This is a genomic window from Streptomyces sp. NPDC050704 (assembly GCF_040654355.1).
GTDB lineage: Bacteria > Actinomycetota > Actinomycetes > Streptomycetales > Streptomycetaceae > Streptomyces.
In genome coordinates this window covers 43,958-96,400 of sequence record NZ_JBFAHW010000036.1, presented here as the reverse complement: position 1 = coordinate 96,400, position 52,443 = coordinate 43,958, and the positions used below count along the sequence as shown (strand labels likewise).

The following is a 52,443-nucleotide window of genomic DNA, read 5'->3' as shown; positions in this document are numbered from 1 at the left end:
GTAGTGGAGCGAACGCGGGGAACCAGGGCGCCCAGCACCGTTCGGGGCACCCGGCTGAGCAGCAGTCCTGGCAACAGGACGCACTCCCACTCAGTACTTAGGAACGGTTCGCTACAGGTTGAGGCCATCCTCTGCCAAGGCGGCGGAAGCCGCGTTCAGAAAGCACACCAGCGGTTGGTGCACGGCCAACAGTGCGTCGTCCGTCGCGCGTTCGTGATCCTCCGCAGTGGCTCCGCGCTCCAACTGCCGGATCCAGCGTGACAACTCGACGCGCGAGGCGAGCAGGGCGTCCTGCGCCTCGAAGGCGGCAGTTGTGACGACGGGTGGGCCTTCGACAGTGACGGCCGACTGCCGTTGTTGGAGTTCCCCGTGCAGCCGTTCACCGGCCCGTTCATAGGCGTCGTCGGCGTCGCGCAGCAGCCTGCCGCGGTCCGGCTCTCCCGCTTCCGCCACCGCAGACGCGGCCTTGGCTGCCTCCGCGTGGAGAGCGTGCACCTCATGGAAGCACTGGGTGAATGCAACGTATGCGGAGCGCCGCGGCTCGCGCAGCAACAGGGCATGCTCGGCGCGGAGCTGCATCCGAGCTTGCCCACGGCCCGGAAACCCGGTGACCAGCGTGGCACCGCCGGTGCCCAGGGCTCCAACGGCCGCACCAAGCAACGCCGCAGGTCCCGCATCCATGGCCCGACAGCTTAGTACTCCAGCCATAGATCGTGATCATGGATGCGGAGGCCGCCGGCCGGTAGCCTGCCGATGTGCCTGGGCCTTGGTATGAGCAGCAGTTGATCGCGGACGGCTTCGAGCGCGCGTACTCCGTCTTGGATTGGTACGACGGGCCGCGTCAAGGACTCGCGGTCATCAATGGTGTCCCGCACTACTTCGAGGGTTGGGACCACCACCCAGCCAACGTGGCCGACGAGTACTTCGTCTGGCCCGCGAGCGAGTCGGCAGTGGCGATGGAGCGCGAACAGTGGGCAATCTACGCCAGGTACGAGGTTTCTGACGCCGGGAGGGAGGAGCATCCGGCGAACGGAGGGGTCGATGCCCGCTACGACGAACTGGACTTGCTCCTCGCGCCACATCGTCAGGCGCCGGACGATGCTCGGCGGATGATGGGCGAGGTGCGGTTGGACGACGGAGACCGCTACCGGCCCGACGGAGGAGACCTCTGGTTCCGGTGGCACCCGAGCAGTGAGGCCTCCGCCGATCACTAGGTGGATGCCGATCAGGTCCGCGACGACCTGCGCGCCTTTGAGCTCAACCACCTGGCGACGATGCGACCATGCCCGCGTCCGCCGTAGCCACCGTCGCCGCCAGGCAGTCCTCCATGAAGATCACGATCGACTGCTGGAGTATCGGTCGTCATCTCATTTGGCTGTTCGATAGCCTGCCAACGTGGGAATCGTTGAGCAATCGGGAGGTGCTGGCTGCGATCGTGTTCGTGCCGACATCCGGCTGCACGTGGAAGCAGTTGCCGTTTGCCCGTTCGAGCCGTCTCGCTAACTGTGGTCGTTCGTCAGGGGAGCACAAACCATGTGTAGAGGGCTGCGATGAGCGCGACCAGCACGCTGAAGGCCGTCATCCAACGTTCCAGCTCCTGTCCCAGCAGGCGCCTTGGAGAAGTGCGGTGAGCTGACTCTCGTTGGTGAAGCCGCAGGGTTTCCATCGACAACGCGTCGGCAAGGCGACCTTGCAGCTCGGCTACGGTTTCCGCCGCGAGCTGTGCGGAGGCACGCAAGCGGGCGGAGTCGATGTCATATCCAAGTACACCCGCGGCTGCTGCCAGACAGACCGTTCCAGCAAGTCCGAATTCATCTGCCTGGACGGCGACCCCGTAGGCCGCGCCACAGATCGCCAGCCATCCGAAAAGCATCTGTAGCAACGTCATGGCCCGGCTACGGCGGTTCTCATACCAGCGCCAAGCATGGTCCAAAGCGATGGCCAGAGTCTCGCGTTCCCCCTCGTTCACGTCCCCACCATGGCAGATGCCAACACAGTGGTCCAAGGGGTGACCCGGCCCGGAGACAGGGGTCGTGACGGCGTGGTCGGGTGCGTCCCGGTGCTCCCGGTCGGCTTGGAAGGAGGCGCCCGGTCCACAATGGGTGCCACCCGGGGGACGATGTCCGTGGTGTGTTCGGGCGGGGACACCAAGTCGGCCGATCGAGACCGACGGCGATCGCCGCAATGTCGTCACCGCCCGTGAACCGCGGAACGGTCGCCCCCCTCCCCCCACACACCGAGCACTGCTCGCGCGGCCAGGAGAACGGGCTCGTCAACCGGCGCACTGTCCGGCGAGTACAGGATGGTCTCCACATCCCGCTCGTCCAGCCCCAACGTACCTAGGGCGAGCGCGGCAAGACGAGCCGGGAGCGGCACGGACGAGCCCATCATGTGCGGGGTCGCCGACTGGCGGGTCTCCTCTGTACGGAGCAAATCCGCGTACTCCGACAACCGCTCCCTGTCCGTGGCCCAGAGCACGTACCGGCCAGAACGGGAGAGGTTGGGGTACAGCTCGGTCGTACCGTCCTGCCGGACCCACGTCTCCGCATAGTCCGCGTCTCCGAAGATCCTCAGCCCTATACGCTCAGAACCGTACGAGAAGGTGAAGATCGTGCTGTCCGGCCCAGTGGCCGCCTTACTCGATTCACCATGCCGTCCGCATCCGTGCGCTCCGCTTCGAGGTTGGCGAACGGCTTCACTGCGGGCTGCCCGGTGGAGCTCGGCGACGGACTCGTGTCCGATGCACTCGCTGAAGTTCCTGCCGGGCTCCCGGCGGTGACGTAACTCAACGCCCAACTCCCTGCAAGCGCAGGCGCCAACGCAGCAGCAACTACCCACCGATTCGCACGGCCGCGTGGACGTACGGGCTGGAGAGGCTCGTCGGACACCGGGGTGATGTCCAGCGGTGCCACTGACTCGACCGTGCCCAGCAGCTCGTCGAAGTCCTTGAACTCTGAGCACTCGCGCAGCAGGCGCTCGACCTGCTCCAGCGGGAGATCCGGCATGGCAGAACGCACCTGCCGTACGGCCGAGTCGAAACCCTGGAGCTTCCGGAACAGGTAGCGCTCGCCTCCAATGTTTGACCAGGCCCAAGTCGGTGAGGTCAGCGTCGTCCCCGTCCTCAGGAGTCAGGATGTGGATCTGGACGCGCGGCTGCGGCTCGATCACAGCTGCCCCCAACTGCCGGGGCCGTCGGGTATTGCACGGCTCACCTCTGGTGGACTCTTTCCTTGCTGTTCAGGATGCGAGCGATGCGGGCAGCCGTCTTCTCGGCACGCTCGGGTGTGATGCCTTCGATGTCGGTGAGGACGAGCTGACCGCCGTCGGGCAGTTCAATCTCCTCACGATGGAGCTCCGACTCGTCCAGGCCGTCCCCGGATCCGGCGTCCTCCCGTGTCTCCTGCGGGTTCTGGAAGCGCGCGAACTCGCGGACCATCGCCTCTTTGGTGGCGCTCACCCTCGAAGGGCTGCGTCGGTCACCGAGCTCCAGCGCACTCGCAGCGGCCGGCATCTGGCGGGTCTCCTCATCGTGAGGGATTGGCCGGCCTTCCAGCGCCCGTTCCAAGCGCTCGCTCTGGTCAGCGCGTCGCGACACTCGCCGTGCACATGGTTCGGGCGTGGGCCGGGAGAGCAGCCCGGCGCCACAAGACCCGAAGCGAGAGCACGAGCGGCCATGTCCCCGCTCATGAGCGTGCCGCCGTATCGCGGTCGAACTGTCTCCGCGTCGGTCGGGGACTACCAGCAGTGGCCGCAGACGGGCATGGGGCGAGCCACGACGCCACTTTCCGGCCCGCCCTGATGGGCCACTCCGACGGCGGACCCAACCGCACCCACGATGAACGCGACTGCGGCAATCCGCGCGAGAGTCCGCTTCAACATCACGCCTCCACGTCAATCGGGCACTACCAGCACGTGCCGCAGTTGGGGTTGGGGCGGTACACGACACCGTCTTGGGCCGTGGCCGTTCCGGCGGTGAGCACGATTGCACTGCCCACGATCAGTGCAAGTGCAGCAATCCGCGCGACAGTTCGCTTCACCATGACGCCACCATGCCCGTCTACGGCACCTACTTGGTGCCTCCGTCCGGTCAGTGTCGCCACACCGCCCAGGCGAAGCAAGCAGTTCCGATCGGAGGGCAGGGTTCAGGGTTCCCCAGCGGGGAGCTGGGACCAGGATTCGGCGGGCGGGCGGGCGTTCGGGAGCCTGGCGCCGGGGCGGCGCATGTACCAGCGCCTACCTCGCCGGTCAGCGCCGCGCCGCCATGGGACAGCCCAGGGCGGGATGGCGAGAGGCGAGAGGCGAGAGGCGAGATCATCGAACCTCCAACAAACCCCTCCGGCCAGGGAATCGGCTGGCCGATCACAGGGTTTGACGAGTCAGTACTCGCGATCTTCAAGGAGCCGACATGTCCGACGAACCCACCGTCCGTGAACTCCGCTTGGTGGTCACGGCAGCCGACTACGACGCGGCGCTCCACTTCTACCGAGACGTCCTCGGCCTGAGCGAGCGCGGCGCCTTCACCTCTCCCGGCGGACGTGTCACCATCCTCGACGCCGGCCGAGCCACCTTGGAACTGACTGATCCGAACCACGCTGCCTTCATCGACGACGTCGAGGTCGGCCGGCGAGTGGCCGGCCACATCCGGGTCGCCTTCCAGGTCGACGACTCCGCCGCCACCACATCGAAACTGGCCGCCGCCGGAGCCGAGGTGGTCGCCGAGCCGACGCGCACCCCCTGGAACTCACTGAACTCCCGGCTTGAGGCACCGGGCGCTCTTCAACTGACCCTCTTCACCGAACTCGACGATCACTGATCTCTTCGGGGTGCAGTCGGGTGGTGACGCGTACCGATCGCCGCGGTAGGCCCGATGGTGTGCGGTACCCACGGGGTGCGGCGGCCGGCAACTGCCTTGATTGCACCGCGCGTTGGGAGTACAGCCGCGCTACCATGACCGCGCGCAGCGCTGCCCGACCGCCCCCTGGGGCGGACCATCGGCCGTGAGCGGGAGGACCAGACCATGGACGAGGACCGACGCGCCTCGGACTTCGACGACCTGGCCGAGGCATACGAACGTATGGCCAGCGCCCTGCCCCTCCGCGAACACGTCGAGGCCCACACCCTGTTCGCGCTCCTGGGCGACATCGGAGGCCGGGCGGTGCTGGATCTGGGCTGCGGCAGCGGCCTGTACACCCGCAGGCTGCGCGAGCTCGGCGCCGCGACCGTCACCGGCATCGACAGCTCCGACGGCATGCTCGACTTCGCCCGGCGCCGCGCGGCCGCCGCGGGTCTCGACATCACCTACCTGTCGCGCGAGGCCACCACCCCGCCCGCGGAGGGCGATCCCGAGCTCGACGGCCGCTTCGACCTGGTGTCCTCCGTGTACGTGCTGTGCTTCGCGCCCACCCGGCAGGCGCTGGCCGGCTTCTGCCGCACCGCCCGGCGCGCCCTCCGCCCGGCGGGCGGCCGGTTCGTCTTCGCCACGCTCAACCCCGATGTCGCCGTCGAACCCGGCTGGTACAAGCACTACGGCATCGACTTCTCCATCGGCCCCGCCACCCGGGACGGCGCCGGGGCCCCGGCGGTGGTGAAGGTGCCCGGTTTCGACGAGTTCCCCCTCGTCCCCTACCGGTGGTCGCGCCGGACGTACGAGGACGCCCTGCACGAGGCGGGCTTCACCACCGTCACCTGGGTCCAACCCCGGGTCTCCGCCGAAGGGGTCGCCGCCTACGGAGAGGATCACTGGGCCAACTACCTCAAGATCCCGCACGCCCTCTACGTCGACTGCACCGTGTGACGCCCGGACCGCCGACCTGATCCGCCGGACTCCGGCCCCCTACTGCTGCCGCCCCACCACAACGTCGGCCGCCCGCCGGCCCCGTGACCAGTCATGACGGTGCCTGTTCGTCAAGGGCGTCGGCCGCCCACGCGGTCGCTTGGGGCAGGAACCGGTGCTCGGCCGCGTATGCCGCCATGCGGGCGTTCCGCGCCCGCGCCTCGGGCCCGTCCGGCAGGTGGAACTCCTCGCCGGCCCGCGCGGCACCGGCCTGCATGTTCGTGGCGGTCGAGAGCCGCCGACGCACGTACCGGTCGAGCGCGTCGGGGACCCCGGCCGGTGTCGCACCCGCGAGGGCGTCGCCGAGCACGGCCGCGTCCAGAATCGCCTGCGCCGCACCCTGGGCCTGGAACGGGACCATCGCGTGGGCACTGTCGCCCAGCAGGGTCACCCGCCCGATGTTCCACCGCGCGAGCGGCGTACGGGTGTAGATGCCGTAGCGGAACACCTGCCCGGCGCGTTCAAGGACCTTGAGCACCCGGGAGTCCCATCCGTCGAACTCGCGCAGCTGTTCTCCCGGCTCCGCGCGAGCGGTCCAGGACTCCTGCGCCGCCTCCGCCGTGAACACGGCCACGACGTTGAGCAGTTCCCCACGACGCACCCAGTAGTGGACGAAGTGCCGGGCCGGTCCGAGCCAGACGGCGAGGTCCGGCAAGTCCATATCGGCCACCTCGTCGGCCGGGAGCAGTGCCCGGTAGGCAGCGGTTTTCGAGAAGACCGCCTCGTCCGCGCCGAAGAGCCACTGACGGGCCGCGGACCGTATCCCGTCGGCGGCCACGACGAGGTCCGCCCGCAGGCGCTCGCCGCTTGCCGTGGTCACGTAGGCGGCCTCGTCGTCCTGGTCGATTCCCACGACAAGGGTGTTCAGGCGCACCGACCCGGGTGGCACCGCGGCGGCCAGGACCTCGTGCAGATCGGCTCGGTGGAGTAGGAGGTAGGGCGCCCCGAACGTGTCCTCGGCCTCGCGCCCCAGCGTGTAGCGGCAGATCTCGGCCCCGTCGGACCAGGTGCGGAAGCTCACGTCGGAGGGGCGGGCCGCCTGTGCGGCGACCGCGTCGAGCAGGTCCAGTCGGCGCAGCACGCGGGTGGCGTTCGGTGCGAGTTGGATCCCGGCACCGATCTCGGTGAACCGCGGTGTCTGCTCGACGAGCGTGACCTCATGGCCGGCGCGGCGCAGGCTCAGGGTCGCGGCCAGTCCCCCGATGCCCGCGCCCACGACGATCGCCCTCATGCCACGACCTCGCTTCGTGGGGCTCGCGCGCCCACGCTCCGACCGCGCACGAGGGCGTCGGTCAACCGGAGCGTCCCCCACCAGTCGTCAACATCGTGCACGTACGCCTCCAGCGTGGACCGTTCGGTGCGGCCGAAGCACAGGGCGCTCAGGTGCTCGACCGTCAGCTCGGGCGAGGTGTCGAACAGAACTCCGCGGCTGTACAAGGCGTTTCCGGCCCTGCGCATGCCGCACAGACACTGCATACCGCCAACTCCGGCCGCCGTCATCCCCGACAACGCTCCGCAGAGGTCGGTGCGGCGATCGCCTCCTACTCGACGACCGCGGTGACCTCGGCCTCAACGAGAATGCCGGGCTCGAAGAGGATGTCGACCCCGATCAGCGCGAGCGGCGGCGTTGCGAGATCGAACTCGCGGGCCGCCTGCTCGACGCCCTCGTTGAAGTCCTCGTACATTTCCCGCTTCCAGCCCGCGGCGTACCAGGTGAAGCGGACGACGTCGTGGAACGTTGCTCCTGCCGCGTCGAGCGCTCTGGCCACGTTGCGATAGACCTGGGCAACCTGCCCGGCGAGGTCGCCCGGTGCCACGAGATCACCGTTCTCGTCCCAGGCGACCTGCCCCGCGATGTGGACCTGTCTGCTCCCCGTCGCCACCGCGACGTGATGGTAGAGCGGGACTCGGACATGCCCGTCCGGGTTGATGAGCGAAACAGCCATGAGAACTCCGTCTGTCGTGGTTGACGGCCCCTCCGGGCCGTGGAACCGCCGTGTGAATGAGCGTGATGAGCGGCGGGCTACCTGTCCGAGCGCCGGGACGACCCGGAGAGAGCCACCTCAGGTTCCTGTTGACCGGCGACTTGACCGGACAGCAGGTGCAGCGCGTCGGCCGAGGCGCTGTCGTGGGGCGTGTAGACCTCGAGCCGGTGGTCGGGACTGTCGGGCTGGAGCCACACCTGATAGTCGACGTCGACCCTGCCGACGGTCGGATGTTGCAGGCGCATGGTGCCCACTGTGCAGTCCGCGACGTCACCTTTGGCCCACAGAGTGGCGAAGTCGCCGCTGCGCATGGCGAGTTCGCCGATGAGTTCGGCCAACCGGGCGTCCGTGGGGTACCTGCCCGCGGTGAGCCGGAGGTACGCGACATGGGTTCGGGCCAGCTCGTCCCAGTTCCGGTGCAGGTCGCGGGCGAGAGGGTCGAGGAAGAACATCCGCGGGACGGACGGCCGTCGCGCGAGATCGTGGGGCGCGTCGAAGTCGACGTGTTCCGCGACGAGGGCGTGTCCGGTGCGGTTCCAGGCCAGCACGTCACCGCGGCGGCCGAGCACGACGGTCGGTGCGGTCTCCCCCAGCGACTCCAGGAGTTTCAGTACTCGTGGGTGCGGCCGCTCAGGGCGGGGACGGACCAGGCGTGATGCGGTGGGCTGACGGGCGAGGTTGTGCAGGTGCGCTGTCTCCGTCGGATCAAGCTGGAGCACGCGGGCGAGCGCCCCGAGGACCTGTGGGGAGGCAGCACCGGCCTGGCCTTGCTCCAACCGCGTGTAGTAGCCGACGCTCACACCGGCGAGCTGGGCGAGTTCCTCGCGGCGCAGGCCCGGTACGCGGCGGGCGGTGCCGTACGTGCGCAGTCCGACGTCGGCAGGCGTCACCCGGTCGCGGCGGGTCTTGAGATAGGCCCCGAGGCTCTCCAGCTCCATGTCTGCGAGCGTAGGCGCCACGGTCGGTGTCCGCGTGCCCCTGTGAGGTGTACCCATGACGCGGGGCTGGTTGCCGCGCGGACCGCGCCGCAACGTCAGGGGCATGAATGAGCAGCGTGTTCCTCACTCACCCGAACTCCGGGCGTGGCTCGGCCTGTTGGTGATACTCGGTCCGGTCCTGCTGGTCGCCATGGACAGTTCGGTCCTGTTCCTGGCGATGCCCGAGGTCACCGAGGCGCTGTCGCCGACTGCCGATCAGGCGTTGTGGATCCTGGACATCTACGGATTCGCCGTCGGGTCCTTGCTCATCGCGTTCGGCAACATCGGCGACCGGTACGGGCGGCTGAAGCTGCTGATGACCGGCGCGGCGGTGTTCGGTGCGGGCTCAGCGGGAGCGGCGTTCGCATCCGGCCCGGAACTGCTGATCGCCTTCCGGGCGTTGATGGGCGTGGCCGGTGCCACGCTGCTGCCGTCGGCGCTGGCGGTGCTCAGCGAACTGTTCACCGATCCGCGCCGGCGGGCGAACGCGATCGGGATCTTCGCGGCCACCTTCGCCGCCGGGTTCGCGATCGGCCCGGTTGTCGGCGGACAGTTGCTGAGCAGCTTCTGGTGGGGCTCGGTCTTCCTGATCAACCTCCCCGTGGTCCTGCTGTTTCTGCTACTGGCCCCGGTCCTGCTCCGCGAGGTGCGCGCCACCCGGACCGGCCGCGTCGACGCCGTGAGCGTGCTGCTCTCCGCCGCGGGCATCCTGCTGACCGTCTACGCGATCAAGCACGCTGCCGTGGCGGGGCTGACAGCGACCTCGGTGGTCACAGGGATCGTCGGCATCGTCACCCTGTGGCGGTTCGCCCGTCGGCAGTTCCGCCTCGAACACCCGCTGATCGATTTCCGGCTGTTCCGCGACCGGGTGTTCACGATCGCCGTCATCACCGGGCTTCTGCCGCTGGCCGCATGGTCCGCAGTGGCCTACCTCGGCGGCGTCTACCTCCAGTCCGTCCTTGGGCTGTCCGCCCTGGACGCGGCTCTCGTCGCGCTCCCCGGCGCCGCTGTACTCACCGTCACCTGCATCGTCACACCAGTACTGGTCGCGCGTATCGGCACACGAGCGGCGCTCATCACCTGCCACGTCCTCATCGCCGTGGGTCTGCTTCTGCTGTTGCCCACCAGCGTCGACGGCGGGACCGGCTGGTACATCGCGTCCACCGGGATCGCCGGGATCGGCTACGGCATCTCCTTCAGCGTTGTCGCCGACACCGCCGTCGCCGCGGTTCCCGCAGAACGCGCCGGGTCCGCGGCCGCGATCGCCGAGACCAGCAACGAGATCGGCAACGCTCTCGGTATCGCGCTCCTCGGCTCGCTGGCCGCCCTGATCTTCCGGCTCCAGGGACCTGAGCTCGCGGGCACCCTCAACGAGACCCTCCAGATGCCCGGCCTCACGCCCGCGGTGACCGGTGACGCGAGAACCGCCTTCGTCACCGGTCTGCACGCCGCTGCCGTCACGGCCTGCGTCCTCCACAGCGCACTCGGCGCACTCACCGCGCGCCGGATACCGCGAGCCCTCCCCAGTACGAGCGGCGCAGGCCGCTGAGCCTGCCGACGAGGAAGGCCTCGTAGGCGGCGCGGCGTGGTCGGCGACCGCGACGCGGACGAACAGGCTCGGCGGCCTCGTCATCCACCCCATCGACCGCCACCATCCGGCCGCGAAGCCGAACAGCGGCCCGGTCGGATCAGAAGCCGACGTCAGCAGGACGGTATGTCGGCGGTCGGCGCACTCGACTGGCCTGCTCATAGGCGTAGGCCAGGCGGAGCAGAGTCGGCTCGCTCCACGCCGTGCCCATGAACGTCAGGCCGACCGGCAGGCCGAACGCGAAGCCTGCCGGGACGCTGATCGCGGGATATCCGGCGAGTGCGGCGGGTGTGGAGGCGCCGCCGCCGTAGCTGTCCCCGCGGATCAGGTCGATCTTGGCCGGCGGTCCGGTGGTCGGCATCACCAGCGCGTCCAGGCGGAACCGGCGCAGCACCGCGTCGATGCCTTCGGCGCGCGACAGCCGGTGGTTGGTGGCCAGCGCCTCGCGGTACTCGCGCTCGGTGAAGTCCAGTTCGTGCACCGCCTCCAGCCCGTCCTGCCGCACGTAACGCAGTTCGCGGTCGGCGTGCGCGCGGTTGAACGCGATCAGCTCCGCCAAGCTGCGCGGGTGGTCGCCGCGGGCGCCGGCCAGGTAGGCGTTCAGCCCGCGCTTGATCTCGTACGCCTGGACGACCATCGAGCTGGGCAGATCCTCGAGTTGCTCGGCCGTCGGGATGTCGGCCGGGTCGACCACGGTCGCGCCGGCCTCGCGCAACGCGGCGATCGCCCGCTCCGCGATCTCGTCGGCATGGTGGCTGTAACCGAAGTAGACGGCTCGTGGTACGCCGATCCGCGCACCGCGCAGCCCTCCGGCATCCAGGAACCGGGTGTAGTCACGGTGAAAGCGCCCGCGGCTGGCCTTGGTCGCCGGATCGCGGTCATCGACACCGACGAGGGCGCCGAGCATGATCGCGGCGTCGCGAACCGTACGCGCGATCGGCCCGACGCTGTCCTGGCTGGGCACACCCGGGATCACGCCTCCACGCCCGACCAGTCCGACGGTCGGCTTCACTCCGACAACACAGTTCGCCGAAGACGGGTCGATGATCGAACCGTTCGTCTCGGTACCGATCCCGGCGACGCACAGGTTGGCCGCGGCGGCGACCGCCGCACCGGAACTGGACTCGTTCGGCGAACGGTCCAGCTTGTACGGGTTCCGGGTCTGCCCACCACGAGCGCTCCACCCCGCGTGATGGGTGAGCGACATACCGCCGGCCCACTCGCTCAGGTTGGTCTTGCCGAGGATGACGGCACCGGCCGCGCGCAGCCTGGCGGCGACCGTGCCGTCCGCTGTCGGACGGAGGCCTTCCAGGGCGAGTGATCCGGCCGTGGTGTGCATCCGGTCCCCGGTCTCCACCAGATCCTTCAGCAGGACCGGCATGCCGTGCAGCGGCCTGCGGCGGTTCCCTTCGGCGTCCAGACGACGGGCCTCTCGCAGCGCGTCGGGATTGACCTCGATCACCGCGCGCAGGACCGGATCGAGACGTTCGATCCGTTCCAGGTAGTAGCGGGTGAGCCGTTCGGCGTCGAGCCGCCCGTCGGCCATCCGCCGACGCAGCTCGGTGATGCCCAACTCGTCCAACTCCCCCGTCGCGGCAAGAGCTTGGGCCGGCACTCCGCCGAGCAGGGGGGTAGCTGCCGCAGCGGTGCCGAGCGCCAGCACGCTCCGACGCGTGGCGTTGATCCGGTCCATCGAGTGCGGCTCCTTCGACTGGATGATCCATGGGTGTGTCCGGTGTGCCTGCGCATGTTCCGTTCCTCCGCACACGATCAGGGCATGTGCGCCCCAAGCCGACAACGAGCGCCGTGACCAACGGGGAAGGTCTCCTGCACCAGCACGCTATAGACGTAACCGACGCGTCTCGCTCCGGCTGTCCCCCGGCTCTGCGGTGGAAAGACCCCCTGCCCGACCGGGGGACAGCCGGAACGCCACGCCTGGCACGTTGCGTGCACGTCGAACGCATCGACAGCGCCGTCGGCTCACAGATGTGGCGCAATCACGTGTTGCGCCGCTGTTTCATGAGGCGCAGCCTCACTGCTATGGGAGCGCTCCCATCCCGCACACCCCACATCCCCCGTACGAGGAAAGGGAGATCTCAGCCATGACTTGTCATGATCGGCTCAATTCCGTTCGGCATCGCCTGGCGCTCGCCCTGAGTTTGCTCACCGCCGCGGTGCTCTGCCTCATCCCCGCGAGCGGCACGGCCTCGGCCCACGGCTCGGTCATCGACCCGGCGTCCCGCAACTACGGCTGCTGGCTGCGGTGGGGCAGCGACTTCCAGAACCCCGCCATGGCACAGGAAGACCCCATGTGCTGGCAGGCATGGCAGGACAATCCCAACGCGATGTGGAACTGGAACGGCCTGTACCGCAACGGCTCGGGCGGCAACTTCCCGGCCGCCGTCCCCGACGGGCAACTGTGCAGCGGCGGCCGGACCGAGGGCGGCCGATACAACTCCCTGGACACCGTGGGTGCCTGGAAGACGACGGACATCGACAGTGACTTCACCGTGCAGCTGTACGACCAGGCCAGCCATGGCGCCGACTACTTCCTGGTCTATGTCACCCGCCAGGGCTTCGACCCCACGACCCAGCCACTGACGTGGAACGACCTCCAACTGGTCGCGCGGACCGGCGAGTACGCGCCCAGCCAGAACTACTCGATCGACGTGAGCACGTCCGGCCTCAGCGGTCGGCACGTCGTCTACACGATCTGGCAGGCCTCGCACATGGACCAGACGTACTTCCTGTGCAGCGACGTGAACTTCCGCTGACCCGAGGGTCCCGCCGGACACGGGCCCGGCGGGACCCGCGATCTGCCGGAGGTGACGCGAGTGGACCCAGTCCGACGACTCCCCGCACCCCGGGCACACTGCCGACTCGTCGTCCCAGGTCCGCGCCACGATCCGTAGGACCGCCCCGTCGACCAGGGCGGCGGTGCACGGCGGTTGGCCTACCCGTGGATCATCCTCCTGATCTCAGGCAACTTCTTGCCGGAGTCGCCGTTGACGAAGATGACGTCATCGGACGGGTGTTCCAACGCGATGGCGATGCCGGGGGCCACTCCCTTGATCGCGTAGACGGTCGTCGAGGTCGGCGTTATTTCACCGTCGCCGTCATCGTTCGGCGTGTCGTCGCACGGCGGACGGGTGGCGGCACCGAGCTTCTTCCCGAGGGTGAAGTCCCCGGCCGCTGTGCCCCAGTACATGCGGCCCTGGTACTCGACCCGGGACGCACAGGACGACGCCGGCTCGCCGCCACCGCTGTCGCCCGACGAGGTGCAGGCGACGGACATGATGACGAGCGCAGCCGACAGCAGCGTCCGCACGGATCCGGCCCTGCCGATCGGGAGTACGGCCTTCATCGGCACAGCTTCCATCGGTGCGCCTCCTCTTGGAGCGTCTGCTCCGGTTCCGTGGATACGGCGGAGGCCGAGGACATCACCCGTGCCGACCTCATGAGTACCGACGCGGTGGATGCCGTCCGTCCGCGACGAGCCGCTGTCGGTTCGGTAGCCGACCTGCGCGGAAGCGGCCCTCGGTGGGCCGCGCCGCCTGCGTCCAACGGCTGGTCGGCAGCCTCGGACCGATCACTCGGCAGTTCATGTCTGTGAATAAGGATCAAGTACACGTCTATTGACGCGTTCACGGCAGGCCCTTAGCGTCCCCAGAAAGCGCTTTCCCTGGCCGGATGCGATGTCCGGCCGCCGTGTCCATTCATGTCGTTGAACCGGCCGCATCATCGCACCTTGAACCGCCACAGAAAAGGGTCAGCCCCATGCATGTGCGCTCGCTCGGCGGCGGGCGGACCGAACACCCGCCGCCGTCACGCGGTTCCTCGACCACCCCTGTCACCGAGTCCCTGGTCAGGCTAGCCAACCAACCTGGAGACAAACGATGCAGTTGAGACCCGTCATCGCATGCGTCAGCCTGCTGTCAGGCGCGCTCGTCGCGCTGTCCGGCACCACGGCGCAGGCCGCGTCCACCGTTTACGAGGCCGAGAGCTCCCCGGCTGTCTGTACCGGCACCATCGACTCCGACTGGGCCGGCTACACGGGCAGCGGATTCTGCAACGCCACCAACGCGACCGGCGCCTACGCCCAGTTCACCGTGACCGCACCCGCATCGGGCACGGCGACACTGAAGGTCCGCTTCGCCAACGGAAGCACGACCGCACGGCCCGCGAACCTCACGGTGAACGGCTCGGCGGCCACGTCGGTGTCGTTCGAGGGCACCGGCGCATGGGGCACGTGGACGACGAAGACGCTCACGGTCCCGGTGAACTCCGGCAGCAACACCATCCGGCTCAGCCCCACCACCGCCGCCGGCCTGCCCAACATCGACAACCTCGATGTGGAGACGGGCGGCGGCAATCCCGGGCCGCCGGGCCCCGCGCTGTACGTGGCACCGAACGGCACCGACGGCGCGGCCGGAACGGAGGCGGCCCCGACGACGCTCACCTCCGCGATCTCCCGCATCACTCCCGGCGGGACGATCTACATGCGCGGCGGCACCTACCGCTACTCGCAGACGGTCACCATCCCGCAGGGCAACAACGGCACCTCCGGTGACCGCACCGAACTGACCGCATACCCGGGTGAGACCCCCGTACTGAACTTCTCGGCCCAGAGTGAGGCCACCTCGAACCGCGGGCTCGCCGTGAACGGGGCGTACTGGCACGTCAAGGGCCTGGTCGTCGAGCGTGCCGGTGACAACGGGATCTTCGTCGGCGGAAGCAACAACATCTTCGAGCGCACGGTGACGCGCTTCAACCGTGACACCGGGCTGCAGCTCTCGCGGATGCTCTCCAGCACCCCCAGCAGTGAGTGGCCGTCCAACAACCTCATCCTGAGCGCGGAGTCGCACGACAACGCCGACTCCGACGGAGAGGACGCCGACGGCTTCGCCGCGAAGCTCACCTCCGGTCCCGGGAACGTCTTCCGCTACGCCGTCGCCCACAACAACATCGACGACGGCTGGGACCTCTACACCAAGACCGACACGGGACCCATCGGCGCGGTGACCATCGAGGACTCCCTCGCCTACGAGAACGGCACCCTCAGCGACGGCTCCCAGGCCGGGAACGGCGACCGCAACGGCTACAAGCTCGGCGGCGAGGACATCGGCGTCAACCACGTCATCCGGCGCAACATCGCCTACGACAATGGCAAGCACGGGTTCACCTACAACAGGAACCTCGGCTCGATGTCGGTCTCGGGCAACGTCAGCATCGACAACAACGAGCGCAACTACTCGTTCGACGGCGGCACCTCGGTGTTCCGGGACAACACCTCGTGCCGCAGCGGCAGCGGCACGAACGACAAGATCGTCGGCAACACCGACAGCTCCAACCAGTTCTGGTCCGGCTCGAACGGGTCCCGGTGCTCCTCGTACACCGGCGCTCTGAAGTGGTCCTACGCCGCGGACGGCCGCCTCGTCGCGACCTTCGGCGGCAACGCGATAACGCCGTAGCCCAACCGCCCCGTCGCCCAGCCTGTCGCACGAGACAGGCACCGCAGGCCCTGGCCGGCCCATCCAGTCAAACGGGATGGGCCGGCCAGGGCCGTCGCGGTGGTGGCCGCAGGTGGCTTGAGTGGAACGCGGAGACCGCCGGAGGCGGTGAAGCTTGGTTCACCCCCGGCGCCACGGCCCGCCGCCTGCTGGTCGCCAAGGACGCGAAGGGCGGTGGCGGCACCCTCGCCAAGGTGTGACCCAGACCACAATGGAAACGGTGCCGTTTCGATAGAGGCGGAGTTATTCTGAGCATCTAAGCGAACGAAACCGTTTCGTTCAGATTGGCAGCGTGATGACTGAGCAACCACGCGCTCACAGCGACGACATCACTCCTCTGCCCGCGGCCCGGCTCCACGAGGCCGCAGTCAACTCCTCGCGCAAGGACGGCCACGGCCACCCGGCGCTCTCCACGCAAACCGCGACCGCCCCCGCGCAGTCCGGCGACGCCACTCCCCACAGTCCGCGCGAAGACCCGAGGCCGACCCGCACCGCCAGACAGTCCGCGGCCGACCCGTGCGCCACTGCGCCCACACTTCCGGCCACGCCCGCCGGCCCCGCGCCCGCGTGACGTACGCGGGCCCTGCCCGCGCCGACCGCCACGGATGAACGACGCCGCACACCTCCCCTGACTCTGCTGCCGGGTTACCACCCGAGCCACCCCGCGGACTGCGCGGCTCGTTCGCGGGCCGGCCAGGAAGCCACACGGCCGCCACCGCTCAAGCACACCCCTGAGTGCCCGGAGGACGCGGCCTCCACCCCTTTCCCCCACACATGGAGATGCGCCATGGCCACCGTTCTCATCGTCAACGACCAGTCCCTGCAGCGCCTCGGCTTCCGTATGCTCCTGGCGGCCCAGCCCGGGCTGACCGTCGTCGGCGAAGCGGCCACCGGCGCGGAGGCGGTCCGGATGAGCGCCGAACTCCATCCCGACGTCGTCCTGATGGACAGTCACATACCCGACAAGGACAGCATCGAGGCCATCCGCCGCATCACACGGCCGGCCGCTCTCCCCCAGCAGCCCGGCCCCGCTCGACCAGGCAGACGCTCCCCGCACGTACTGATCCTGACCACTACCAGCGACGACGAGTACACCTACGGCGCTCTGCGCGCCGGAGCCTGCGGACTCCTCCCCCAGGACGCCACCCCCGACGAACTGACCGCGGCCATCCACAGTGTGGCCGCCGGAAACGCCGTCATCACCTCCCGCCTGACCCGCGAACTCATCGACGCCATCCGCCAACTGCACCCGGTCCACCCTGCCGGGCGGGCAGACCGGCTCGACACCCTCACCGCACGCGAACGCGACGTGCTCACCGCCGTCGCCTCCGGCTGGTCCAACGCCGAGATCGCCGCACGGCTGTCCATCGCCCAGACCACCGTCAAGTCCCACATCACCAGGATCCTCACCAAGACCGGCGCCCGCGCCCGCGTCCAGGCCGTGGTCTTCGCGTACGAATCCGGCCTGGTACGGCCGGCCTGACGCCGGCTCTACCCGTCTCCCCCGCGCTCGAATCTGCCGTGCGGCGCAACGGATGTTACCTGTGGGAAACCTTGACGATCACTGGGCCGAGTGCCAGGATTTCCGCGCCGCCATGTTTACGTAAACATCACCGGCCGGGACGGTGTGTTTACGTAAACATGGCGGCGCGCCTTCCTTGAGTCCGCCGACGTCGACACCCACGCGACAGTCGTCGAAGGCAGCCGCTGGGCCACCGTCTGAAAGGGCAAGCTGATGCGCAAAACCCCTGCCAGGACCCGCTTCACTCCGCGGCTGCGCGCCGCCTGTGTGGCGCTCCTGATCGCCGCGACCAGCGGCACCATCGTCGGCAGCCCCGCCAACGCCGCGCCGAGCGGAGACACGACCCGACTCAGCAGAGACACCACCCAGTTCAAGGGCGTGAACTGGGCCGACCCCCGCGACAACTTCGCCGACGACCCCGTCGTGCTGTCCGGCCTGTCGACCTCGGACACCTACGCCCAGACCTACACCAAGGCGAGCCGGGTGATCTCGGCGTTCCGCGCGAACCTCGGTGCCAACACCGTCCGGCTGCCCATCAACCCGTACACCGTCAACGGCTCCTACTGGAAGTCCTATCGCGGGGTCATCGACGCGGCGTCGGACAAGGGTTTCAAGGTCATCCTTTCCTACTGGGAGGGGACGGGTCCTCGCAAGGACGGCTTCATCGATGACCCCGCCGCCTTCTGGCCCATGTGGAAGACCGTGGTCAAGGCCTACAAGAGTGACAAGCGGGTCTACTTCGAGCCGATGAACGAGCCCCACGGCTACACCGACACCGAATGGGCCGATATCGCCGCGAAGTGGCTGGCCACCTATCCTTCGGTCCCCCGGAACCAGGTGTTCGTCAGTGGCGCCGGCTACAACGACCACGTCACCTCCGTCTGCGCCGACCCGCGTCTGAAGGGCACCTACCTGTCGCTGCACCACTACGGGTTCTGGAAGGAGTACGCCACCTACGACCAGTGGGTGGCCGACCTCAAGGAGCGTATCGGTGACTGCGCGAACCGGACCGTCGCGGACGAGTTCGGCGCCCACATGACCACGGGCTTCAACTACAACAAGCCGACTCCCGACAACAACTTCGTCAACTTCATGCAGGCCGTCACCGACACCTTCCGCGAGCTCAAGATGGGCTCCGTCTACTGGCCCGGCCTGCGCACCGGCGACACGTACTCGCTGCAGACCCTGATCGGCGACCCTGCCCGGCCCTGGCTGGCCACCACCAACCAGTCCGGCGCCGACCGACTTGCCTGGGGCTGGGGACGCGGTACGCCCGTCCGCCCCTGACCGGCCCGCTCCGCACGGCCTCGGAGACTCTGCCCCACCACTCGGGGCAGAGCCTCCGAGGCCGTTGCCGTGCTGCTCCCGGCAGAGTGCGAGATGTAATGGTTGAATGTATTTGACCCATGACCGCACCCTGGCGGACATGGAACGAATCGCAGATGTGCGGCATGGATCGTGGTGGTGCCCGTCCTGTGGCCTCTCCTCCGAACTCTGCCGGCCGATATCAGAACACTTCACGTCCGAGGGAATGGTGCGGTACCTGTGGTGCACCACCAGTGGATGGATCATCACTCGCTCCGACTTCCAACTGATCCAGGTGAGTGAACAGAGCGGGGAAATCCAGTCCGCGACACATGGGGTTTCGTAACTCCCGAGAAGGTCACGTGCAGCAAAACCATTACGGCCGCCTTGGGGCGGTACTGTCCGCCGATTTGATCAATCTTCCCGAGCTGAGCGCCACAAGCATTCAAAGCCTGCTCGAGGCACACGAGATTCGTCGCGCAGAGACCGCTGATGCCGATGTGGAAGGCTTTGGGCGCTGGCGGGATCAACTGGCGCGGGTGTTCGACGAAAGGGATCCGGCTGAGCAGTGCTCAGCCGTGAACGATCTGCTGACGGAGGCAACCATCCGTCCATGGGTGACCACCCACGACGGTCTTCAGCCTCATCTTCACTTCGTACCGGACTCGGCTGACGTGCTCTCCCGGGTCAAGGCGGTCACCGCCGGTGGACTCGCCTTCGTCCTGTGCTGGGAAGGGGGCGCGAGGCTGGGGCGGTGCATGCGCGCCGGGTGCTCCCGAGCGTATGTGGACACCTCCAGGAACGGGCGCCGGCGCTATTGCACAGCACGCTGCGGAAACACCGAAGCGGTGATGCGGCACCGTTCCCGGTACTCGCGCCCGAAGCCCTGACCCGGCTCGCCGATTCTCCTTCTCGGACACGGCCGGCGGCCGTGCTTCCGCCGACCGGGTGAGGCCCAGGTCAGCCTGTAGTGCGCAGGCACCAGGACGCGTGAGTGGCTGGTCCGGGCGCACCAGGGGAAGACGGCGGCGGCGGACGATGCCCGGCGGGGCGCCGGAGGCAAGTGTTGGAGGCGCGCGAATCCCGCGCATTCCCCTTGCCCAGCGGCCTCTGGAGTGATCAACAGGTGATGAAAGGGACGTCAACGTCCGAAGCTTTAGTTACGGTGCCCCCGGTCCGCATCGGAAGGCTGTCGATCGGTGCCCTCGGCATCTTGGCACTCGCCCTCGGGACCCTGCAGACAGTGGTGGAACCCGCGCTGCCGCAGCTGCAACGTGAGTTGGAGGTCAGCCCCGGCGAAGGGGCATTGATCGGCAACGCCTTCCTCATCACCGGCGCGGTCGTCGCACCCGTGGCGGGCAAACTCGGCGACCGCTACGGCGGGAAGCGGGTGCTGGTCCGGCTGATGGCCGTGGTCGCGGCCGGTGGTCTGCTGGCCGGCCTGGCGCCGAACCTGCCGGTGTTGCTGCTCGGTCAGGTGCTGCAGGGCGCCATGGTGGGCGCGCTGCCCCTCTCGTTCATCCTGGTGCGCAAACACCTCTCGCCACGAGAGTCACAGGTGGCGATCGGGGTGGTCATGGGGCTGTTCACCGGCGGCGGCATGGTGGGAACGGTGATTCCCGGACCGATCGCGGAAAGACTGTCCTGGCACTGGATGTTCGCGCTGCCGACGATCGCGATCATCGCGACGACACTGGTCGTGGCTCGGCTGATGCCGCATGATCCGCCGGTCCGGTCGGACAACGGGTCGGACAACAGGATCGACTGGCCCGGCGTGGTTCTGCTGAGCGGCACGCTGCTCACGTTCATGCTCGGGCTGGTGAAGGTGACGGGCTCCGGCCTGCCGCCACTCGCGGCCGGTGCCATCGCGGTGGGCGTGGCCGCCCTCGCGACCGGATGGGTCGCCGTCGAGCGCCGGGCGGTCTCGCCGATGGTCGATCTGCGCATGCTGGCCAAGCCCGCGATGTGGCATGCGGGCGTGCTCACCTTCATCATCACCGTCAGTTCCGGGATGGTGCTCTATCTGCTCCCGCAGCTGTTCGGGGTGCCGGGCGACGGGTACGGCTTCGGAGCCAGTACCACCGACATCGGACTGTTCCTGCTGCCCGGCGCCATCGCCGGGTCGGTAAGCGATTCGGTCGGCGGGATCGCGGCGCGGCGTTTCAGTCCGCGTGCCGTGGTCGCCGTGGGCGCCTTCGTCACGGCGACCACGCTGATCGCCCTGGCGTCGCTGCACACCGCGGAATGGCAGCTCGTCCTCGCGAAGGTGCTGACCGGGTTCGCCGCGGGCGTCGCCAGCACGGCGTTGCTGGTCAGCACCACCACCGCCGTCGAGACCAAGGACACCGGCATCGCCACCAGCCTGCTCGTGGTGACGCGCGTGGTCGGCGTCGCGCTGGGCGCCCAGGTCGGCGGCGCGATCCTCGACGCCGGAGCCGACCCGGTGTCGGGCCTGCCGACCGAATCGGCCTTCGTCACAGGTTTCGCCGTCGCCGGCCTCGTCGCCGCATTGTCACTGCTCGTTGTCCGCATCACGAAAAAAGGAGCCCAGGCATGACACGCAGAGTTCTGATCTCCGGGGCCAGTATCTCCGGACCCGCGCTGGCGTACTGGCTGCACCGGTCCGGATTCGCGGTCACAGTGGTGGAGAAGGCGGGCGCGCTGCGCGCCGGTGGTTACCCGATCGACGTCCGCGGTACCGCGGTCGAGGTGGTCCGGCGGATGGGGATACTGCCGCGACTGCGGGACGCGCACATCGACTCGCGTCGCTGCACCTTCCTCAACGGCGATGGCAGTGAACTGGCCCCGGTCACCCCGAGCGCCGTCACCGGCGGTGTCGAGGGACAGGACCTCGAAGTACGTCGTGGGGATCTGGCCGCGAGCCTCTACGCGATCGTGCGCGACGACGTGGAGTTCCTCTTCGACGACTCCATCGACACCCTCGACCAGTCCGGACAAGGGGTCGACGTCACGTTCCACAGCGGGCGACAGCGCACGTTCGACCTGGTGGTCGGCGCCGACGGTATGCACTCACATACCCGGGAGTCCCTGTTCGGCCCCGAGGAGCAGTTCCACCGCTATCTCGGCTACTGCTTCGCCATCTTCACCATGCCGAACACCTTCGGGCTGTCCCGCGAACTGATGTTGTGGAACACCCCGGGGAAAGCCGCGGCGCTGTACGCCGTCGGGGACAACGACGAGCTGCACGCCTTCCTGAACTTCCACCGGCCGGAACCGCCGTTCGACACCCTCCGGAACCCCGACGCCCAGCGGGACCTGGTCGCCACGGTCTTCGCAGGCGCGGGATGGGAGGTCCCCGGCATGGTCAACGCCATGCGCGACGCGGATGACCTGTTCTTCGACACGGCCGGTCAGATCCGTATGCCCCACTGGTCCAGCGGCCGCGTCGCGCTCGTCGGCGACGCCGCGTACGCACCCTCGTTCCTCACCGGACAAGGCTCGAGCCTCGCGCTGGTCGGTGCCTATGTACTCGCCAACGCCCTGGCCACGAACCGGGACCACACTGCGGCCTTCGCCGCCTACGAACGCGACGTTCGCGAGTTCGTCGCCATGAACCAGGCACTGGTCGACAACGGTGCGGCCACGCTCTTCCCCACCACGGTGCGGGCCCTGGAGCAACGCAACGCCATGCTGCGCGAGCTCGACACCATGCCCTCCACGACAGCACGACCGGCCCACTCAGCCCTGACGCTGCCCGAGTTCGCCCCGATCCCGTGACCTGATACTCCATCCAGTGGTAGCCGGATCGTCGTCAGGGCGATCCGGCTACCGGACTACGGCAGGCGGTCGGTGCCGCCGTCGGGGGCGGTGTGGGCCAGGCCCGTCCGGTAGGCGATGACGACGAGTTGTGCCCGGTCGCGGGCCTCCAGCTTCGTCATGGCGCGCTGCACGTGGGCGCGTACGGTGAAGGGGCTGAGGAACGACCGCTCGGCGATCTCCTGGTTGGACAGGCCGGTCGCGACCAGGGCCACCATCTCGCGTTCGCGCGGGGTGAGCACGGCGAGCTGTTCGGCGTGGTGCGGCGGAGCGTTGTCCGGTGTGGCCAGGAAACGGGCGACCAGGGAGCGGGTCGCGGCGGGCGACAGCAGCGTGTCGCCGTCGGCGATCGTACGGACGGCGTCCGCCAGCTCCTCGGCCCCGATGCCCTTGCCGATGAAGCCGCCGGCGCCCGCGCGCAGCGCCTGAGCGACGTACTCGTCGGTCTCGTACGTGGTGAGGATCAGGATGCGGCTGGCACGCAGGTCCGGGTCCGCGCAGATCTCCGAGGTGGCGGTGAGACCGTCCACCTCGGGCATACGGATGTCCATGACCACCACGTCCGGGCGCAGTTCCCGGGTGAGTCTCACCGCCTCCCTGCCGTCGCCGGCCTCGCCGACCACGGTGATGTCGTCGGCAGTGTCGAGAAGCATCCGGAAGGCACCGCGCAGCAGGGCCTGGTCGTCGGCGAGCAGTACCCGGAGCGTCACAGCGCATCCCCGGCCTCTCCGTCGTTGCCTGTCGGTCCGTCGCCTGTCGCTCCGTCGGCCATCCGCCCCTCCTCGGGGGTTGTCGCTTCGTCAGTGCTCCGTGCCGTGTCCTTGGCGGGCGGGAGGGGCAGCTGGGTGGAGACGAGGAAGCCCCCCTCCGGGCGTCTGCCCGCGGAGAGGTGGCCGCCGACCGCGGTGGCCCGTTCACGCATCCCGATCAGACCGTAACCGGGTGGACGGTCCGCCGCCGTGGACGCACCCGGTCCCTTGGACGCTCTCGGTCCCGTGGCCGCGGTCGGCGCCGTACGGGCGCCTCTTCCGTCGTCGGCGACGGTGATGGTCACGCGATCGCGGTTCCAGGCGAGGCGCACCCGGGCGCTGCCCGTGCCGGCGTGCTTGGTCACGTTGGTCAGGGCCTCCTGGACGATGCGGTAGGCGGTGAGGTCCACTCCCGGCGGCAGTGGCCTGGCCGTGCCCTCCTGGTGCACCGACACCTCCAGACCCGCGCGGCGGAAGGACGCGAGGAGCGTGGGAAGTTGGGAAAGGCCGGGCGCCGGTTCGGCGGGCGCGGCCGGGTCCCCGGACTGACGCAGCAGACCGACCGTGGCCCGCAGGTCGTCGAGCGCGTCGCCGGTGGTCTCGACGAGCTCCTTCAGGCTCTTGCGGGTCTGCTCCGGGCGGGTGTCGAAGAGGTGGGCGGCGACCGTGGCCTGCGCGTTGGCCAGGGTGATCTGATGGGCCACCAGGTCGTGCAGTTCCCGGGCGATGCGCACCCGTTCCTCGGCCACTCTCCGGCGCGCCTCGCTGTCCCGGGTCTCCTCGGCCCGCCGGGCCCGCTCCTCCACGGCCGCCAGGTAGGCCCGTCGGTTCTGCGCCGAGTGACCGAGTACGCCGGCCACCAGCGGGAACGCCGCCACCAATGCCAGCCTGCTCGCGTCCTCCCACGAGTTGGTCCCGAACGGGAGGGTGGAGGCGACCAGCAGCGCCGTGGAAGTGAGCAACACCGCGCTCGCCGCGCGCCGTTCGGTGCGCACGGCGAGTGAGTAGGCGCTGATCACGGCGGGGGCCACGATGAGCGGGCTCAGCAGGAGACCCGACGGCCCGACCAGTACGCCGCACACGGTCGTGACCGCGACGGCGGCCAGGGGTGTCCTGTGCCGCACCGGCAGCACGGCACAGGACACCACGGCGATGAGGTAGGCGGCGGCGGACGGCGGAGACAGCGGCTCGTCGTCGACCTGCACCACGCCGCCGAACAGGCAGAGCGCGAACGCCGTCGCCGTGATCGCTGCCTCCCGCCACCACCTGCCGCGTGGTCGCGGGCCACCGCCACCCGTGTTCGTCATGGCCGGCTCAGTGCCGGTGCCGGCCGACGGGGAGCGGCTGCACCGCTGTGTCCGGCACGGTCGCGGAGGCCGGGACAGGCCTGCTCAGTTTCTCGCCCTCGATATCCACATTCGGCAGCACACGGCTCAGGATACGAGGCAGCCACCAGGCCCGGTGGCCGAGCAGTGCCAGAACCGCGGGCACGATCGCCATCCGGACCACGAAGGCGTCGAAGGCGACGGCGGCGGCCAGGCCGACACCCATCGTCTGGATGGTCGGGCTGGTCATCCCGATGAATCCGGCGAACACGCTGACCATGATGATCGCCGCCGCGGCCACCACGCGTCCGCTGTGCCGGAACCCGTCGACGATCGCCTCGCCGGGGGACGCGCCATGAACGTAGGACTCCCGCATCCGGGTCAGGAGGAAGACCTCGTAATCCATGGCGAGGCCGAACACTATGCCGATGATGAGAATCGGCATCAGCGACATGACAGGGCCGGTCTGCTCGATGCCGATCAGGTCCGCCGCCCAGCCCCACTGGAAGACGGCGACGAGGACGCCGAAGGCGGCACCCACCGACAGCAGGAAGCCGAGCGCGGCCTTGACCGGGACCAGGACCGAGCGGAACACCACCATCAGCAGGAGCACCGCCAGGCCGATGACCACGGTCAGATAGGGGATGAGGGCGTCGGACATGGCTTCGGAGATGTCGATGTTCATCGCGGTGGTGCCGGTCACCAGGATCGCGGCGCCCGTGTCGGCCTCGACGCCGGAGACCGCGCCCCGGATCGCGTGCACCAGGTCCTTGGTCTCACCGCTGTTCGGTGCGGTCTGCGGGACGGCGGTGAGGACGGCCGTGTCCTTGGCCCGGCTGAGCACCGGATCACCGACCGACGCGACCCCGTCCACTGCCCGTACGGTCTTGACGACCAGGTCCGTGGTGGCCCGGGAGTCCCCGGACCCCGAAGACGCTGACGTGTCCACCACCACTGTCAACGGGCCGTTGAAGCCGGGACCGAAGCCTTCCGACAGCAGGTCGTAGGCACGGCGCTGGGTGGTCTCCACCGACTTGGACTCGTCGCCGGGCAGCCCGAGTTCGAGGCTCAGCGCCGGCAGGGCGACGGCTCCGAGACCGAGTCCGGCGATCATCAGTACGGGCACCGGCCGGCGCAGCACAAACCGCGCCCAGCGGGCCCCGAGCCCGGGCCGGCCGGCCGCGGCGGGCACCGGGTGCGGGCGCTCGCTTCCCGGCCGGGTGGCCTTGCGGACACGGCGGGACAGTACCCGCCGGCCGAAGAAGCCGAACAGCGCGGGGACCAGGGTCAGTGCGACGAGTACGGCAAGGGCCACGGCGCCCGCGCCGCCCATGCCCATCTTGGTGAGTTCGGGAATTCCGACGACCCCGAGGCCGACCAGGGCGATGAAGACGGTCGCGCCGGCGAAGACGACGGCGGATCCGGCCGTGCCCACCGCCCGTCCTGCGGCCTCCTCCGGTTCACTGCCCTGGGCGCGCTCGTCGCGGAAGCGGGAGGTGATGAAGAGTGCGTAGTCGATGCCGACCGCAAGGCCGAGCATCAGCGCCAGGATGGCGACGGTGGACGTCAGGCCCAGCGGAACGGCCAGCGCGGAGACCAGGCCGAAGGCGATGGCCACGCCCACGAAGGCGGTCAGCAGTGACAGTCCGGCCGCGACGAGCGACCCGAGGGCGAGGACAAGGACCACCGCCGCCACCGCCACACCGATGATCTCCGTCGTACCGCCCAGTTCCTCCTCCGCGTCCAGGGCCGAGCCACCGATCTCCACGGTCAGCCCGGCGCCCCGGGCCTGGCTCGCGGCGTCCTCCAGGGCGCTCTTCGTCGACTCGGTCAGGTCGACGGCGTCCGCCGTGTAGGTGACCGTGGAGTAGGCGATGGTGCCGTCCTCGCTGACGGCGCCGGTCTCATAGGGGTCGGTGGTCGACGCGACCTGATCGCCCCCGTCCAGCGAGCCGAGCGTGTCCTCGACGGCCGCCTTGTGCTCACTGGCCGTCACCCGCTGCCCGTCCGGGGCCTGGAACACCAAACGGGCCTCTGCGCCCTGGGAGTTGCTCTCGGGGAAACGCTCGTCCAGCAGGTCGAACGCCTTCTGCGACTCGGTGCCGGGCATGGAGAGGTCCTCTTCCTCCCCGGCCGGCGCCATCGCGGCGGCGGCGACGGCGAGCACGAGGGCACCCAGCCACAGACCGCCCACGAGCCGGCGCCGCCGGAAGGCCCACCGTCCGATCCGGTAAAGAAATATCGCCACCTGTTGATCACTCCAGACACCACTGGGCAAGGGGAATGCGCGGGATTCACGCGCCTCCAACACTCCCCTCCGGCGCCCCGCCGGGCATCGTCCCCCGCCGCCGTCTTCCCCTGGTGCACCCGCACCAGCCACCCACGAGTCCTGGTGCCTGCGCACTACAGGCCGACCTGGGGCGGACCTTGACCTGGAGTTCAGCAGGGCACGAAATCCTGAAGTGGACAACTCGCCTGCCAGGACCAGCTGTTGATCACGCGTCCGGGCTCGGTGTGTTCGGCGTCCTGAAGGTACTGTGCGGAGCGAAGCCGCCGACGTGATCGCGGACAGTGCCCGGTTCGAGACCCTCGCCCTGCTCGACGGCGTCCTCGGACTGGAACTCACCCGGGAGGAGGGCCGTGTCCAGAGGCCCTGGGTGGCGGATGGCGGGCCTGGCCGGTCTCGCCGTACGCCGGAGCTCTTTTCGGCGACGACGCCCCGCCGTACGTCCGACGCTCGACCTGCTTGAGCCGTGGGAGCAGGAGGTCGACGAACAGACCGCGCGGGCCCAGGTACTCAGCGGGGTCCGTGGGTTCCCGTACCGTCCGCGCCGTGCCGAGGACGTGCCCGGCGGCGCGCTCGCGGCTCTTCGCCAGGCCGTCGGGGTCCGGGGTGCCGAGGATCTGCTCGTCGTCCCCGCCCAGACCCGCCCGGGCCGTCTCGGAGGCAGCCGTCTGCAGATTCTGACGCCTGCCGGCGTGCTCGGTTTCGGACCCGGTGGAGTGGCGTTGTGGGTCGGTCCACCCGCCCTCCCCGGCGTGCGGGTGGTCCTCCGGCCGCAGCAGGTGGCCGCGATCGAGACGACGCACATCCTGCTGTACGCCCGTCTGACGATCCTCGCCACGGACGCGCGGCTGAACCTCCACTACAACGCCGTCGCCCAGCACGAGCTGCACCCTCTGCTGCTGTCGTTGCGCCGCCGTGTCGCCCGCACCGAGCTGGACCTGCCCGACACTCCCCTGCCGAACGCCGGGCTGCCGTACAAGTGGCGACGACTGCTCACCTCGGATGCGGCGTGCCTGGACGACGGCGATCCGTTCGCCGCGGTCGCCGGGGCGCTGCCCGTGCCCCGGTGGTCGGAGGCCGCATACGCCGCAGCCGTCCTCACGCCCCGCGAGCTCGTCGTCCTGGCCGACCCCGTGCACGCCGCGCGGACCGTTGGCCGCCACGGCCTGGACACGCACTGCATCCCGCGCGCGAGGATCGAGCAGGTGCGCGCGGACGGGCCGCTCCTGCGAATCCGTGTGTGCGGAGCGGACTTGGAACTGCCGTTGGGTGAGGAACTGTCCGCCCGGGTCGTCCACTCCTTCGCTCGGCATCTGCCCACTGCCCCGTAGCGACGCGGAAGCCGGACGGTCGGCGAGCAGGCCGTGGCTTCCGCCGGAGTCCGGCCGCCTCCTGTCACAGGCTCCGACACAGCACCGCGAGGATCGGCTCAGAACGCGTTCACCCCGGTCAGTTCACTCGACAGTTCCCATAGGCGCGAGGCCGCCCGGGGATCCGTGATCCAGGGCTTGGCCCCGCCGATGAGCATGTCGTCGGTGTCGGCCGGCTCGGCGATGTCGCAGTCCTGGCAGTAGGCGCCGCCGTGCGTCTCCAGGAGCGGAGAGGTCGCGGCCCAGACGGCGGTTGCCGCACCTTGCCGCGGCGTCTTGAAACCGTCGGCCGGCTCGCCGTCCGGCGTCACCCAGCCCAACTCCAGCCACTCCGCACGCGGAACGTGGCGCTGCAACGGGGTGAGGATGCTGCCGGGATGTACGGCGAAGGCGTGCGGGCCGCTTTCGGCACCGAGGTGGGCAAGGTGCAGAGCGAACAGGGCGTTGGCGGTTTTGGACTGGGCGTAGGCGAGCCAGCGGTCATAGCCGGTACGGAAGTGAATGTCCTCCCAGCGGATGTCGGACAGGAAGTGGCCGGCCGATGCCACGGCGATCACCCGGGCGCCCGGGGCGAGGGCCGCGCGCAGGCGGTTGACGAGGGCGAAGTGTCCGAGGTGGTTGATGGCGAAGTGCGCTTCCCAGCCGGGGCCGACGCGGGTCTCCGGGCAGGCCATCACTCCCGCGCCGTTGATGACGATGTCGAGAGTGCGTCCGCTTTCCAGGAAGCGGTCGGCGAAGACTCGCACGCTCTCCAGGTCTGCCAGATCAAGCGGATGGACTTCTGTCCTGGGGGTGGTCCGCAGGGCTTCTTCGGCGGTGGCGGGTCGACGGGCCGGGACGATGACGTGCGCCCCGGCGCGGACCAGGGCGCGGGTGGCTTCCAGGCCGAGTCCGGAGTATCCGCCGGTGACCAGGGCGGTGGTGCCGGTCAGGTTGATCCCGGTGAGGACGTCGTCGGCGGTGCTCTGCGCTCCGAACCCGGTGCCGAGCCTCCGCTGTTCTGTGATCATGCGGAAGACGCTAGGACCTGGAGTGCGCGCTAGGTCAAGGCACGGTTCCCCGCCGGCGAGCGCGCCGCGGTGGGCACGTACCGTCCTCGGCGCACGAACGGGAAGCAGCTCAGCGTGCGGCAGGTTCGAAGAGTTCGACGAGGTTGCCGGCCGGGTCGGTAAGCAGGATCTGGCGGCCGCCCGGGCCTGCGACGACGTCGGTGCGGAAGGACAGCCCGGCGCCGCGCAACTGGTCGATCTCGGCGTCGAGGTCGTCGACGATGAGATGGATGCGGTTGCGGCCGGGCGCGGTGGAGTCATCGGGCGTGGCCCGGGCGCCGGAGCTCGCCGGCCCGGACAGCAGCAGCCTCAGCGGGCCGCGGACCACGTCGGCGAAGGCGGGCGCGGGGTTGCTGAGCAAGGTGAAGCCGAGGTGGTTGGTGTAGAAGCGGATCGCGGCCGGTACGTCGTCGACGATGTAGCGGACGGCGGCGAGTTCGTCGGGGGTCGTCTCGGATGTCGTCATGGTCGGGTCTCCGGATTCGTGGCGCGGCCGAGGACGGGCAGCAGATAGCGGATACGGGTGTCGATCTCCGCCGCCATGTGTCTGAAGGCCGGGTAGCTTTCCTGGTCGTTGTCGCCGGCGGCGGCCGGGTCGCGGATGCTCCAGTGGGTGAGTCGCGGCTGACCGCTGAACTCGGGCCAGACCTCGCGGACCTTGTCGCACAGGCTGATCAGGTGATCGAAACGGTGCCGGGCCACCGTGTCCAGATGACACGGCCGCCGGTCGGTGATGTCGATGCCGTAGTGCTCGCGCAGCACCCGCACGGCGTTGGGATGGAGCCGTGGTCCGGGGTGGCTGCCGGCGCTGGTCACTTCCACGTGGCCGCCGCCGCGGTGGCGCAGCAGGGCCTCGGCGATCGGTGAGCGGGCGCTGTTTCCCGTACACGCGAACAGCACACGAGGCCGGGCCGACCGGGCCCGATGTGCGGCAGCCGTGGGAGGAGACGGGATGGGATCGAGGTGTATCGCCGGGTGCAGGGCGACGCCGACGGCGGTCAGCGCGTGCGCGCAGCGCTCCAGATCCAGGTGGTAATAGCTGTCGCGGGCGTCGAAGCTGCTCCGGTGAGCGGTGACCAGCCCGCTTCGGCGCAGCAGCCGCAGATGGTAGGAGATCAGGTTCTGCGGGTGGCCGAGCAGGTCGACAAGTTCCCGGACCCGGTAGTCGCTTGCGGCCAGCGCGGTCAGCAGCCGCCACCTCAGTGGATTGGCGGCCAGGCTCACAAACGCCGGGGCGGTTTCACCTGTGGGCACCACACCACACAGGATACATCAAGCTGGTTTGATGGACTGGGGCTGTCCCGGGGGTGGGCGGGATCGGACCGGGGGACGCGACCCCACCACGCCGTGGACGTCAGGTCGTATGCTGGCCGGTTATGGGAAACGATCCGCACGAGGTCGGCGCATGGCTCCAGGGGCGCAACCCGCACCGGCGGAAGATCGGGTTGCTCGGCTGGACGCTGCTGGCCCTGTTCATGCTCTCGCTGCTCGTCCTGGGGCCGCGCTGACCCAGCGGCGCCCGGCGCGGCCGATCAGCACTTGATCCGTATCGCCTCAGCCGTCGCCACCGGATTCGGCTGCGGTGAGGGGCGTACGTCGTTTCAGCGCAGGACACTGCGACCACGCCGTACGCCCCATACGCCTACTGGACGAGCTGCCACTCCTGCGAGCCGTCCGCGACCGCGTTCTGCAGGGTGAGCGGTGCCCCGTCGGACGCACCGGTCAAGTACAGGCTCGTGTTCTTGACCGACTGCAGTTTGTGGAACCCGTCGTCGGTCTTGACGAGGTTCCAGCTGCCCGTGGCGCTGTCGTCGACCCACTGGCCGATCCGCTGGCCGACCGTCGCGTTGCCGGTCCAGATGGCTGCCGCGCGGCCGCCCGACTTGTTGAGCAGCGTCGTACCGCCCTTGGGCTCGGTCACCACGTGCCAGTACTGGGTGTCCGGGTTCGCCGCCGAGCCCGGCTCCTCCAGGGCGACGTCGGGCACGTCCCCGTTGCCGATGTTCGCGTCGTTGGTGTTGTTCCCGGTGCCGATCACCTGGTCGGTCCTGCGGTTCACCAACCGGTAGTAGAGACCGTCCGAGTGGCCGAGGTCGACCTCCGCGTGGGCGATCGTCGACGTGCCCTGGTTGTTGAGTATCGCGAGTCGGCCGGTGCCCTCGACGTACTGCAGATTGCGGCTGTAGCCCGCCTGCGAGGTCGTCTGGTATTCCTTCCACACGCCGTCGCTGCGGCCGCTCTCGTTGACCCAGACGTTGCCACTGCCCGCGGCGTTGTACACCAGGCGTCCGTCAGGAAGCCTGATGACGACCGGACTGCCGTTCATCGCGAGGGGACGGGACCCGGCGTCGACCGGCAGCGCGCCGACGGACTCGCCCGTCGGGGAACCGCGGTAGAACTCCAACGGGTTGTCAGCGAGCCGGTACCTGGTGTTGGCTCCGCCGCCCCAGTACTCGTACGGGAGAAGCCACTTGCCGTCCGTCGTGCGGACGACGTTCGTCATGCCCGGCCGCCCGCCGCCGATCTGCTTCTTGCCGCCTCCCATGTCCTGGGTCAGGCCGGCGATGTCGACGACGGGGGCGCTCCACTTCGCGCTGCGGCCGTCCCAGGTCTTGTGGGCGAGGATCTGGCCGTGCGAGTCCTTGGCCGTGTCGTTCTCGGGGTCCAGTGTCGGGACGCCGGTCTTCGGATCGAAGCCGAGGTAGTCGTTCTCGTCGGAGTAGTAGCAGACGAGCTTGCCGTTGTAGACCATCAGGTACGGCTCCCAGAGGGGGTCCACCTGCTTGTTCGTGTTCGCGGCGGCGATGTTCTGGCCGATGGCGCCCGCGCTGCCGCCCTGCCAGCCGCCCGTCGCGATGACGTTGACGACCTTCCACGTCGCACCGTCGTTGGTACTGGAGTACAGGGCGATCGCCAGGTTTTTGCGGTCTCCGTCGTTGGACGGTGTCCAGTTCGGGTCGGCCGCCTTGTGCTCGCGGTAGTAGTGGTCGTCTCCCGACACGACGCTGGCGAGGAGCAGCGTGCCCTTCTTCAGGTTCCCCACGTCCTGCGGCAGCGTGTAGAGGTACGGGTTCGTCCAGTTGCTCGTGTACTTCGCGTACTGGGGATCGCTGGAGAGGTACGCCGGCGCCTTGACCTCGGACAGCGGCTGCCACGACGTCCCGTGATCGTCGCTCTTGTAGACCGGCAGAGTCTGTCTGTCGGCGCTTCCCGTCGCCGGCACGACGGTGGACTTCTCGAACGAGGCGACCAGGCGTCCGCTCGGCAGCTGGGCCGACTTCGGGTAGACGGCGCAGTTGAACCGCCCCTTCAGGCACGGTTCGTCGCCGAGCTGGTACAGGGTCCCGCCCGTCGGGTTGTACGCCTGCGCACTGCCCATGGGTACCGCCAGCATCGCGGATGCCGCGACGAACGTTCCCAGCGTCTTGAGCCTTCTTCTCTGCACAGCCCACTCCTTTGTGGATGACCGCGGTGATGCTCGGGTTTCCTTCGGTAATTCGGTACTTGGGCACGTCGTTGCTTCGGTACGTCGGCGTCAGGTGGTGACGAAGACCCGCACGTCCCATGCGCCAAGGTGCAGCGCCGTGCCCGCCGGGACCGAGCCGCCGCCCAGGACGTCGGACAGCTCCACGGGGGCCTCGACGCGGGTGGGTTCCCAGCTCCAGTTGTGGATCACGTGGACGCGGCGGCCGTCCGGGGACGTTCCGGTCGTCGCGGTGACGGACGCCGGGAGGTCCTGCCAGCCGCTGCCTCCCACGGGCGCCAGCCATCCGGCCAGTGCCTGGGCCAGGTCGCGTCCTGGCACGGTGCCGACGCAGGTGACCCGGCCCTCGCCGTGGCGGCGGGTGGTGACCGCGGGCCAGCGGCCGAAGTGCGGGTGGTCGTACTCGACGAGGACATCCGCGTCGACGATGGTGAGGCCGTCGGCCCAGCGGGTCGCCTTCGCGTCCTCGGGCAGGTCGAGCGGGCCCCCGGACACGGCGCGGACCGGGATGTCCCGCGGCAGGTTGCTGAACTCGTCGTAGTGGACACCCGCGGCCTCGACCAGACGACCGGGCGCCTGCTCGTGCCGGGCACGCGCCTCGTGGTCGGCGTAGGCGGTGCGCGGGCCGAGCACCAGGTGGCCGCCCGCCCGGGCGTACTCCCCGAGCCAGTCGACCGTCGCGTCGTCCACGACGTACAGGGCCGGGACGACGAGCACAGGGTGGCGTCGGACGCCCTCCTCGGGCGTCAGGCCCTCCCGCTCACCGCTGGGGTCGTGCAGCTGCCGGGCGTGGACGATGCGCACCTGGCGGCCCGCGTCGAAGGCACCGCGGTAGAACGGGTCGAAGAACCGGTGGTAGGCGGCGGCGTCCGGTTCGCCGTCCGGGGTCGACAGCGGCGGGTACTTCTGCATGAGCCACTTGCTCGGCAGCGAGTAGACCATCGTGATGTCGGCGTCCGGCTGCAGTCCCGCGACGAGCGGTCCGGCGGCCTCGAACTCCGAGCCGAGACGGGCGATTTCGTCGTACGTACGGCCGGGTTGGCCGGTGTGCGGAAGGACGCCGCCCCAGTAGGTCTCCGCGCCGAAGCGCAGCGTCTGCCACTGCCAGTACTCGATCATCCGCGCGCCGCGCGCGACGTGCGCCCACGCGGTCTGCCGCCACTGGCCGTCGTAGCCGGGCCGGTTGTCCCACGGGAAACCGATGGAGTTCGCGTTGGTCTCGGTGACCAGGAAGGGCTCCTGGCGGGACGCGAACATCCAGTCCGCGGTCTGGTACATCGCCCAGACGCCGGTGGTCTTCCAGATCTGCTCGTGGTCCTCGGGCGTCGGGTCGGGCAGCGCGAGGCCGTCCTGCATGTCGTAGTACGGATTGCCCGAGGCGATGTCGAGCCGGTCCGTCATCTCGTCGTCCTCCACACCGCTGCGGGTGTACGAGATGCAGGTGGTGACGAAGTGCTCGGGCCGGGCGTACTCGCGGACGATGTCGGCCTGCCAGCCGATGAACTCGTTCACCTGGCGGGCCTGGAACTCCCGCCACGCCACGTCGTACTGGGGCTGCGCGTTGCCGTCCGGCGTCCACAGGTCGGCCCAGGTCGACAGGCGGTGCGACCAGTAGACCAGGCCCCATTCGCGGTTGAGGGTCTCGACGTCCCCGTACTTGGCGCGCAGGTGGTCCACGAAGCGCTGGAAGACGCCGTGGTTGTGGAAGAGGTGCAGGCCCGGTTCGTTGTCCACCTGCCATCCGATGACCGCCGGGTGGTCGGCGTACCGGGCGACCATCCCGCGGATCACCCGCTCGGCGTGGAACCGGAACGCGGGGTGGGTGAAGTCGACCTCCTGGCGCGCGCCCCAGCCGAGGCGCTGTCCGGTGGCGTGCTCGCCGGTGATCTCCGGGTACTGCCGCGCCAGCCACGGCGGTACGGCGTACGTCGGGGTCCCGAGGATGACGGAGATCCCGCGCTCGTGGGCGCCGTCGAGTACCGGTTGCAGCCAGTCGAGGTCGAAGCGGCCGTTCTCGGGCTCCCAGGTCGACCAGACCGACTCGCCGACCCGGATCACCGTGAAGTGCGCGGCGGCCATCAGGTCGAGGTCGGTCTTGAGCCGTTCGTCCGGCCGCAGTTCGGGGTCGTAGGCGGGCGTGTATTCGTGGTAGTACGCGGCGCCGAACAGGACGCGGGCGGGCAGAACCGCCATGGAGGGACCTCCGGAGGAGTGCGGGGTGGGGAGTTGCGCGTGCGCGCGTTACTGCTTGACGCCGCCGGTGGCCAGGCCGCTCTGCCAGTACCGCTGGAGCAGGAGGAAGGCGATGACGAGCGGGATGATCGAGAGCAGGGACCCGGTCACGACGAGGGCGAGCATGTCGCTGCTGGCGCCCGCCCCGCCGTTCTGGGCCTGGGACGCCCAGGAGGCGAGCCCGACCGTGATGGGGTACAGCTGCGGGTCGTTGAGCATGATGAGCGGCAGGAAGTAGTTGTTCCAGGTCGCGACGAGCGTGAAGAGCACGACGGTGACCAGGCCCGGTGCCAGCAGCCGCAGGGCGATCCGGAAGAAGATCCGCGCCTCTCCGGCGCCGTCCACCCGGGCGGCCTCCAGGAGGCTGTCGGGGACGGCGTCCTGCGCGTAGATGCGCATGAGGTACAGGCCGAAGGGGCTCACGAGCGAGGGCAGGACGATGGCCCAGGGGGTGTTGACCAGCTCCACCTTGGCGAAGAGCAGATAGGTCGGGATGGCCAGGGCGGTGGTGGGGACCATGATGGCGCCGAGTACGAGGTTGAAGGCGGTGCTGTTGCCGCGGAACCGGAACTTGGCGAATCCGTATCCCGCCGCGGCCGCCAGAAGCGCGGCCCCGAGCGCGCTGCCGACCGCGTACAGGACGGTGTTGAGCAGCCAGTGCAGGAAGATTCCGTCGTCATGGGTCAGGGTCTGCCGGATGTTCGCGAGCAGTTGCGGGGCACGCGAGAACCACAGCCCGAAGCTGTTGAACAGGTCTCCGGTGCTCTTGGTCGAGGCGATGAGCAGCCAGAACAGCGGCAGGAGGAAGTAGGCCAGGACGGCCAGCATGACGATCGTCAGCGGGGTGCTGCGGCGGCGGGCCGAGGACGGCCGGCGCCGGTTGTGGCGTGCTGTGCGCACCCTGCCACCCGTCGCCGGGGCGCTCGGCGGCGTCGAGGCCGTGGCCGCAGGGGGTGTTGTGGTGGTCACGGGGTCCTCCTGCGGTTCGCGGTGAGCAGGACGACGTAGGAGAAGATCACGATGACGAGTCCCAGCAGGAAGGACACCGCGGCCGCGTAGTTGACCTGCTGGCCGGTGAAGGCGAGCGTGTAGGCGTAGAGGTTCGCGGTGTACGAACTGTCGATGACGTCCGGGGCGATGCTCTGCAGCAGCTTCGGCTCGTTGAACAGCTGGAAGCTGCCGATCACGGAGAACAGCAGGGTGAGCAGGAGCGCAGGCCGCAGTGCGGGAATCTTGATCGACCAGGCGATCCGCCAGGCACCGGCCCCGTCCAGCGCGGCCGCCTCGTACAGGTCCTCGGGGATGGTGCGCAGCGCGGCGTACAGGATGATCATGTTGTAGCCGACGAACTCCCAGGTCACGATGTTGGCCAGGCTGCCCAGCATCCAGCCGTCGCTGAGGAAGTGCGGGACCGGCAGGTCCAGCTTCTCGCTCAGCTGGGCGAACGGGCCGAAGTCCGGCCCGTACAGGTACCCCCACATCAGGGTGGCGACGACGCTCGGGACGGCGTACGGGACGAAGATGCCCAGGCGGATCACGCGCGCCAGCCGCAGCAGGCCGCTGTCGAGTGCGAGCGCGAAGAGCAGCGCCATCAGCAGCATCACGGGGACCTGGATCACGAAGAACGTCGCGACCCGCAGGACGCCGTCCCGCAGCAGCGGGTCCTTGACGGCGGTCATGTAGTTGTCGAGGCCGACGAACGCCGTTCCGCCGATGAGCTTTTCCTGGAACAGGCTGATGTAGGCGGCATAGCCGAGCGGGGCGAGGAAGAGCAGGAGGAAGAGCACCATGAACGGGGCGACGAACAGTGGTCCTGCCGCACTGCCCGGCCGGCGGCGCCCGCCGCGGAGCCCCTGGCTCGTCATTGGGCACCCTTGACGGTGAAGCCCTGGCTCTTGGCGTAGGTGGTGATCCGCTTCTGCCACTGGTCGAGCGCGCCGACGGTGTCGGTCTGCTTGGCCAGGGACTTGCCGACGGTCTCGGTCCAGTCCGTCACCACCTGGTCGAGGAACGGCGGCCACTGGAACTCGGGGCTGACCGTGCCGCTCACGTCCGCGAACACCTGGTTGACCTTCTGGCCGCCGTAGAAGGCGGGGGTGTCACCGACGAAACTGTCGTCCGCGAGCAGCGATTTGGTGGCCGGGAAGAAGGACTGCTTGGTGGTGAACAGCTTCGCGCTGGCGGGGTCGCTGTTGAGGAACTGGGCGAACTGCGCGGCCGCGATCGGGTTCTCGGTCGCCTTGACGACCGCGCTCGTCGAACCGCCCCAGTTGCCGGCGGTCGGCTTGGCGGTGTCCCACTGCGGAAGGGGGGCCGCCCGCCACTTGCCCGCGGTGGACTTGGCCGAACCGGAGAGGAAGACCGGGCCCCAGGCGGCGGTGATCCAGGTGGCGTACTTGCCCTTGTTGAGGCCGGCGTACCAGCCGTCGGTGAAGTCCGGGTCGGTGCTGATGACGCCGTCCTGCGCGAGCCCGCCCCAGTACGCGGCGAGCTTCCTCGACGTCTCGTCCGCGACGCTGATGGAGACGTCGCTCTTGCCGGAGGTCAGGTACGGCTTGGCCCCTGCCTGCCACAGCAGGCCGTGCCAGGCGGCGGCCTCGTTCGCCGCGAGGTTGGTCAGGTAGATCCGCGGGTTGGCCTTGTGGAGCTTGCGGGCGGCGGCGGCGAACTCGTCCCAGGTCTTCGGCGGTTCGATCCCGTACTCGTCGAAAATGTCCTGCCGGTACAGCATCCCCATCGGGCCGGTGTCCTGCGGGATCGCCCAGACCTCGCCGTTCGGACCGCTGACCTGCCCCCAGGTCCAGTCGACGAACCGGTCCTTCAACTCCGTTGCCCCGTACGGCCGCAGGTCCAGCAGGCTGTCCGTGATCGTGAACGTCGGGATGGCCTGGTACTCGATCTGCACCACGTCCGGAGCGCCCTTGCCGGCCTTGAGCGCCGTGCGCAGTTTCGTGTAGTGCTGCACGCCCTGACCGGCGTTGACGACCTTGACCTTGATGGCCGGGTACTTCTGCTGGAAGAGCGCGATCTCCTGCTGGATGTCCGGGACCCACGTCCAGAACGTCAGCTCGGTCGGCGTCTTCATCGCCTTGTCGATGTCGGCCTGGCTGACCGGCTTGGCGGCGGCGGACGAACCGCCGCTGTCGCCACCGCCGCACGCGGACAGCGCGGCGCCCAGCGACACCGCCCCGGTGGCAGTGAGGAGGGTGCGACGGCTGACCTGGGCACGGCTGACGAAGGATCTGGGCATGGTGAGCTCCCGCCGATGGGCGAAGGTGACGGCACGCCTGGCGAAGGCGTGCGGATCAGGGTGAGTGAGAGAAGCGAGGACGGAGAGCCGGCCGCGACCGGCGCCCGCCGGACACCGTGTGGGCAGGGAGGTACGTGGCCGAGGAAGAGCAGGTCAGGGCATGGCAGGGTAGAAGCCGGTGCGGCGACCTGCCTCGGGATCGGTCACCCGGCCGCTGAACGCTGTCGTGCGGCTGATGGGCGCTGATCGGTGCGGGACGGGTGGATCTCCGTTCGGGATCGCGGGACCGGACGAACCGGCGGCTAGGCGAGCGGAGGAGTGGTGGTGCGCCGCCCGCGTCCCGGGGTCGTCCGGGGCGGCGGGGGTGCGGTGGAGGCACGTACGACGAGCTCTACCGGTGGGTCGCTCGTCAGTAAGGGGTCAGCGTTCGGATCCTCGATGGCGTGGACCAGCTGCTTGAGGCCCGCCTGCGCCACGGCGTCGAACGGCTGACGCACCGTGGTCAGCGGAGGAGTCACGTAGGTGGCGACCGGGATGTCGTCGAAACCGACGACACTGACGTCGTCCGGCACGCGCCGGCCGGCCTCCGCCAGTGCGCGGATCAGACCGATGGCCATGTCGTCGTTGGCGGCGAACACCGCGGTGACGTCACCGTCACAGGCCAGCCGGCGACCCGCCGCGTAGCCGGAAGCGGCCGACCAGTCGCCCTCGGCGACCGGCGGTTCGTCCCTGCCGTGTGCGGCGAGCGCTGCCCGCCATCCGTCGAGACGGTCCCGGGCGGCGAACCACCGTCGTGGACCGGCGAGATGATGGACCGTCACATGCCCCAGTTCGAGCAGGTGCTCGGTGGCCGCCTGCGCCAGCAGATCGGCGCCGACCCCCGCGGTCACCACCCGAGGCCCGGCGAAGGCCGGTGGTGCGCCCAGGACGAGGACCGGCACGTCGACGTGGATGGAGACCTTTCCCTCGTCGATCGGCTCGGAGATGACGATGCCGTCCACCCCCTGTTCGAGGAGGGACTCCACGGCCCCGGCGATACCTCCCGGGTCGCCCTCCAGTGTGTTGACCACACGGAGCGCGTATCCCGTGTCCCGGGCCGCTCGCTCGATACCCATGAGCAGTGAGGCAGGCCCGTACAACGCCGTCCCGAGCGTCACCACACCGATGGAGCGGGTCCGTCCGGAGGCCAGCGCCCGGGCCGCGTTGTTCAGCCGGTAGCCGAGTTCTCCGGCGGCTTCCAGAACGCGTCGGCGCGCCTCGTCGGAGACGTAACGCTCTCCGTTGAGGACCCTCGACACCGTCTTCTGCGAGACCCCCGCCAGACGGGCCACGTCCACACTGCGCGGCGCAGCGGAACTCTCGCCCCGTCCTGCCTGTCGCGTCATGGTGTCTCCCGAGTGCATGTGACCGAGATCAAAAATCCTAGCGGTGTGACTGCGCAGTCATGTCTACGCAGTCATACGTCGCGCGTCAAGAGTTCGGAACGCATCCGTAACACCCATCCGTAACGTCGGGCCGACACGACGACGCCTGCGATGGCCTGAGTGAGCGGGGAGACCGATCGAACCTCGGTGCCGCACCGGGCGTCCGGCCCCGCTCCGGTGCCGGGTGGGCGCCATCACACGTGACAGGGGCGGTGAACAAGCGCTTAGATAGTGGGCTCGACCTTGCCCGTGCCGCGCTGGAGGCCCCGTTGCTGTTCACATCCGTCGACGATGTCTCGGCACGCCTCGCCGAAACCGGGTATCTGGCGTCGCCCGCGGTGGCCACGACGGTTTTCCTGGCCGACCGGCTCGGCAAGCCGCTTCTGGTGGAGGGGCCGGCCGGGGTCGGCAAGACAGAACTCGCCAAGGCCGTCGCGCAGGTCGCCGGGGCGCGGCTGATACGACTGCAGTGCTACGAGGGCGTCGACGAGTCCCGGGCGCTGTACGAGTGGAACCACGCCAAGCAGTTGCTGCGCATCAGCGCCGGCCGCGACGAGAGCTGGGACGAGGCGCGCACGGACATCTTCAGCGAGGAGTTCCTGCTGGCGCGGCCGCTGCTGACGGCCATCCGCGGCGACGACCCGAAGGTGCTGCTGATCGACGAGACCGACAAGGCCGACGTCGAGGTGGAGGGCCTGCTCCTCGAAGTGCTCAGCGACTTCCAGGTCACCGTCCCGGAGTTGGGCACGATCACCGCGACCAGCCGCCCCTTCGTGGTGCTCACCTCGAACGCGAGCCGCGAGCTGTCCGAGGCACTGCGCCGCCGCTGCCTCTTCCTCCATATCGGCTTCCCGGACGAGGAGTTGGAGCGGCGCATCGTACGCCTGAAGGTGCCGGGCCTGGGCGAGGCACTCACCCGGTCCGTGGTGCGGGTGGTCGGCGCGCTGCGCGAGATGGATCTGCGGAAGGTGCCCTCGGTCGCCGAGACCATCGACTGGGCGCACACGCTGCTCGCGCTCGGCGCCGACACGCTCGACGAGAGCGTCGTACGCGACAGCCTCGGTGTCGTCCTCAAGCATCAGGACGACATCCTCAAGGCGGCCGCCAAGCTCGACCTGGACGCCGTATGAACGCCCCGCCCGGCGTGGCGGAGCGGCTGACGGGTCTCGTCCAGGCGCTGCGTTCGCACGGCGTCCGCGTCGGCACCGGCGAAACGGTGGACGCCGCACAGGCGTTGGCGGCGCTCGGCCTCGCGGACCGGGAACGGCTGCGCGAAGGACTGGCCGCCACCCTGCTCCACAGCGAGGGACAGCGGCGGGTCTTCGATCCGGTCTTCGACGTGTACTTTCCGCGCCGCGTCGGGGCGCCGGAGAGCGAAGAGCCCGCCGACCGGGAGGACCTGCGGGACCGGCTCGCGGCCGCGCTCGCCGCCAACGACCAAGCCCTGCTGGGCCAGTTGGCGGTCGAGGCGGTGGACGGCTTCGGCGGGTACGGTTCCTCGCCTGGCTCGGACGGCTGGTCGTCGTACCAGGCGCTGGACCGGCTGCGCCCGCAGACACTGATGGCCCGGGTGCGGGACAGCGTCCGGGCGCAGGCCGCAGGGGCCGGGTTCGCCGACCGGCTGCTGGAGGACGAGATCCGGCGGCGCATCGCGGCCTTCCGTGCGCAGGTGGCCACCGAGGCACGGCGCCGGGTCGCCGAGCGGCGCGGCCGGGACGAGATCGCGCGGCGGGCGGTGTCCCCGACCGCCGACCGGGTCGACTTCCTCTTCGCCGGACGGGACCAACTCGCCGAGCTGCGCAGGGTGGTTCAGCCACTGGCGCGCAAGCTGGCCACCCGGCTCGCCGCGCGCCGCCGCCGCGCCTCCCGTGGCACCATCGACCTGCGGCGCACCCTGCGCGGATCACTGTCGACCGGCGGGGTGCCGATGCGGCCGGTACTGCGCCGACGCCGCCGCATCCGGCCCGAACTGGTGCTGCTGTGCGACGTGTCGGGGTCCGTGTCGGGCTTCTCCGACTTCACGATGCTGCTGGTGCAGGCCCTGCACGACCAGTTCAGCAAGGTGCGGGTGTTCGCCTTCGTCAACCGGATCGACGAGGTGACCGGGCTGCTCGCGCACGGTGCGGCCGACCCGGCGGGGCTGGGTGCCCGTATCCGGTCGGAGGCGACGCTGACCGGCTGGCACGGCAGCAGCGACTACGGCGTCGCGTTCGGCGAGTTCACCGAGCGGTACGCCGGCGCGGTCGGCCCGCGCACGACCGTCTTCGTCCTCGGCGACGCCCGTACGAACATGAGCGACCCGAACCTGCCGGCCGTGCGACAGCTCGCCGAACAGGCCCGCCGCGTCTACTGGTTGAACCCCGAGCAGCACTCCCAGTGGGGCACGGGCGACTCCGCCGCCCCCGCCTACGCCGAACTCGTCGCCATGCACGAATGCCGCAACGTCCGACAGCTCAGCGAGCTGATCGCCCGCCTGCTGCCGGTCTGACGGGCCGGGACCTCCCCCTGACAATGGCGCCGGGCAGCGGGGCACGGGCACGCACCGGCACGCACCGGCACGTACCGCTCCGGCCGTACGGTGCCGGCTGAGCCGGAGACGCGTGATGCGGCCCCGGCCAGGCCCGGACCGTCGGCTCAGTCGACGGAGAAGTCCTCGAAACCGGCGATCCCGCGGGTGCCGGTCCAGCCGTTGGCCGCCGTCATGAAGACGCCGATGTCCTGGGCGTCGGCGACGCCGCCCGGTGTGGCGGTGCCGACCTCGGTCCAGGAGACGCCGTCACGGCTGCATGCGCCGGTGTACGTGTTGCCGGAGCGCGTCAGCCGCAGGTACACCGGGGCAGCCAGGGAACCGGCCAGTCGGATGGCATCGAACTGGCCATTGCCGTCGGAGTCCCAGGACAGCGCGCAGCCGTTGGACGGAGTCACCGCCAGATTGACGTAGCCCGCTGAGCCGTTGCCGTTCTCGGAGAGGTCGTCGCGGACGATCAGACCGGCGCGGGCCCAGCCGCCGGTGGTGTCCTGCGAGGTGACCCGGACCGTGGCGGTCGAGGAGGACTTGAAGGCGGCGGCCCGGTAGACCGTGCCGAACTCGTTGGTGCCGCCCCACAGGTCGGCGCCCGCGCCCTCGATGGCGATCGCGTCCCCGGACCGGCCGAAGACCGCGTCGTTGAAGGAGGCGGTCCGGTAGGGCTCGCCCACTCCGGTGCCCGCCATCAGACGGACCGCCGCCGAGGCCGCACCGCGCGTGCCCCCGGTCCGGTAGGACGCGCCGGCCGGAACCCGGGAGATCAGCGCGCCGGTGGCCTGGGCGAGGGTGACCGTGAAGGCCGCCGAGAAGGTCTCGCCCGGGGCGACCGACGCCGCGGTGGTCGTGCCGGCCGGCTCGGCCGTCATCCCCTCCGGTGCGTCGAGGGACAGCGTCACGTCCGTCGCAGGACCGAATCCGTTGCGGTTGGTGAACGCCACGGTGACCGTGACCGGGCGGCCGTCCGCCACCGCGCCCCGGTCGGCGGACGCGGTCAGCGTCACCTGGTCCGGGTCGGCGGTCAGAGTGTCCCGCACCTGCCGGGCCAGCCTGTGGATGTCGCCCGACGTCTTCACCGGATAGCTGTAGCTGTCGTGCTGGTGCGCCCAGCGGTCCTCCAGCGCGAACCAGTCGATCTCGGCAGGCTCCCGGCCGGCCGCGAGCGCGGCGGACAACTCGGCGAAGTACGTCTTCCAACGCGTGAGGTACAGGCCGCCGACCAGCCCCGCCCATTCCCGGTTCGCGTAGTCGTGCAGCCCTTCCTCGCTGCTCTCCCGGCCGCCCCAGGTGGTGATGATCGACCGTGCGTCGTACTCCAGTTGGTCCTTCTCGGCCCTGGTGGCGCCCCAGGACCGGGCGTCGGCCAGCCAGCGCCCGAGCAGGTGCTGCGGCGACGTGGCCAGCACCTTGTCCATCAGCTTCATCCAGCTGAGCCAGGTCCTGGTGAGCCGGCCGAAGCCGGCCCGGTCACCGGCCTCGTACGCCGACTTGATCCGCGGCAGCAGTACACGGCTGCGGTTGGACAGCACCTGACGGGTCACGTCGGCGAGGTCGTACGCGTAGGCGGAGCTGTCGCGCAACCGCGGGGCGACCTGGAGCAGTTCGGTGAGGGCCGCGTCGAAGACCGTGGTGTCGTAGCGGTCGGCCGCCGGGCCCCAGGCGGCGGCCTTGTTGGCGCCCAGGCTCGGCCGGGCGCCGAACAGCCCGTCGGGCGCCTCACTCCACCCGTCCTTACGGGTCATGTTGTACGCGGTGTCGCGAATCGTCTTCCAGGCGGCGACGGCGTGCGCGTCCTCGCCGCCGTACCGGGACACGGCGTACGCGGCGAACCAGTCGTCGAGGTCGACGGTGCCCGGTGTCCACGCCAGGTCGGTGAGGAGCGCGAGCGCGGGCGCGTTGTTGTCGGCGGCCTCCGGCATCGCCGCGATCCCGGCGAGCGCGCTGCCTTCCTTGTCACGCCACTTGGGGTACTGCTCCACCCAGTCCGGGGCGTTGGCGCCCATCGGGGTGTGGCCGCCGAAGTTCCAGATGCTGCCGAAGGCGTACGGGGTACCGCCCCAGTCGCCTTCCCGGTCCGTGACGGTGGTGTAGCGGTCGGACAGGCCGTCCACGATCAGCATCCGGGACTTGTCGACCCCGTCGAGCAGCGCCTTGGACGGGTTGGACTGCCAGCCCAAGATGGCCCAGATCGCGCCCGGGTGGGCTCTCTGGAGCGCCCCTTCGACGGCCGCTGCGGCCTCGTCCACCGGGACGTCACCGGGGTTGCCGCCCTCGTGCAGCAGGTCCATCTTGTACATCGTGCTGTCGCCGAAGCGCTCCGACTGGGCCCGGTAGAAGGCGGCGGACACCTCGCCGAAGGCCGTCGTGCGCGGGTCGAGCCAGTCGGGCCGCTTGAAGGCGCCCCAGTCGCCCTGGGGGATCACGGCCGCGTCCCCGCCGTGCTTGGCGACGAAGTCGTCCGGCACCGTGCCGAAGTAGCCGGGCAGCACCGGTGTCATGCCCAGTTCGCGCACCCGGTCGGCGATCTTCCGCGCGAGCTCGGCCCGGCGCTCAATGAGCCGCCGGGACACCGGGCCGCCGAACCCCGACATGTTCTGCAGCAGCCACCACGGCTGATGGGCCGGTGCCGGAATCCACGCCCGCATCTCGGCGTCCGAGTAGCCGAACTGCCGGAAGGTGTCGTAGTAGACGGCGTCGCCGCCGGTGTAGACGAGCACCCTGTTGATGCCGTGCAGCGCGAGCACGTCCAGCTCGCGTTCCCACGCGTCCCAGTCCCGGTAGGGGCCGGTGTAGCCGTCGTTGGTGTCGTTGAGGGCGAACCGGTGCGGCACGTTCGCCGATCCGGCGATCTCCCCGTCGGGGGCGGGCAACAGCCTGGGGAGGTTCAGCTGTTCGCCGTTCCAGGAGATGTCCGCCTTCGCCACCCGCGCGAGATAGGTGTTGAGGCCGGTGAGCAGCACCCCCGGGCTGGTGCCCTCCACGGTGATCGCCCCGGCCCGGCCGGTGACCTTGAACCGGTCGGCGCCGCCCGCGGCCGGCGCGCGCAGCGTCACCTGCCGGTGGTGGTCGGGCAGCAGCCGTCGCAGCGCGACCGACGCGGGGGTCGTGTTGAACGGCTGCGCGGACTTGTCCGCGGCCGCTGGTGCGGCGTGGGCGCCCGGCGGCGGCGTCAGCAGCACCACTCCGCCGAACGCGGCGGCTCCGGTCAGCAGGCGTCTGCGGCTGAGCGGTTGATTGCCTGTCATGAACGTCCTCTCAGAGCTTTTCGGACCTTCCGAGCGGCGATGCGACGCCGTTGTCATCTCGTCTCCACTGAGAAGTGGTCGAACACGGCCTGCACGGTGGTGCCGGGGTAGTTGAGGTTCACGGCGCTCGACACCACGCCGGCGTCCAGGGCGCCGCTCGCGGAGGGGACGTTCACGCTCGCGATCTCGGTCCAGGAAAGGCCGTTGTTGACGCTGGAGTACGCGGTGTACGTGGTGCCGTCGCGGACCAGGCGCAGCCAGGCGGGATGGGTGGAACCGCCGCCACCGGCCCAGGTGTCGAGCCGTCCGTCGCCGTCGCTGTCGGTCATGAACTCCAGGCCGAACGACTTCGACATGGTGAGTACGGCGTAGCCGCCCTTCTCCGGCGCGGTGAGGTCGTTGGCGACGGCGATGCCGTACTTGGCGGTGGGGTTGTCGCTACCGGTGAGGCTGACCGTCTTGACCTGCACCACGCTCTCCTCGGCGGCGGAGCGGGGAAGGAGGATGCCGCCCTTCTCGTCGGTGCCGCCGGAGAAGTCGCGGCCGCCCGCCCAGATCACCAACTGGCTGCCGTACTGGCCGAACTCGGCGTCGTCGGTGGTGGCGAACGTCCGGTAGGGGTCCCGCACCTCATTGGGCTCGTAGGGCACGGTGAACGTCTTCGCGGACCGTGCGCAGTCGCTGCTGCGCCCGTCGACGTCGAAGACCACGTGCGCGGTGAACGACACGTTCCCGGCCACGTCGGCCGGCATCGCCGTCTCCCAGCGCCGAGTTGTCCTCGCGCCGCGCCGCAGGTCGCCGAGCGGGATGGTCTTCGCCGCCGTGGTGGCGCCGGGGTCGATCAGGTGGAGCACGGCGTTGCGGAGCGGGAAGGGGCAGTCGTTGGTGAGGACCGCGGTGGCGGTGACCGTGTCACCGCCGGACGGCTCTGCGGGTTCCGTGGTGACGGTGAGGGTGGGCCCCAAGGCGTCGAATTGAGTACCGTTGCTGATTTCCATGGCGGTCACCGGGCCCAGTCGACGGTGAAGACGTTGGCGAAGTCGCTGGGCAGCGACGACGGGACGGTGATGTTGATCTTTCCGTCACCGCGGGTCCACCGCAGACTGCCGCTCGTGCCGAGCAGCCGGATCCGGGAGGTGGCGCTGACGGGGATGTCGCCGGGCACCGAGAGGGTGCCGCTGGGCGCGCCCAGCACGATGATGTTGAACTTGCCCGGGGAGACGGTGTAGCGGACGCCGAGCGAGCCGCCCTCCTCCTCCGCCCGCACCCAGGGCGTCGACCCGTAGACCGCCGGGCCGTTGACCTTCAGCCAGGCGCCGATGTCCCGCAGCCGCTCCTGCATGATCTCGGGGATCGTGCCGTCCGGCCTGGGGCCGATGTTGAGCAGCAGGTTGCCGTTCTTGCTGACCACGTCGGCGAGCAGCTGGATCAGGAACTCGGAGGTCTTGTAGTCCTCGTCCGGCTCGTGCTTGTTGTAGCCCCAGGAGTAGCCCATGGTCATGCAGCACTCCCACTTCTGCGGATCCATCGTGGGGTTGGTGCGCTGCTCGTACGTCGCGAAGTCGAAGTGGGTGTCGAACCGGTCGTTGATCACGACACCCTTGGGGCGCTTACGGCTCTTGGCCTGGTTGTAGTAGTGGGCCAGGGGTTCCTCGCTGCGCCACGGCGGTTCGCCCGTGGGCCTGAACCACTGTCCGTCCGCCCACAGCAGCTCGGGGTCGTAGCGGTCGATGATCTCGTACAGCTCCTTGAGCTCGTAGTCACCGATGTAGTCCTCGACCGGCTTGTAGCCGGTCATCGGGATTTCCTCGTCGGTGTAGAAGTTGCGCATCGGCCGACCGATCGCCGGGTTGAAGTACTCGCCGAGCGAGTAGTACAGGCCCGGGCGCACGGTGCCGCGCTTGCGGGCCGCGGTCATCAGCTCACCGACGAGGTCGCGCTTCGGGCCGTACGCCACGGAGTGACGGTCCGTCACCTTGCTGGGGTAGAGGGCGAATCCGTCGTGGTGCTTGCTGGTCAGCGCGAAGTACTCGGCGCCCGCCTGCTCGAACAGCTTCACCCAGGCGTCGGGATCGTACTTCTCGGCCTTGAACTGCGGGATGAGGTCGTCATAGGTGACGTCCTCGCCGTAGGTGTCGCGGTGGTACTTCCACTCGGCGGTGTCCTTGGTGCTCTGGTACCACAGGTACCACTCGGAGGCGCTTCTCGGCGTCGCGCCGGCGATCACCGAGTAGATGCCCCAGTGGACGAAGATGCCGAACTTGGCGTCCTTGTACCAGCGCGGCACGGGATGGGTGTCGAGGGACGCCTTGGTGGGCTGGTAGTCGGGTATGCGGGAGCCGCCGGGCACCGCCGCGCCGGCGAGCGCCTGGGCGGTGCCGGGCGGGGCGAGCAGCACCGCGCCGCCGAGGGCGGCCGCGGTGGTCATGAAGTGTCTGCGGTCCACTGCCATGAAGGTGCCTTTCACTGGTGCGTGGAGAAGGAGTCGAAGAGCGCTGTCGTGATCTGGCCGGGGTAGTTGAGGTTGACGGCGCTCGCGACCAGCCCGGCGTCGCCGGTGCCGCTCGCGGACGGCACGGTGGCGGTCGCGACCTGCTGCCAGGCGGTGCCGTCGGAACTGGCGTACGCGGTGTAGGCGGCGCCGTCGCGGACGAGCTTCAGCCAGGCCGGGTGGTACGAACTACCGCCGCCCGCCCAGGTGTCGAGCTCTCCGTCGCCGTCACCGTCGGTCAGGAACTCCAGGCCGAACTGCGCGGACATGGTGAGCACCGCGTAGCCGCCCGCCTCCGGCGCGGTGAGGTCGTTGGCGACGGCGATGCCCGCCTTGGCGGAGGGACCGCTGCCGGTCTGACCGACGACCCGGGCGCTCACGGTTCCGGACGGCGGCGCGGCGTCGGCGAGGTAGACAGCAGCCTTCTCGTCCTTCCAGCCGGACAGGTCCTGGCCGCCCGCCCAGATGGCGAACTGGTCGCCGTTCTGGGTGTATCGGGCCTCTTCGGTGGTGGTGGCGGTGGTCAGATACGGAGGCCGGACCTCGGACGGAGTAGGGGTCACCGTGGCGTCCACGCTGTCGGAGTCGTGCCGGGCCCGGCCGTTCTGGCGGAAGGTGGTGCGTACGCCGATCTCGTGGGTGCCCCAGGCCGCGTCGGCCGCGGGGGTCACCGTCCAGGTGAGGGTGGCGCTTTCGCCCGGGGCGAGGGAGCGGGTCCGCGTGCTGCCGACCGGTTCGGCGGACCAGCCGTCGGGGAGATCGAGGCGCGTGCTGACCTGGGTGACCTTTGTGGGACCGGTGTTGGTGACGGTCGACGTGATCTTTGTGCCGTCGCCGCCGGCTTGCAGGGTCGGGCGGTACGGGGTGAGCCGGACGCGGGCCGAGGGGCAGTCGCGGGCCGCCCCGAGGGTGGTGAGGTCGACGGCATCGGCGAACGCCTTCATCCCGGTGTCGTTGGGGTGCAGGTGGTCACCGGAGTCGAACGCGGCGCCGTACCGGGTGGGGTCGTCCGGGTCCCGTACGGCCTTGTCGAAGTCGGCGTAGTCGTCGAAGACGCCGCCGTCGCGTACGAACGTGTTGACCTTCTGCCGGTCGGCCTCCTTCGCCTCGGTCCACCAGTCGCCCCAGCCGCGATACGGGACGACGGTCGCGCCGATCACCCGCAGCCCACGGGCGTGAGCGCGGCGCGCGATCTCCTTCATGCCGTCGATCACCTGGTCGGCGGTGGCGCCGCCCCAGCTGAGGTCGTTGACGCCCTCGAAGAGGACCACCGTCCGGGCGCCCGGCTGCGACAGCACGTCGCGTTCCAGCCGGTCCAGCGCCGACGGGTTGCCGTCGACTCCGGCCGTGATCCGGTTGCCGCTGATGCCCTCGTTCAGCACTCCGGCGGTCGACGAGCAGGCCGAAAGACGCCCCGCCAGATAGTCCGGCCAGCGCCGGTTGGTGTTCGCCGTGGAGGACGCCCCGTCGGTGATGGAGTCGCCGAGCGCGACCACGGCGCCCGCCGTGTCACCGCCCTGTACATCCACGCCGGTCAGGAACGGGAAGGTGGAGTCGGTTCTGGTGAAGGCGTCCCCGTCGGTGTCCGAGGCGTGGTCACCGCCGCCGTCGGGCGTCCAGTAGACGGTCTGGAGACCCATCCAGTGCTGGCTGATGTGGGTGAGGCGGCCGGGGAAGTACAGGCTGACGACCCGGTCGCTGCGGGCCGGCACGGTGAGTCCGACCTGATCGCTGGCTGCCTGCTCGCCGGCCGGGATCGTCACCTCGCTCTTCCCACCGAACCGCAGCTGCTGCGGCTTCGTCACGGCGGAACCGCCGTCACGGAGCCCGACGGTCGCGTGCCCGATCGTCACGGGCTCGGTGGTGAAGTCATTGGTCAGCCGGATGCGCACGCTCGACCCGCCCGCGCTCACCCGCACCGGAATCCGAACCGTCACCTCGGAGGTGCCCGGGTCGTACGCGGCGTGCTGGGCGGTCGCCCAGGTCCCCGTCCACTTCCCCTGTGCCGCCTCGGCCGGCGACGCCGCCGCCGGGAGCAACAGCCCTGCCAGTACGGCCGCCACGGCCGTGGCCAGGGCCGCGAGTCTTCGGTGTCCAAGCACTGCGGTCCTCCTCAGGAGCAGCTGCGGCCGCGGCCGAGGCCGAGCGCGTGCAGGTCGACGGAGTCGGCGAAGGCCTTCATTCCGGCGTCGTTGGGGTGGAGGTGGTCACCGGAGTCGTACGCGGCAGCCAGCCGCCGCGGGTCCACCGGGTCCCGTACCGCCCGGTCGAAGTCGGCGTGGTCGTCGAAGACTCCGCCGGAGTCCCGGACGAACGCGTTGACCTGCTGCCGCCGGGCCTCCGTCTCCTCGGTCCAGCCGCCCCAGGTGAAGTCCTTGTACGGGGTGATCGTGGCGCCGACGACCCGCATCCCGCGCTGATGCGCCCGGTCCGCGATCTCCGTCATCCCGGCGATGATCCGCTCGGCACTCGCCCCGCCGAGATCGTTGATCCCCTCGAAGAGGATCAGGGTCCTGGCCCCCGGCTGGGAGAGCACGTCCCGTTCGAGCCGGTCCAGGGCCGAGGGACTGGTCGCGGTCCCGGCGGTGATCCGGTTGCTGGTGATGCCCGCGTTGAGCACCCCGGCGCCGGGCCGGCAGGCGTTGAGTCGGGCGGAGAGCAGGTCGGGCCAGCGCTGGTTGGTGTCGGCCGTCGAGAAGGACCCGTCGGTGATCGAGTCGCCGAGCGCCACCACCGATCCGGTCCTCGGCGCTGTCACATCGACGCCGCTGAGGAAGGGCCAGCTGGTGGTGGTCCAGGTGAAGGCGTCACCAGTCGTGTCGGCCGCGTGGTCACCCGCTCCGTAATCCGTCCAGTACACGGTCTGCTGCGCCCACCAGTGATCGGTGATGTGCGTGACCTGGCCGGGCAGATGGAGGCTGACCACGAGGTCGGCCAGGGCCGGTACGGAGAGTCCGACCGGATCGCTGACAGCCTGGTCGCCCGCCGGGATGGTGACCGCGCGCTTCCCGCCGAACCGCAGGTCGTACGGGCGCGCCACGGCGGAACCGCCGTCGCGCAGGCCCACGGTCGCGTGACCGACCGTCACCGGGTCGGTGGAGTAGGCGTTGGTCAGCCGGATGCGTACGGACGAACCGCCGACGCTGGTGTGCACCGGCATCCGTACCGTCACCTCGGACATCCCCGAGACGTCGTAGTGCTCGCTCGGTGCCGTGGCCCATGTCCCCGTCCAGGCGCGCCGATCGTCCTGCCGACCACCGGCCTCGGCGGGCGCCGCCGTCCCCGCCACGAGGGCCACGACCGCGAGCAGCAGCACGGTGAACCTGCCGTGTCCCGAACGCATCCCGCTCACGGGCATCAGGAACCGCCGCCGCAGGTCAGCTTGGCGTCGGCCCAGTCGGCGTGGTCCGTGGAGACATCGCCGTCCCCGTCGACCAGCAGGTCCAGCCAGCGGGCGCCGGTCACGTCCGCGTCGATCGCGGTGCCGCCGTCGGAGCCGTACAGCACCGGGCTGTCGAACAGGGAACGGCCGTCGGCGATCACCTCGAAGGAGACGCTGCCGTTGTCGCCCACCTCGTCGTCCACTCCGGCGGTCGCGGTGAAGCGGGTGCAGCCGCCGCCGAGATAGACCCGGACCTGGCTGTTGGCGTGCACGCCGAGGCCCTTGGTATAGGTGATGCCGCCGATACTCAGAGGGCGTCCGTCCCCGGCCGCGTTCTCCCCGTTGGAGGCGTCCTTCTCCACCGGACCCCAGCCGTTGACCGCCTTGACCAGGGTCAGGTCGCTGACATGGGCGTCGGCGGACAGTCCGGGCGGCGGCACCTGCACGGCCCGTACACCGGTGACGGTGCCCGGACGGCCTGGCTGGGTGAGCTTGGCAGTCGCCGAGAGGAGTGCGTAGTGGACCGGGTCGCCCGGTGGGGTGACGGTGTAGTTCGCGGTCACCCTGTCGCCGGGCCGCACCCGGGCGAAACGGGTGGTGTCGTCGGTGGTCGCGGTCCAGCCGTCCGGGACCTTCAGCGCCAGCTCGACGTTCCGGGCGGTCGGCGCGTCCTTCGGCACGCCGAGGGTGACGGGAACCTCGGTGGCGCCACCGGTGCTCAGGAACGGCTCTGCGTCGACGGTGACATGGGCACCCGCCGTCGGCATGGCGTAGGTACCGGCGTCGTACGAGGGCGCCGCCACCGTACCGACCTTGATCCCGCCTGCTGAGGCGCCGAGGTCGACCAGCTTCGCCGAACCCGGACCCGCACCGGCCTCGGTGGACCAGACGGCCAGCGCGATGGTGTTGCCTCCCTGCTCGCGCAGGATGCCCTTGGGTATGACGAACCGTGTCTGCGGCCCGGTGTCCGGCAGGTAGCGGCCGATGAGCCAGCCGTTGACGAAGATCTGGGCGCGGTAGTCGGTACTGCCGCCTTCGGCTTCGGCTTCGGCTTCGGCTTCGGCTTCGGCTTCGGCTTCGGCTTCGGCTTCGGCTTCGGCTTCGGCTTCGGCTTCGGCTTCGGCTTCGGCTTCG

General features: G+C 69.7%; 43 protein-coding genes. 16 read left to right on the top strand and 27 right to left on the bottom strand.

Annotation, left to right across the window (positions count from 1 at the left end; translation table 11 throughout):
• Positions 1 to 111: 111 nt before the first annotated feature.
• Complete coding sequence (locus tag AB0I18_RS22275; RefSeq protein WP_363107288.1) at positions 112 to 579, bottom strand: hypothetical protein; 468 nt, start codon at positions 577 to 579, stop codon at positions 112 to 114.
• A 176-nt stretch (positions 580 to 755) separates the two neighbouring features.
• Here AB0I18_RS22275 and AB0I18_RS22270 point away from each other — a divergent pair, with 176 nt between their 5' ends.
• Positions 756 to 1,214: a hypothetical protein gene (locus AB0I18_RS22270; RefSeq protein WP_363107287.1), complete on the top strand. Its 459-nt coding sequence runs from the start codon at positions 756 to 758 to the stop codon at positions 1,212 to 1,214.
• A 302-nt stretch (positions 1,215 to 1,516) separates the two neighbouring features.
• On the opposite strand, the gene AB0I18_RS22265 is transcribed toward AB0I18_RS22270, so the two are convergent.
• Together AB0I18_RS22265 and AB0I18_RS22260 are read right to left on the bottom strand one after the other, a co-directional pair.
• Positions 1,517 to 1,969 (bottom strand): hypothetical protein, encoded by a 453-nt coding sequence (locus AB0I18_RS22265; protein WP_363107286.1) that lies wholly within the window; start codon positions 1,967 to 1,969, stop codon positions 1,517 to 1,519.
• Positions 1,970 to 3,208: 1,239 nt separating this feature from the next.
• A complete protein-coding gene (locus tag AB0I18_RS22260) occupies positions 3,209 to 3,457 on the bottom strand; it encodes a hypothetical protein (RefSeq protein WP_363107285.1) in 249 nt (82 codons plus the stop codon).
• Positions 3,458 to 4,405: 948 nt separating this feature from the next.
• On the opposite strand from AB0I18_RS22260, the gene AB0I18_RS22255 reads away from it, so the two are divergent.
• Together AB0I18_RS22255 and AB0I18_RS22250 are read left to right on the top strand one after the other, a co-directional pair.
• Positions 4,406 to 4,813: a VOC family protein gene (locus tag AB0I18_RS22255; protein ID WP_363107283.1), complete on the top strand. Its 408-nt coding sequence runs from the start codon at positions 4,406 to 4,408 to the stop codon at positions 4,811 to 4,813.
• Between the two features lie 204 nt (positions 4,814 to 5,017).
• Positions 5,018 to 5,794, top strand: coding sequence for a class I SAM-dependent methyltransferase (locus AB0I18_RS22250; RefSeq protein WP_363107282.1), 777 nt, complete (start codon positions 5,018 to 5,020; stop codon positions 5,792 to 5,794).
• 91 nt (positions 5,795 to 5,885) lie between these two features.
• Here AB0I18_RS22250 and AB0I18_RS22245 read toward each other — a convergent pair whose 3' ends face one another.
• The 4 genes from AB0I18_RS22245 to AB0I18_RS22230 form a co-directional block, all read right to left on the bottom strand.
• Positions 5,886 to 7,064 (bottom strand): FAD-dependent monooxygenase, encoded by a 1,179-nt coding sequence (locus tag AB0I18_RS22245; RefSeq protein ID WP_363107281.1) that lies wholly within the window; start codon positions 7,062 to 7,064, stop codon positions 5,886 to 5,888.
• Positions 7,061 to 7,291 (bottom strand): hypothetical protein, encoded by a 231-nt coding sequence (locus AB0I18_RS22240; RefSeq protein ID WP_363107280.1) that lies wholly within the window; start codon positions 7,289 to 7,291, stop codon positions 7,061 to 7,063. The genes AB0I18_RS22245 and AB0I18_RS22240 overlap by 4 nt, the downstream gene beginning before the upstream one ends.
• An 83-nt stretch (positions 7,292 to 7,374) precedes the next feature.
• Positions 7,375 to 7,779: a RidA family protein gene (locus AB0I18_RS22235; RefSeq protein ID WP_363107279.1), complete on the bottom strand. Its 405-nt coding sequence runs from the start codon at positions 7,777 to 7,779 to the stop codon at positions 7,375 to 7,377.
• A gap of 77 nt (positions 7,780 to 7,856) precedes the next feature.
• The gene (locus AB0I18_RS22230; protein ID WP_363107278.1) at positions 7,857 to 8,756 is read right to left on the bottom strand and encodes a helix-turn-helix transcriptional regulator; all 900 of its coding nucleotides are present in this window, start codon (positions 8,754 to 8,756) and stop codon (positions 7,857 to 7,859) included.
• A gap of 103 nt (positions 8,757 to 8,859) precedes the next feature.
• On the opposite strand from AB0I18_RS22230, the gene AB0I18_RS22225 reads away from it, so the two are divergent.
• The gene (locus AB0I18_RS22225) at positions 8,860 to 10,344 is read left to right on the top strand and encodes an MFS transporter (RefSeq protein WP_363107277.1); all 1,485 of its coding nucleotides are present in this window, start codon (positions 8,860 to 8,862) and stop codon (positions 10,342 to 10,344) included.
• A 139-nt stretch (positions 10,345 to 10,483) separates the two neighbouring features.
• On the opposite strand, the gene AB0I18_RS22220 is transcribed toward AB0I18_RS22225, so the two are convergent.
• Complete coding sequence (locus AB0I18_RS22220) at positions 10,484 to 12,076, bottom strand: amidase (RefSeq protein WP_363107276.1); 1,593 nt, start codon at positions 12,074 to 12,076, stop codon at positions 10,484 to 10,486.
• Between the two features lie 409 nt (positions 12,077 to 12,485).
• Here AB0I18_RS22220 and AB0I18_RS22215 point away from each other — a divergent pair, with 409 nt between their 5' ends.
• On the top strand, positions 12,486 to 13,157 hold the full coding sequence (locus tag AB0I18_RS22215; RefSeq protein ID WP_363107275.1) for a lytic polysaccharide monooxygenase auxiliary activity family 9 protein: 672 nt from the start codon (positions 12,486 to 12,488) through the stop codon (positions 13,155 to 13,157).
• Between the two features lie 179 nt (positions 13,158 to 13,336).
• Here AB0I18_RS22215 and AB0I18_RS22210 read toward each other — a convergent pair whose 3' ends face one another.
• Positions 13,337 to 13,762, bottom strand: a complete 426-nt coding sequence (locus AB0I18_RS22210; protein WP_363107274.1) for a DUF6281 family protein — start codon at positions 13,760 to 13,762, stop codon at positions 13,337 to 13,339.
• Between the two features lie 517 nt (positions 13,763 to 14,279).
• Between AB0I18_RS22210 and AB0I18_RS22205 the strand changes: the two genes are divergently transcribed.
• The 7 genes from AB0I18_RS22205 to AB0I18_RS22175 all read left to right on the top strand — a co-directional run bounded on the left by AB0I18_RS22205 (position 14,280) and on the right by AB0I18_RS22175 (position 22,458).
• Positions 14,280 to 15,854 (top strand): carbohydrate-binding protein, encoded by a 1,575-nt coding sequence (locus AB0I18_RS22205; protein WP_363107273.1) that lies wholly within the window; start codon positions 14,280 to 14,282, stop codon positions 15,852 to 15,854.
• Positions 15,855 to 16,188: 334 nt separating this feature from the next.
• Positions 16,189 to 16,464: a hypothetical protein gene (locus AB0I18_RS22200; RefSeq protein WP_363107272.1), complete on the top strand. Its 276-nt coding sequence runs from the start codon at positions 16,189 to 16,191 to the stop codon at positions 16,462 to 16,464.
• 216 nt (positions 16,465 to 16,680) lie between these two features.
• Positions 16,681 to 17,376 carry a response regulator transcription factor gene (locus AB0I18_RS22195; RefSeq protein WP_363107271.1) on the top strand — a complete coding sequence of 232 codons (696 nt, stop codon included), beginning with the start codon at positions 16,681 to 16,683 and terminating at the stop codon, positions 17,374 to 17,376.
• Between the two features lie 252 nt (positions 17,377 to 17,628).
• On the top strand, positions 17,629 to 18,702 hold the full coding sequence (locus AB0I18_RS22190) for a cellulase family glycosylhydrolase (RefSeq protein ID WP_363107270.1): 1,074 nt from the start codon (positions 17,629 to 17,631) through the stop codon (positions 18,700 to 18,702).
• Between the two features lie 380 nt (positions 18,703 to 19,082).
• Positions 19,083 to 19,610, top strand: a complete 528-nt coding sequence (locus tag AB0I18_RS22185) for a CGNR zinc finger domain-containing protein (protein WP_363107269.1) — start codon at positions 19,083 to 19,085, stop codon at positions 19,608 to 19,610.
• 239 nt (positions 19,611 to 19,849) lie between these two features.
• The gene (locus AB0I18_RS22180; protein WP_363107296.1) at positions 19,850 to 21,277 is read left to right on the top strand and encodes an MFS transporter; all 1,428 of its coding nucleotides are present in this window, start codon (positions 19,850 to 19,852) and stop codon (positions 21,275 to 21,277) included.
• Positions 21,274 to 22,458, top strand: coding sequence for an FAD-dependent monooxygenase (locus tag AB0I18_RS22175; RefSeq protein ID WP_363107268.1), 1,185 nt, complete (start codon positions 21,274 to 21,276; stop codon positions 22,456 to 22,458). Before AB0I18_RS22180 ends, AB0I18_RS22175 begins: the two co-directional genes overlap by 4 nt.
• 56 nt (positions 22,459 to 22,514) lie before the next feature.
• Here AB0I18_RS22175 and AB0I18_RS22170 read toward each other — a convergent pair whose 3' ends face one another.
• Genes AB0I18_RS22170 through AB0I18_RS22160 form a run of 3 tightly spaced genes read right to left on the bottom strand, consistent with a single transcriptional unit; the run spans position 22,515 to position 26,819 of the window.
• On the bottom strand, positions 22,515 to 23,207 hold the full coding sequence (locus AB0I18_RS22170) for a response regulator transcription factor (protein ID WP_363107267.1): 693 nt from the start codon (positions 23,205 to 23,207) through the stop codon (positions 22,515 to 22,517).
• Positions 23,204 to 24,553, bottom strand: a complete 1,350-nt coding sequence (locus AB0I18_RS22165; protein WP_363107266.1) for a sensor histidine kinase — start codon at positions 24,551 to 24,553, stop codon at positions 23,204 to 23,206. The genes AB0I18_RS22170 and AB0I18_RS22165 overlap by 4 nt, the downstream gene beginning before the upstream one ends.
• Before the next feature lie 7 nt (positions 24,554 to 24,560).
• Positions 24,561 to 26,819 (bottom strand): MMPL family transporter, encoded by a 2,259-nt coding sequence (locus AB0I18_RS22160; RefSeq protein ID WP_363107265.1) that lies wholly within the window; start codon positions 26,817 to 26,819, stop codon positions 24,561 to 24,563.
• Between the two features lie 392 nt (positions 26,820 to 27,211).
• On the opposite strand from AB0I18_RS22160, the gene AB0I18_RS22155 reads away from it, so the two are divergent.
• Positions 27,212 to 28,189 (top strand): hypothetical protein, encoded by a 978-nt coding sequence (locus AB0I18_RS22155; protein ID WP_363107264.1) that lies wholly within the window; start codon positions 27,212 to 27,214, stop codon positions 28,187 to 28,189.
• A 98-nt stretch (positions 28,190 to 28,287) separates the two neighbouring features.
• Here AB0I18_RS22155 and AB0I18_RS22150 read toward each other — a convergent pair whose 3' ends face one another.
• From AB0I18_RS22150 to AB0I18_RS22140, 3 genes are all read right to left on the bottom strand, one after another.
• Positions 28,288 to 29,238, bottom strand: a complete 951-nt coding sequence (locus AB0I18_RS22150) for an SDR family NAD(P)-dependent oxidoreductase (RefSeq protein ID WP_363107263.1) — start codon at positions 29,236 to 29,238, stop codon at positions 28,288 to 28,290.
• Positions 29,239 to 29,347: 109 nt separating this feature from the next.
• The gene (locus AB0I18_RS22145; RefSeq protein WP_363107262.1) at positions 29,348 to 29,743 is read right to left on the bottom strand and encodes a VOC family protein; all 396 of its coding nucleotides are present in this window, start codon (positions 29,741 to 29,743) and stop codon (positions 29,348 to 29,350) included.
• Positions 29,740 to 30,534 carry an ArsR family transcriptional regulator gene (locus tag AB0I18_RS22140; RefSeq protein WP_363107261.1) on the bottom strand — a complete coding sequence of 265 codons (795 nt, stop codon included), beginning with the start codon at positions 30,532 to 30,534 and terminating at the stop codon, positions 29,740 to 29,742. Before AB0I18_RS22140 ends, AB0I18_RS22145 begins: the two co-directional genes overlap by 4 nt.
• A gap of 119 nt (positions 30,535 to 30,653) precedes the next feature.
• Between AB0I18_RS22140 and AB0I18_RS22135 the strand changes: the two genes are divergently transcribed.
• Positions 30,654 to 30,785, top strand: coding sequence for a hypothetical protein (locus AB0I18_RS22135; RefSeq protein ID WP_363107260.1), 132 nt, complete (start codon positions 30,654 to 30,656; stop codon positions 30,783 to 30,785).
• Positions 30,786 to 30,919: 134 nt separating this feature from the next.
• Here the strand turns inward: AB0I18_RS22135 and AB0I18_RS22130 are convergent, their stop codons facing one another.
• From AB0I18_RS22130 to AB0I18_RS22105, 6 genes are all read right to left on the bottom strand, one after another.
• Complete coding sequence (locus tag AB0I18_RS22130; protein WP_363107295.1) at positions 30,920 to 32,671, bottom strand: RICIN domain-containing protein; 1,752 nt, start codon at positions 32,669 to 32,671, stop codon at positions 30,920 to 30,922.
• A 141-nt stretch (positions 32,672 to 32,812) separates the two neighbouring features.
• A complete protein-coding gene (locus AB0I18_RS22125) occupies positions 32,813 to 34,954 on the bottom strand; it encodes a beta-galactosidase (RefSeq protein WP_363107259.1) in 2,142 nt (713 codons plus the stop codon).
• Between the two features lie 48 nt (positions 34,955 to 35,002).
• Complete coding sequence (locus tag AB0I18_RS22120) at positions 35,003 to 35,893, bottom strand: carbohydrate ABC transporter permease (RefSeq protein ID WP_363107294.1); 891 nt, start codon at positions 35,891 to 35,893, stop codon at positions 35,003 to 35,005.
• A 65-nt stretch (positions 35,894 to 35,958) separates the two neighbouring features.
• Entirely contained in the window at positions 35,959 to 36,858 is a 900-nt protein-coding gene (locus AB0I18_RS22115; protein WP_363107258.1) for a sugar ABC transporter permease, read from the bottom strand.
• Entirely contained in the window at positions 36,855 to 38,243 is a 1,389-nt protein-coding gene (locus AB0I18_RS22110) for an extracellular solute-binding protein (protein ID WP_363107257.1), read from the bottom strand. Before AB0I18_RS22110 ends, AB0I18_RS22115 begins: the two co-directional genes overlap by 4 nt.
• 302 nt (positions 38,244 to 38,545) lie before the next feature.
• Entirely contained in the window at positions 38,546 to 39,628 is a 1,083-nt protein-coding gene (locus tag AB0I18_RS22105; RefSeq protein WP_363107256.1) for a LacI family DNA-binding transcriptional regulator, read from the bottom strand.
• 311 nt (positions 39,629 to 39,939) lie between these two features.
• On the opposite strand from AB0I18_RS22105, the gene AB0I18_RS22100 reads away from it, so the two are divergent.
• Both AB0I18_RS22100 and AB0I18_RS22095 read left to right on the top strand, forming a co-directional pair.
• Entirely contained in the window at positions 39,940 to 40,797 is an 858-nt protein-coding gene (locus AB0I18_RS22100) for a MoxR family ATPase (protein WP_363107293.1), read from the top strand.
• Positions 40,794 to 42,155 carry a VWA domain-containing protein gene (locus AB0I18_RS22095; RefSeq protein WP_363107255.1) on the top strand — a complete coding sequence of 454 codons (1,362 nt, stop codon included), beginning with the start codon at positions 40,794 to 40,796 and terminating at the stop codon, positions 42,153 to 42,155. Before AB0I18_RS22100 ends, AB0I18_RS22095 begins: the two co-directional genes overlap by 4 nt.
• A gap of 146 nt (positions 42,156 to 42,301) precedes the next feature.
• On the opposite strand, the gene AB0I18_RS22090 is transcribed toward AB0I18_RS22095, so the two are convergent.
• The 6 genes from AB0I18_RS22090 to AB0I18_RS22065 all read right to left on the bottom strand — a co-directional run.
• Entirely contained in the window at positions 42,302 to 45,436 is a 3,135-nt protein-coding gene (locus tag AB0I18_RS22090; protein WP_363107254.1) for an alpha-N-acetylglucosaminidase TIM-barrel domain-containing protein, read from the bottom strand.
• Between the two features lie 53 nt (positions 45,437 to 45,489).
• A complete protein-coding gene (locus AB0I18_RS22085; protein WP_363107292.1) occupies positions 45,490 to 46,434 on the bottom strand; it encodes a hypothetical protein in 945 nt (314 codons plus the stop codon).
• 5 nt (positions 46,435 to 46,439) lie between these two features.
• Positions 46,440 to 47,888, bottom strand: coding sequence for an alpha-L-fucosidase (locus AB0I18_RS22080; RefSeq protein ID WP_363107253.1), 1,449 nt, complete (start codon positions 47,886 to 47,888; stop codon positions 46,440 to 46,442).
• Between the two features lie 11 nt (positions 47,889 to 47,899).
• Positions 47,900 to 50,029, bottom strand: coding sequence for a GDSL-type esterase/lipase family protein (locus AB0I18_RS22075; RefSeq protein WP_363107252.1), 2,130 nt, complete (start codon positions 50,027 to 50,029; stop codon positions 47,900 to 47,902).
• A gap of 11 nt (positions 50,030 to 50,040) precedes the next feature.
• Complete coding sequence (locus AB0I18_RS22070) at positions 50,041 to 51,270, bottom strand: SGNH/GDSL hydrolase family protein (RefSeq protein ID WP_363107291.1); 1,230 nt, start codon at positions 51,268 to 51,270, stop codon at positions 50,041 to 50,043.
• A gap of 14 nt (positions 51,271 to 51,284) precedes the next feature.
• Positions 51,285 to 52,443: NPCBM/NEW2 domain-containing protein (locus AB0I18_RS22065; protein WP_363107251.1), on the bottom strand; the 1,159-nt coding region annotated here is incomplete at its 5' end.

Bases quoted from the DNA above. Each gene is read 5' to 3' on its own strand.
- AB0I18_RS22200 (WP_363107272.1), top strand. From the start codon at position 16,189: ATGACTGAGCAACCACGCGCTCACAGCGACGACATCACTCCTCTGCCC.
- AB0I18_RS22110 (WP_363107257.1), bottom strand. From the start codon at position 38,243: ATGCCCAGATCCTTCGTCAGCCGTGCCCAGGTCAGCCGTCGCACCCTC.
- AB0I18_RS22180 (WP_363107296.1), top strand. From the start codon at position 19,850: ATGAAAGGGACGTCAACGTCCGAAGCTTTAGTTACGGTGCCCCCGGTC.
- AB0I18_RS22245 (WP_363107281.1), bottom strand. From the start codon at position 7,064: ATGAGGGCGATCGTCGTGGGCGCGGGCATCGGGGGACTGGCCGCGACC.
- AB0I18_RS22070 (WP_363107291.1), bottom strand. From the start codon at position 51,270: ATGCGTTCGGGACACGGCAGGTTCACCGTGCTGCTGCTCGCGGTCGTG.
- AB0I18_RS22135 (WP_363107260.1), top strand. From the start codon at position 30,654: ATGGGAAACGATCCGCACGAGGTCGGCGCATGGCTCCAGGGGCGCAAC.
- AB0I18_RS22150 (WP_363107263.1), bottom strand. From the start codon at position 29,238: ATGATCACAGAACAGCGGAGGCTCGGCACCGGGTTCGGAGCGCAGAGC.
- AB0I18_RS22230 (WP_363107278.1), bottom strand. From the start codon at position 8,756: ATGGAGCTGGAGAGCCTCGGGGCCTATCTCAAGACCCGCCGCGACCGG.
- AB0I18_RS22190 (WP_363107270.1), top strand. From the start codon at position 17,629: ATGCGCAAAACCCCTGCCAGGACCCGCTTCACTCCGCGGCTGCGCGCC.
- AB0I18_RS22130 (WP_363107295.1), bottom strand. From the start codon at position 32,671: ATGCTGGCGGTACCCATGGGCAGTGCGCAGGCGTACAACCCGACGGGC.
- AB0I18_RS22145 (WP_363107262.1), bottom strand. From the start codon at position 29,743: ATGACGACATCCGAGACGACCCCCGACGAACTCGCCGCCGTCCGCTAC.
- AB0I18_RS22225 (WP_363107277.1), top strand. From the start codon at position 8,860: ATGAATGAGCAGCGTGTTCCTCACTCACCCGAACTCCGGGCGTGGCTC.
- AB0I18_RS22115 (WP_363107258.1), bottom strand. From the start codon at position 36,858: ATGACGAGCCAGGGGCTCCGCGGCGGGCGCCGCCGGCCGGGCAGTGCG.
- AB0I18_RS22220 (WP_363107276.1), bottom strand. From the start codon at position 12,076: ATGGACCGGATCAACGCCACGCGTCGGAGCGTGCTGGCGCTCGGCACC.
- AB0I18_RS22105 (WP_363107256.1), bottom strand. From the start codon at position 39,628: ATGACGCGACAGGCAGGACGGGGCGAGAGTTCCGCTGCGCCGCGCAGT.
- AB0I18_RS22090 (WP_363107254.1), bottom strand. From the start codon at position 45,436: ATGACAGGCAATCAACCGCTCAGCCGCAGACGCCTGCTGACCGGAGCC.
- AB0I18_RS22175 (WP_363107268.1), top strand. From the start codon at position 21,274: ATGACACGCAGAGTTCTGATCTCCGGGGCCAGTATCTCCGGACCCGCG.
- AB0I18_RS22250 (WP_363107282.1), top strand. From the start codon at position 5,018: ATGGACGAGGACCGACGCGCCTCGGACTTCGACGACCTGGCCGAGGCA.
- AB0I18_RS22165 (WP_363107266.1), bottom strand. From the start codon at position 24,553: ATGACGAACACGGGTGGCGGTGGCCCGCGACCACGCGGCAGGTGGTGG.
- AB0I18_RS22235 (WP_363107279.1), bottom strand. From the start codon at position 7,779: ATGGCTGTTTCGCTCATCAACCCGGACGGGCATGTCCGAGTCCCGCTC.
- AB0I18_RS22080 (WP_363107253.1), bottom strand. From the start codon at position 47,888: ATGGCAGTGGACCGCAGACACTTCATGACCACCGCGGCCGCCCTCGGC.
- AB0I18_RS22085 (WP_363107292.1), bottom strand. From the start codon at position 46,434: ATGGAAATCAGCAACGGTACTCAATTCGACGCCTTGGGGCCCACCCTC.
- AB0I18_RS22255 (WP_363107283.1), top strand. From the start codon at position 4,406: ATGTCCGACGAACCCACCGTCCGTGAACTCCGCTTGGTGGTCACGGCA.
- AB0I18_RS22275 (WP_363107288.1), bottom strand. From the start codon at position 579: ATGCAGCTCCGCGCCGAGCATGCCCTGTTGCTGCGCGAGCCGCGGCGC.
- AB0I18_RS22095 (WP_363107255.1), top strand. From the start codon at position 40,794: ATGAACGCCCCGCCCGGCGTGGCGGAGCGGCTGACGGGTCTCGTCCAG.
- AB0I18_RS22215 (WP_363107275.1), top strand. From the start codon at position 12,486: ATGACTTGTCATGATCGGCTCAATTCCGTTCGGCATCGCCTGGCGCTC.
- AB0I18_RS22125 (WP_363107259.1), bottom strand. From the start codon at position 34,954: ATGGCGGTTCTGCCCGCCCGCGTCCTGTTCGGCGCCGCGTACTACCAC.
- AB0I18_RS22205 (WP_363107273.1), top strand. From the start codon at position 14,280: ATGCAGTTGAGACCCGTCATCGCATGCGTCAGCCTGCTGTCAGGCGCG.
- AB0I18_RS22210 (WP_363107274.1), bottom strand. From the start codon at position 13,762: ATGGAAGCTGTGCCGATGAAGGCCGTACTCCCGATCGGCAGGGCCGGA.
- AB0I18_RS22195 (WP_363107271.1), top strand. From the start codon at position 16,681: ATGGCCACCGTTCTCATCGTCAACGACCAGTCCCTGCAGCGCCTCGGC.
- AB0I18_RS22240 (WP_363107280.1), bottom strand. From the start codon at position 7,291: ATGCGCAGGGCCGGAAACGCCTTGTACAGCCGCGGAGTTCTGTTCGAC.